Raw genomic sequence first — 57,671 nt, 5'->3', positions numbered from 1 at the left:
AGAGGCGGGCTTGCCCGCGGGATTTGCCAATATTGTAACTGGCGATGCTGACGTGGGCGCGGCCCTTCTGGCGGATCAGCGAATTGGATTTTACAGTTTCACCGGTAGTGAAAAAGTCGGAGCCATCGTCAAGCGCGACAGCGGCTTTCGGCGGGTTGCGCTTGAATTGGGTAACAACTCGGCCTGCATTGTCTGCGCTGATGCCGATCTGGAACTGGCTGCTCCTCTGATTGTCAGAGGAGGCTACCGGAAGGCCGGTCAGGTGTGTGTTTCGGTGCAGCGAGTGTATGTGCATCGCAGTGTTGCCGCACGCCTGGGGGATATGCTTGCCAGCCATATTGCAAAGCTGAAGGTCGGTGACCCGCTGGATCCTGAAACGGATGTTGGCCCGCTGATCACGGCCGAGAAATGCGTGGAGCTTCTGGCATGGATTGACGAGGCCGTTTCTGCCGGAGCACGGATTGCTGCTGGCGGTCGCCGGCTGGACGGAAACATCATCGAGCCGACACTGCTTGTCGACGCCAGCCAATCCATGAGCGTCGTCTGCAAGGAAGTGTTTGGGCCAGTGATCTCGCTGGTGCCTTTTGGCGAGATCGACGAAGCGATTGATGCCGTGAATGACTCACCCTATGGCCTGCAGAGCGGCATTTTCACCACGAATATCGATGTTGCCTTCAAGGCGGCCCGCCGCTTGAATGTCGGTGGTGTCAACATCAATGAAACGTCCAATACACGTGGTGACATCATGCCTTATGGCGGCGTGAAACACAGCGGGTTTGGCCGTGAGGGCCCTTATTACGCCATTCGCGAAATGACTGACGAACGGCTCGTCATGATCAACCATCAGGAACAGTAAGATGCCTTCAGAAAACAAAGCAAAAACGCTGGTTATCACTGGTGGCGCCGGTGATATTGGCGGCGCGCTGATCACCGGGTTCCTGGCAAAGCACTATCAGGTCATTGCCGTGGATCGCGATCAGGCGCGCCTGGATGCTCTTGAAAAGCGAGATGGTCTGCACACAGTCGCGATTGATATTACCCAGGAAGACAAGGTTGCGGAGCTGTTTGAGAAGACCGTTCCGCAGATTGTGGGCGAGCTTGGCGTTCTGATCAATGGTGCAGGCGTGATGGTGCGGGCGACGCCGCACGAAACCACGTTTGAAGAATGGCGCCGTGTCATGAGTGTGAATCTGGACGCTGCCTTTCTGTGCGCGCGCGGGGCTGGCCGTCTCATGCTTCAGCAGGGTTATGGCAACATTATCAACATTGCATCCATGGCAGGCATAAAGGCGCTTGACCGTCGGGTGGCCTATTGCACCTCAAAAGCAGGCATTGCCCATATGACCCGTGTGCAGGCACTGGAATGGGGCAATCTCGGCATCCGGGTGAACGCCATTGCCCCGGGTTTCATTCTCGGGTCGATGAACGCCGATCTGCGCAAAGACCCCAGGCGCTATGAAGCCATGAACAGCCAGGTGCCAATGAACCGGTTCGGGCAACCGGAGGAACTGGTAGGGCCGGCCTTGTTTCTTGCGTCGGACGAATCCAGCTATATCAACGGCCATGTGCTTGCCGTTGATGGCGGGCTGCTTGTAACCTGACGCAGCAGCGCTCTGGCCTGTTAGCAAACCAACGGAGATTTTCGCCGCCCGGCGCGGCGGAAATGACTTTGTTGCCTCAGCCGACCATCATTTGACCCTGGCCCACGTCAAAGCATCATCCGCATATGCTGATCCCACAGGATCCAGATCGTGCCGCCGATGACGATGCTGATCATCAGCAAAGTCAGCAGAACAAGGCGCAGGTCATCGCGATGCGATCTTTCATGGTCGATATGAAGGAAGCACCGCAGGTGCACGGCAGTTTGCACCACCGCAAGCACGCCAAGGACTGCAAGCATATTTCCCGGAGGCAAAATCTTTAAGGCGACAAGGCAGAATGCAATGATGGTCAGCACCGTTGCCAGCACAAAACCAACGACATAGCTGCGCCGCTCGCGGTTTTCGTCTTCATGGCCCGTCGCATGCGCATCGTTCGAAGCATTGTTGGTCATGACACAACTCCGAACAGGTAGACGAATGTGAAGATACCCACCCAGACAACATCCAGCATGTGCCAGAACAGGCCAAGGCGCAGCAGACGCAGCTTGACGGCCCCGCTCACACCGAACACGCTGATCTGCACCATCATCACCAGCATCCAGACAAGACCTGCCGTTACGTGGGCAACATGCGTTCCGGTCAGCAGATAGTAGGCAGACAGGAACCCGCTGGTGCTGGGTGTCGCGCCATGCACGGTTGCCATGATGTAGTAGTCTCTAAGTTCCATGGCCACGAAGGCCGCGCCCAGCAGCCCGGCAACTGCCAGCCACAGGTGAAGGCGGGAAACATTGGCGCGATACTTCATTTCCAGCGTGGCAAAACCAAAGGCAAAGCTGGATCCGAGCAGCAGCATTGTTTCCAGAAATGCCGATCCGAGGTCAAAAACGTCGGCCGGCGTTGGCCCCTGCGCGATGCCCTGCACACTCATTGCCGCATAGGTGGCAAACAGCGCGCCGAAGATCACCAGATCCGCCATCAGGAACAGCCAGAAGCCGAACACGATTCCTTCAGCAGCGCGATGCGTTTCAGGGTCGGTGCTGCCGAGGTTGATGCCAGGGTGCAGGTTGCGGGTTCGAACCATGCTCATAGCGCCGCCCCCACAACGTGCTGCCCGCGCTCAGGCAGGTGCTGAAGAAGATCTGGTATTGCCTTGCCCCTGTTCTGCGGGCTCATCTCCAGATCCCGATTAACGCCGACGGCATCGCGGATTGCAGCCAGAAATGCCTCGTTTTCAGCTTTCAGCAATGATGCGGGTATGATCTTCATTGTGTTGGTAACGAATGAACGAGCAATAACGACGGCCCATAGTCCGATGAACGACACGATGACCAGCCACCAGATGTGCCAGACGAGCGCGAACGCCAGGGCCAGCGCTGCCAGTCCGATCAGCGGTGCTGACATGGAATTTCGAGGGATCTCGACATCCTCATAGGCCTTTGGCGGCTGATAGGCGATGCCGGCCTCTTTATTCTCGGCAAAGGCATCACGCGAAGTGACCACCGGAATGACCGCAAAATTGTACTCGGGTGGCGGTGAGGGGATGGACCATTCCAAAGAGCGCCCGTCCCATGGATCTCCCAGTGGCACTGCAAGTTCCTGCCGATCTCGATAGGACACAATGACCTGCACGATGAGATAGGCCACTCCGGCCATGATCAGCAGAACTCCGAGCATGGCCACCGCAAAGTAAGGCAGGTACGCCGGCTCGGACCAACTGATCGTGCGACGTGTGGCCCCGGTCATGCCAATGAAGTAAAGCGGGAAGAAAGCCAGAATGAAGCCGGGCGCAAAACACCAGAAGGCGCGCCGGCCCATTGCCTCGTCCAGCCTGAAGCCGAACACTTTCGGGAACCAGTAAATGTACCCGGCAAAAAGCCCGTACAAGACGCCCGGAATGATCATGTTGTGGAAATGCGCGATCAGGAAGAGCGAGTTGTGCACCTGAAAGTCCACTGTGGGATTGGACAGAAGAATGCCGGTCATGCCGCCGATGATGAAAACGACGATGAAGTAGATATGGAAAAGCATCGGCGTTGTGAGACGGATGCGCCCGCGGAACATTGTCAGCATCCAGTCATAGATTTTCACGCCTGTTGGAATGCCGATGATCATCGTGCCGATGCCGAAGGCGACGTTGACTGCCGCGCTTTGCCCCATCGTGAAGAAGTGATGCAGCCAGACAAGAAACGAGACGAAGGCTATGCCGATTGTTGCATAGACGAGCGAGCGATAGCCGTAGAGCTTCTTGGCCGAAAACGTGGGCACAATTTCAGACCACATTCCGTAGACCGGCAGAATGAGAATGTAGACCTCGGGATGGCCGAACAGCCAGAAAAGATTGGCATAGTTCATCATGTTGCCGCCATTGGAATTGGTGAAGAAGTTGAATTCCAGATAGCGGTCCAGTGCCAGCATCGTGGTGGCAGCGGTCAGCGGTGCCAGCGCGAAAAGCATGAGTGCCGAGGCGCAAAGCGTGGTCCACGAGAACAACGGCATCTGCATCAGCGTCATGCCGGGGCAGCGGTTTTTGTAGACTGTTGCCAACAGGTTGATGGCCGTCATGGTTGAGCCGATGGTGCTGAGCGTGACCGCCCAGATCCAGTAGTCCACCCCCACGCCGGGACTGTATTCCAGCCCGGTGTAGGGCGGATAGGCCGACCAGCCGCCGGTGGAAAACTCGCCAAGCACCAGAGACGCCATGACCAGCACGGCACCTGCGGCCGTGAGTGCCAGGGAAATGGCATTCAGCAGCGGAAACGTGACATCGCGAGCGCCGATCTGCAGCGGCATGATGTAATTCATGAAGCCGGTGATCATTGGCATTGCCACGAAAAAGATCATGATCGTGCCGTGCGTGGTGAACAACTGCGCAAAATGATCCGGCGCCAGATACCCTGCGCCGTCATAGGCCGCCAGTTGCTGCGAGCGCATGACCCCGGCCTCGATGACGGCACGCACAAACATGACAATGGCCAGCACGATGTACATGATGCCGATGCGCTTGTGATCCAGGCTTGTCAGCCAGTTCTTCCACAGCGGCACCCACCACCCCATGACGGAAAGAAGCGCCACAACGCAAATAGCGCCCAGAATGACGATGCTGCCTGCGCCAAATGCCACAAATTCACTGGATGAAGGGTTTTCAAATGCGCCAGTGAACACAAAGGAATCCCAGCGCAGCTTGCCGAATATCATGTCCCAGTTCATTGCTGCGCCCCCATCGTGCCGTGCTGATGTGGCGCGGCTTCACCCGCGCCGTGTGGTTGGTCGTGCGCTCCGTGAGAGTGGGGGGTATCGACCATACTGGGTGAAAAACTCGCAACAATGCGACGAAACAAACCTTCCTCAAAGCCTGAGTAGAAAACCGGATCCTGAGTTACGGAGGGCTTCGTCAACTCGCTGTAGCCAGCCCAGTCCAGCGTCGTGCCGGAGGTTTTTTGCGATTCAACCCATTGCGTAAAGTCGTCTGGTGCCAGCACCGCGGTGGTGAAGGACTGGGTTGCAAAGCCCGTGCCATTATATTGGGTGTTGCGGCCTACATATTCCCCCGCCGCATCAGCCAGAAAATTCAACTGTGTCTGCATACCGGCCATTGTGTAGATCTGCCCTGCCAGTTGCGGAACCATGAAGGATTGCATGACCGTGCCGCTGGTGAGGCGTAAGGTCACCGGCCGGCCTTCCGGAATTGCGAGATAGTCAATTGTTGCAATTCCCTGCTGCGGATAGAGAAACAGAAATTTCCAGTCGAGCGTCACAACCTCAACCTCGAGAGGATCTTCGCCAAGCGGCTTGTAAGGGTCGAATTTGAAGGTGTAGCTCCACAGGGCAATGCCCAGAAATGCGACGATGACAACCGGGAAACCCCAGATTGTCGCCTCCACAGTTGCATTGAATTCCCACTTCGGCCTGTAGGCACCTTTGCCGCCGCGCCGATATCGAATGAGGAGTATGGGAACTGCGATGAAGATTGGCACCAGAACCAGCATCATGATGGCAACAATGACGCCAAAATGGTGGATTTGCGCCTGAGCAATCGGCCCTGCTGGTTCGATGAATCCTCGGGGCGAAGATGGCCCGGCAGCGTAGGCGCTGTGCGACCAGACCAAAGCTGCCGCCGCAAGAAGCGCAGCGCTGCCGCGGCTGGCTATTCCCCGGGCAAATTGCCACAATGCCATATGTCCCCCGACACCATATCTGCCGATCGGCACCGACTTCTTGCTGGTCGGCTGTTGCATCTCGGATTTAGTCTGCTGCGGCTAGCCGCAGTGAATTCCTGATGGCCGGACAAAGCCGTCCAGTCATAATGAGACTAGTCTAATGTATAAATGACAGTAAAATCTTCCAAAAAACTTTTGTGCTGGTGATGCCGGAGATTTGTCGCTTTTCGACCGCGACACAAATCTTTGCCATCACGTGGCACGCTGTCATTCATCTTTCGGTCTAGTCACTATGGCCAAAATACGGCAAATTAGAACCGTTGCAATAAAATAGTTGCACGGCGCATTGAAATTCTCCAGTCTCAACAGGGGCTTCGGGACACAGCGTCGGGGGAAAGATAAGTTGGCGAACCAGATCTCCCGCAGAAATCTTCTTAAACTTGGCACATTTGCCGGCATCACCGTGCTTCTCGCCCGTGCCCCTGCCGCAGGGGTGGAGATGAATTCCGGTCCATCATCCACGGGCTGGATCGGCGGTGATGGCAAGGCGCAGTTTCGCTGGGATGCGATACGAAAAGTCACGGGGCAAAAGAACTTTGCACGCGACTATCGCGCCCGGGATCTGGCGGGATGGCCCAAGCAACAGAGCTATGCCTTCATGCTGAAGGCTACGCAGGCGGCTCGCACATTTGAGGGCGTCAACCTTGCTGTTCTGGGTGAAGATCTGCAGCCGGATCGGCTGCTTTTGCAGGAGGATCTTGATGCTGACGGGCTGAACATCCCGCAGGATTCCGACATGGGCAAGGGCTTCTACGGCGTGAACATTCTGGTGCCGAAGGGGCAGACGCCGCCGCTCCTGGGACACCCCGTTGCTATCCTCATCTATCAGTATTTCGCCCGGTTCGAGGCTGCGCGTCGAGTTCTGCAGTTTGATGAGTCCGCTGTTTTGTATGGCGCGGAAACAGGGCCGCGCCCTCCGGCCAATTATGGTGCAGGCCGGTTTATCCGTGTTGCGGGGCAAACGCCTTACGATCCGCCGGTCTTTTCCAGCTTTCAGGACGCTGCCATCAAGGGCGGCTTTCGCGGCAATACGCCTGTCTGGCCGCCTTTGGCACCAGAAGGCGAGGTGCAAATTCCACCTGTGCTGCGAAAAGACCGGGGCGGCGGCTTCGTAACAGCGCTGCAAGCAGCCGACGAAAAGCCGGATACTCAGGGGCGCGGCATGGACGCCGCGGCTCAAATTCAGAGTGATATCGAGGCTGCGCGGGTTGATCCGGCCAAACTTGTCATGGAGCGTCACGGCTTTTCACAGTCCATCGATCCTTGCGCCATGGAGCCTGACAACTGCAATGCCTGGTACGACAGTGCCAGTCGGACTTTGCACATCCTCACAGCCACGCAATCCCCCGCTGGTATTGTCAGCGGCGTAACCGCAATGATGAAGGACAACAAGGCATTTCCCGTGGAAACGCTGGTGCTGATGACGGGCTCAACCGTCGGCTACGGCTCCAAGGATTATTCGGTATTTCCATTTTACGCCGTCGCTGCCGCCTTTTATGGAAACGGGTTGGCGGTGCGCATTGCAAATGACCGGTATGAGCAGTTTCAGATGGGAATGAAACGGCATTCCATGGAAATGGATGTAACCATCACCGCGGACCGCCAGAGCGGCAAGTTCGAAATTCTCAAAGGTATTTACAATTGCAATGGCGGCGGGCGGGAAAACCTTTCTGTCGCTGTGTCGCATGTCGGCGCGCGCGGCGCGCAATCACTCTACTACTTCCCGAAATCCGACCTCACAGCGCTTGCCATGGCAACGCCGGCAGTCGAGGCGGGGTCGATGCGCGGCTTCGGCTCTCTTCAATCCATGGCCTTGACTGAAATCATGGTGGATGAAATTGCCGAAGAACTGGACATGGATCCAATGGAATTGCGGCGGCGAAACGCCTTGCAGCCTGGCGAGCCAAATACCCAGGGCGGGGTTGCGGCAGGGGACATGCGCCTTGTTGAAATGCTGGATAAGGCTGCGGCGCACCCGATCTGGCGCGACAGGGCAGCCCGAAAAACCGATTATGAGGCGGCCAATCCCGGACGCCTGTACGGTGTCGGGTTTGCTCAGGTTCAGCAGGTTTACGGCTCAAGCGGGGTTCCAACTGCCCTTGTGCTGGAGTTTGATGCTGAAGGGCAGTTGACCATGCGTCACTGCGTGCAGGAAATAGGCACGGGTGCAACGACCGCCCAGCAGGTCATGGTCTGGCAGGCGCTTGGCAAAGCGCCGGATGTGGTTGAGTTCGGGCTGACCGAGTTTGCTCAGCTTCCCCTGCACACCAGTTATGCGGACCAGAAGCGGCAGGATGAGCTTTCGCAGACCGATCCGTTCTGGACACCTGCGCTGATACCGGACATGAGCTCATCAAGCAGCGTTTATTATGTCGGCTTCGGCACAAGGCAGGCAGCGCGCTTTCTGCTGGAGCACAGCCTGTGGCCAGCCGCCCGCTCGATCTGGAGCAAAGGACAGGCCGGGGGCGCAATATCCAGTTTCAACGTCGGGTTTTCAGACATCCGCGTCGGGCCGGATGGGCTGGGCGGTGCAGGAATGCGGCCAATTCCGTTTGTTGAGCTTGCTCGCGAAGCGCATGCTCTCGGCCTCATTACCGGAGTTGCGGTGCACGCCTATAGCTGCTGGGAATGGGCGCGTGCGCAGTTCGACATACCCGGCATTGGCCTTCGCGATCTGCCGGTCGATGCATTGGCCGTTCAATATGGAAACGGTGCGCCGGTTGAGTTGAAATCCCGTATGACAACGCGAGGCTACGACTTCATCAAACGCCAGCGGGCCACCTATCCGCCAACCGACCGGAGCCGGGCCGGGCCAACAACCTACACCCCCGCTGCCTGTCTGGTTGAGTTGAACGTCAACAGCTTCACCGGGCAGGTGCAGATCATGCGCCACCATATGATCATCGACCCCGGCACCATGATTGTGCCGGAACTTGTATCCGGGCAGGTGCAGGGCGGGACGGCCATGGGCATCGGCCACGCCTTGCTGGAGGAACTGCCGTTGTATGATGACGGGCCCGGCAACGGGACCTGGAATTTCAACCGTTATGTGTTGCCGCGAGCTGGCGACGTCGCGGTATGGGCGCAGACGATCGATTATCTGCCGCCGCTTTCCGAGACATCGCCACCCAAAGGTATGGCAGAGCTTGGCATGATCCCGATTGTGCCAGCGACGGCCAACGCCGTGGCCCACGCGGTTGGCAAGCGATTTTACGAATTTCCGATCACGCCGGACAAGATCACGAGGGCCCTGCAATGAGCATCGAGACCCGCCCGCTGCAACTGACGATCAATGGAAAAAGCGTCGCCATGGACGCGGTGCCGGTTGGCATGCCGATGATCGATTTTCTGCACGAATATCTTGACCTGACAGGGACCCATTTTGGCTGTGGTCAAGGTGTTTGCCACGCCTGCACTGTGGTGGAAACGCATGGTGATGGCAGCACGAGCGAAAGCCGCACCTGTATTTATGATGCGCATTTCTTTTCCGGAAAATCGATCGTTACAATTGAAGGCCATGCGGATGCGGCAGGTGACGGAGAAGCGCAGCTAACGGCAGTTCAGCAGGCATTTATCAGGAATTTTGCCTTTCAATGCGGCTATTGCACACCGGGCTTTGTGGCGGGTGCCAGCGTTTTCATAGATGCTCTGAAACGGCAGCCAGTGCAAAGAGCTGATCTGGAAACCGCCATTGAACAAGCTCTTTCCGTGCATATCTGCCGATGCACCGGCTATGTGCGATATTACGAAGCTGTGCGAGCTGTTGCGTTGGAAACTCCCGGCTGCGTCATCGGGGCTGATGACCAATGAAGCAGCATCGGTTTCGCAACAGCATATTTGTGCTGGTGGTCCTGGGCTGTTCGGCAGGTCTGGCCATTCTGGCGGGTGCATTTCGGCAGTCGGCGGTTGCACCGGCGGCAGAGCAGCCGCTGACGGCGCAGCAAATGGCCGATCTGGCACCGCGTGGACGTGAACTGGCACTTGCGGGTGATTGTTTTGGCTGCCACTCGTTGCCGGAAGGGCCTATGGCGGCCGGCGGCGTGGCCATACCCACGCCATTTGGCACCGTTTATTCAACCAATATCACGCCGGATACCGTACACGGGATCGGCAGTTACAGCCGGGCAGATTTTCACCGGGCCTTGCGGGATGGGGTCGCAAAAGGCAGAGGCAACCTCTATCCGGCGATGCCGTTCGTCTTTACACATATTACCCGGCCGGATGATCTGGATGCGCTGTACGCATACATGATGAGCATCCCGGCTCTGCCGGTGGCCAACCTTGAAAACACCGGCGCATTTGCTTTGCCGGTTCGCCCTTTCATGAATTTCTGGACCCTGCTCAATTTTCCGGACAGATCGGCACCGGACAATCCCGAACGCTCCGAGGCTTGGAACCGGGGTGCCTATCTGGTCGAAGGGCTTGCGCATTGCGGCGCGTGCCATTCGCCGCGCAATTTCATGATGGGTGTGGAGTTTGATCGTGCGCTTCAGGGCGGCGACGTTGACGGCCTGGATATTCCGGACATAACCGCGCAAGCGCTGGCCCGGCGCGGCTTTGATGTGGCGACGCTTGCGAGCTATCTGGCAGACGGGGTCGCGCCGCAGGGCACTTCCTTTGCCGGAATGCAGACGGTAACGCATTTTTCCACTGGCGCTATGGAGGCCGCAGATGTCCATGCGGTTGCAACCTATCTCCTGACGGATGCCAGTGGGCAGATTGCTGAACCAGCCGCCCCGCCACAACCTTTGCCGGAAGCGGCACAGCCCGTTGCCGGCAGTGCAATGGATCGTGGCAGGCTTGCCTATATTTCAGCATGTGCCGGCTGCCATGGCGTGAGCGGTCAGGGAATACCCAATGTGGCTCCTGCTATGCATGGAAATGGCATAGTCGCCATGACCGAGCCGAAGGATGTTATCAACGTTGTGTTGAACGGTATTCCCACACAAGCCATGGGCAACGGCCAGCGCATGTATGCCATGCCGCCTTTCGCGCATGTGATAGAAGACAGTGAAATTGCCGATCTTGTAACGTGGATGCGTGCCGAATGGGGCGGGCAGGCGGTGCCGGTTACCGAGGCTGAAGTTGCCGCACAGGAAACGGCGGTTCAGTGAACTGCCGAACCTGTGCCGGCATTTATCCTTCCTGGTTTGCAGGCTGCATTTGCACCAGAACATGGGTGATCAGATCAAAAGCATTGGCAACAGCCTGGTCGGACTGCGTGTCGAACGGTAGCTGATCGAGCCGGGCAATATCTGCAACCCGGCTTCGGCCGGCCATGTTTTGTCCGTTGGTGGCCAGATTGGCCAAAGCGGTTCGGATGGCCTGAAGTCTGATAATGTCCTGATCACTGGGCGGACTGTCCCGAAAATGCCGGGCGAGCAGTCTGGCGGAATGCGCCAAGGTGTAACTGCGACCGAGTATCCGCCGTGTTCCTGCCTGCGCCATACCAAGATTCCAGACGCTGCGCATGGAGCCGATTGCGGTTAAAATATCCGCCCGCGATTTGTCCAGCGCGTTCGCCGCGGCCATTATGGCAGTTCGCTCAGCCTGCCCCTGTGAAGCAATGATCGCCTGCATCAACTGGTCCAGCGATTTCAGAAAATGCTCGATTGCGCTGCTGGATTGCTGGCTGGTGCCAAGCGGCAGAACGGCCAGTGACACAAATATGCCGGCAGCGGCGCCAATCGCCGTTTCTTCCAGTCGAAGGACCAGAAGCTCAGGTGTGAATTCGCCGATCAGCCCGTAGACCAGGCAGAGAGTGATTGTGATGAAGAAAGTCATCGCGCTGTAGGAAATGGAAATCAGGTAGAAGGCTGCGAAGATTGAAATTGCTACCAATGGCAGCGTCCATTCAATTTGACCGTGAACCAGCACAGCCAGGCCGATGCCGACACAAATCCCCAAACCTGTTCCAAGGGCGCGGTTCAGGCCTTTTACCGCAACATCTCCGCGCGATTGTGTGTTGGTGAAAATAAGAAAGGCGGTCATGACCGCCCAGAACCAGCGGTCGGGAGAAAGCGCCAATCCGCCTGCCATGGCAATGGCCGATGCAAAAGTCACCTGAACTGCCTGCCGAAATACACTATCCTTCAGCCAGCCGCCAGAAGCTGGAAAGAACGTGATTTTTCCCGAAGCGGATGTTGCGGAAATGGCAGGAAAAGTTGCTGGCATGCGCGTTGCGGCCTGTTCCACACTGGACAGGCTGTCGGCCAAAGTCTCAAGGGTTCTGCCCAGGTTCCGGCTCGTTTCAGCATCATTCTGGCCATTGAAATGCAAGGCTGTCGCCACGGCACTTTCCAGTGCCAGATGCAGGTCAAACAGTTGCACAGCCATGGTTGAAAGCTCGCTGTGGGAACTGGCAGCAGCGTCCAGTGGCAAATAGCTCTCACACAAAAGAATTGCATCTCTGGCCCGGTGTTCAAGCATCAGGACCTGCTGCACCTCGACATGGGTCCATTTGCTGGTCGATTTTTGCTCTATTGTATGGTGCAGCTTGCGAGACAGCGAGACGGCAATGTCCAGGATGATCCTGAAGTCATGTGCGGGCCGTTCCGGCATGACAAAGTTGCGCACAAAATGCGCAATCACCCCGGAAAGGGTCAGCGCAATGGCTATGTCACCAAGGTCAGTGTCCGGAGCTTTGACAAAAGCGCCAACCACACTGCACATGAAGGTGAACAGTCCAACGCCCTGCCAACGCGTTCCAAACCTGCGTGCATAAACCGCCAGAAAAATCACGATGAGAAGCAGGATATTCACATAGAGCAGCGAATGCTCGACCAGTGACATTGCAGCTATGGCCGTGAAGGCGCTGAGCGCAGCATACAGCCGGGTGACAGCCCGAGCTTCGGCAGTCGTATCCTTGATTGCGACAGCACCCTGCAAGGCCGTTATCATCGCCATGGCGTAGGCGGCTGCCGGCATTGGATACCAGTAATGCAGCAAAAACAGCGCAGAACATACGGCAACCACCGTCATGAGAACCCTGCAGGCGGTGCGAAGACGCACCATGCCAGGATCGGAGCCGAGCAGATTGAGCCTGAGGTCTGACACAACCGCCTTTCGGTGAAACAGGCTCGGACCGGGCATGATTTTAAACGTGAACCCTAAAAACTGCGCTCGAAGCGCAAGAGGCCTGAAGTCTGGTCGCTTGCAGCAATGCCGGTGAAATCGACATTGGTATAAGTGACTTCGGCAAGCACACTCATATTGGTCGTCAGATCGTAGCCGATGTCACCCACCAGAGCCCAGTATTGGCCTTTTTCATAATTCAACGCCGCCGCGCCGGGCGCAAAAAAGCCGTAGTCGAAAGTTTTGCCATAACGGCCTGCGGCTGCAAGTGTCAGCCGGTCAATTTTCTGCGAAAAGCCGGCGCCGATCGACCATTCCAGAACAAGCGGAACGGCGCCCGGCCGAGGATCTTTGAGGGTGGGATTGTTTGGCAGCACGCCCGGCGCCGTAGTGAAGCCGGATATCGTGGCGTAGCTTGTCGGGTCCGACGCCCAATGCCCATCAATCTTGATGGTTGAATCATGGCTTAGAAGACTGTCCAGCCGCAAGCCCGCCTTGACGGCCACCGCCTCGCCATGGCGGCTCAGGATGTCTGTTTGTATACCGGGCAGAAAACGAGCAAAGGCAAGATCATCAGCATCAAAGGATTCGTCGTAGACTGCAGCAAGATAAGCGGCACCCCATGTGCCGGAATATGCGAGCTTGGCCTGCGGTATGGCTGAGAAGGAGCCTCGCTCACTATCCTCCAGGCCCAATGTCAGCGAAAAGCCGTCATGGGAAAATGTGTAATTGATCTGATTGGTGTTGACGTCGCCAACCGCCAGAGAATTGTCCGTTGGCAGCCCATCCTCTATGCCGCCGGTTTCAGAAGCCCAAAGCGTGTCGGTGTAGCCAGCCAGAAAGCCGCCCAGTTGCATATAGGCCTGCTTCATAATGAAACCGTCCGGGTTTCCTGAGCCATCGCTTTGGGCCTGAAGCTGCACAAAAGCGCGCAGGGTGCCCAGATCTGTCGGTTCACGCACGTCGAAGTTGAGCCGGGCTCGCGCGGTTGGTGAAATCTGGTAGTCGTCGCCTTCGGTGTTTACGGCAGGGCTGCCGGCATAATTATACTGGTATCGGATATAGCCGCTGGTTTTCAGGCAGGTTTGTGTGCCGGGGATGGAAATGAAGCCCGCGCCAAACACTGAGCAAATGCGCAGGTAATCGGCGTTGTCATCCGCAATCGGCGCTACCCCATCGGCGGCATGGGCAATGTGGCCCGGCGCGAAAATCAGAATTGTCGCTACAAGCAGAGTTGCCGGATTTTGCGCCATCAGGTCCCGGTGCCTCCTTCAGAAGCGCCTCTGAAAAGATTCAGGCCCAGGCTGAGTGCGGCAGCTTTGACGGCAGCCTGACCGCGGACACTGTTTCCTGCCGGGTCCAGCCCGGGTGAAAAAGCTGCAATTGCAAGCTTGCCGGGAGCAATGGCAAGCACACCGCCACCGACACCACTTTTGCCCGGTAGCCCCACGGTGTAGGCCCAGTCACCGGAGCCGGTGTAAAGGCCCTCCATCATCATCTCGGCAAGCACGTGGTGGACATAGGCTTCCTTGATAACGCGCTTTCCGCTGAGCGGATTGACCCCACCGGCAGCCAATGTGCTGCCCATGGTGGCAAGGTCCAGTGTGCTGACAAGTGTGGAGCATTGGCGTGTGTAAACATCTACCGCCCGCATCGGGTCGCTGTAGCAGGTGCCTGCGCTGAACAGCAGCCACGCAATTGCCCTGTTGTGAAAATTCGTCGACTGTTCTGATGTGTTGATCTCGTCGCTCATGGTCAGCGGCCTGCCGGCAAAGGCACTTTGGCAAGCCAGGATCTTGCCGAAACAATCGTCTGCACTTTCCCCTGGCACCAGACTGACGGTTGCTATTGCGCCAGCATTGACCAATGGCGAAAGAGGTTTGTCATTGTTGAGTTCAAGCGCCATCACCGAATTGAAGGGCAGGCCGGTTGGACTGTCGCCGATTTTGTCTCGCACCTCGTCCGGTCCGATCGCGTCCATGACCAGCGCCAGTGTGAACACTTTTGAAATCGATTCAATGGCAAAGCCATAATCGTGGTCGCCCGCCTTATGAACCTCGCCACCGGCAGTCACAATGGCAACTGACATCAGGTTCGGGTCGATGGACGCAAGGTAGGGAATGTAATCGGCATTCATACCACCGCTGGCTGCCAGACCGGCATCCATTCCCGCGCGCACGGCGTCTGCATAAGTGCTGACCGACTTTGCGTCTTCCGCCATGGTCACGTGTCCTTCCGGCCGGGATGTTTCAATGGCAGCAGGTGATGGGAGCCACGGGCTCGTGGATGCATCCAGAAGTGGTTGGGCGGCGCATTGGTTGTCGTGACGGGTACGAGGGTTGCCTCTGGACGTTTGCCGCGCTTGGTGTGCAGAGCGTAAACGATGAAGGGAATAACGAGCACGATAATAAAGCTCGAAACCAGCAGCATGACATAGGTTCTGTCAGCTTCGATGCCGGCCAGCCCGCTGGGCGGGAAGAACGAGATGACAAAGGCGAGGGCCGAGACAACAAAGCCGGATCCTGCAACGAGCAGTTTTACGCCCTTGCCGCCGGGGATGTTGTAGGAGCGCTTCTTTTCCGGGTGTTTCAGCACCAGAACCATATATCCCAGAAACAGCAGGAAATAGGTGATGAGATACAGAACAACGGTCAGTGCCAGCGCGATCAGGAAGGACATGTTGCTGCCGCCGGCCCCGAGTGTCAGCACCACAATGGCGACCGAGGTGAGGCAGAGCTGGAAACCGACGAGTGCAACCGGCACACCATTGCGATTAACTTTGGCCATAAATGCGGGCAGGATGCCGTGCTGCGCGGTGACATACATTCCGCGCGACGGGCCGACGATCCACGAGGTGATTTCTGCCACGACGCCCAGCACAAGAAGCGCCGCGATGATGCGAACCGCCCATTCAAAAGCCGCGCCATATGGCAGAAGCAATGCCTCGAAAGTCTGCACGACACCTGAACTTAGGTTGATCTGATCGCCAGGGATAACGGCGGCAACGGACAGGCCACCGATAGAGCTCAACCCGATCGCGGCAATCATCAGCAGGAACATTGCCAGAGGGTAGTCGCGCGCCGGATTGCGCATCTCGTTGACATGTGTGGCCGACGCCTCCACCCCCATATAGCTCAGGATGAATGCAACGAAGACCACGAGTGTGCTGATCTGGGTGAAGTCCGGGATGAATGTCTGTGCACTCATCTCGATTTCAAGCGGTGCACCGCTTGAAAGATGCAGAATGGCCAGAAGAACCAGAATGCCGGCTGGCGCCAGAATGCCGGCAAGAAATCCGGTTTTTGCAATGCTGGCCGTGTATCGGGTGCCGCCAAGCTGCGTCAGCGCAAGACCCCAGACAATGATCAGGGCGGCGGTCATCTTGATAACCGGATCGTGGTTCAGCGCCGGCCAGTTCAGGATGTATGAGAGAGCGCCCAGCACAAAATACAACATCGGAATAAATCCGACGGCGATTTCAAGATAGGCAAAGGAAATCGCAGCAAAGCCCCAACGCTCGCCCAGCGTGTTGCTGACCCAGGCAAAAACGCCGCCTTCCTCCCAACCCTCCACCGTGGCCATTTCCGCAGCGCAAAGAGCCACCGGAATAAACCAGAGAAGACCACCCGCCAGAAGAAAGAAAACCAGACTAAAACCGGACGTGGCGAATGTAGGATATTCATAAACCGCCATAACCATGGAAGCTGTGATGGCAAAAAAGCCAAACAGACCAAGCTGTTTGGCCTGTGTTCCGGATGCAACTTTTTCCATGATTGCCCTTATTTGCAGAGATTTGCTGAAAAGCGAAAGGCTGGAGGCCGGTTACGGCAGAAGATGTAGATCTGCCTTCACTTTGCCACAATTCGTGCGGTTTACAACCATCAGATGAAAACTATCACTGTGAGTTGTGTCGGCGAACCTGAACCCGCGGCCGAAATCAGGGTGCGGCAGCAATCAGCAGAAACACAAAGAAGATAACCAGGTGCACACAGCCCTGCAGGATGGTGGTTCGCCCCGTTGCAAGGGTGATTGTGCACACCATCAAGGTCAGCACGACCTGCACGACATGGTCCTGTTCAAGCCCGAGCGTGATTGGCCTTTCCATCAAAATGGAAATGACGGCAACGGTGGGAATGCTGAGGCCAATGCTGGCCAGTGCCGAGCCGAGCGCCAGATTGAGACTTGTCTGTATGCGATTGGCGCGCGCAGCCAGATAGGCTGTCGTGCCTTCCGGCAACAGAACCACTGCCGCGATCAACACGCCGATCAATTCAGAGTTGAGTCCGGCAGACAAAACGGCCGAACTGACCACAGGCGTCAGATCTTCCGCCAGCACGATGACCATGACAAGCGCTAGAACCAGCACTGCCGCGCTGATCAGCGTGGCGCGACTGGTGGGGCGGGCATGCGGGGTCGCCTGTTGTATGTCGGTGAAGTATTCGCGGTGGCGCACCGTCTGAACGAAGATGAAAAGGCCATACAGGACCAGCGAGACCGCAGCCACAAAGCCCAGTTGCATGGTTGAATAGTACGGCCCCGGCACGGCAAGTGTGTAATTTGGCAGGATAAGGGTCAGTGTTGCCAGTGTGGCAAGAACCGCCAGGGCTGCGGTGGAACCGGAATTGTGAAACTCCTGCTCTCTGTGCAGCAGGCCACCCACCAGCAGACACAGGCCGACAACGCCGTTCAGCACAATCATGAAGGTTGCAAACACAGCGTCGCGGGCAATCTCTCCGCCCTCGGGAGAGCCGGACAGCATGATTGATACGATCAACGCAACTTCGATGATTGTGACGGCAATCGCCAGAATGATAGACCCGAAGGGTTCGCCAATCCTGTGCGAAATGACCTCTGCGTGCTGAACCGCCGCAAACACGCTGCCAATCAGAAACACTGCCGCAAGAACGACAAACGCCGCTGCGGACGCTTCCACAAGGTGGAATGCGTGAGCCGCAGCAACGAGAACAGCCCCGGCGATGCAGAGCGTAGGCAAATGCCGCAAAGGCGATTGACCGGACGCGGTCATTTTTGAGAAATGCCGCTAGTTAAGGGCGATCTCGACAATATCTCTGACCCAGTCCTCCGGGCTGACGCCCGCTTCACGCGCCTTCTGCGTTACGGAATCCATCGTTGCCGGATCAAACGTCACGTTCAGGATAATGCCATCCGCACTTTCCAGCCCGTATGCAATGTGGGTGACCCGACCTGCAAAACGCGCGACCAGTTGGGTTTTATCTGAGTCGGCTAAGCTGGCATCATCGGCAATAACCGGGCAATATGCAGCGACCAGACCATTCACGGTCAAGAGCGGGGACACGCCCTCCGAGTGCAGCCTGGTCACAGCTTCCACCAGCAGGCCCGGATTATCAAACGCCTCGCCGGAGGTCAGGATTGATTGAATAACAGTCTGCTGTGCCGGCGCTACATCTTCTGCGGGGCAGGAAAAGCTGGACTGCGCGGCTGCCGGAGTGCCCGACAGGAGCACAGAAAATGCCGTGCCCGCCAGAATGCTGAGCGCTGATTGTTTTCCAAACATAATGAAACCCCCGTTATTGACTGCAGCACGCTTTGACGTTGATCCTGAAAACCACATTCACACCTGCTCTAAGCCATCTTAATAAGAAATTCTACCGGTGGATGTGGACTCAAGTTGGGTTGGTAGCTAGTAGTGTTTGTACTTCTGCGGCTAATGATCCTGACATGGAGGGGCAATCGTGTCGTTTCGGCTGTCCGGACGGTATAGCTATTTTTCAAACAATCATGCGAATGTTGCATGCGGATGTCACAGTGACGCCGCGCTGAGAGTTTGTGCTGTCGTCGCCTCCGGACTGACGCGCCGATCTGTCCTTGCCGGGGCGCTTGCAGGCATGGCGGCGGCCTCAATCGGCAAGGGCTTGGCCATTGCAAATCCGAACCGCCGGGTGAGGCTGACAAACGTTCGGATCTTTAACGGCCATTCTCCAGACCTTCTGAGCGGACGGGACATCCTGATCGAGGGTGGACAGATTGCGGATCTCATTGCTGCCGATGCAGTTGTGAATGATGCTGATCATGTCGATTGTGCAGGCGGCGTTGCAATGCCGGGCATGATCGACGCGCATTGGCACAGCTTCTTGGCGGCGTTGCCGCAAACCGTCGCCATGTCTGCCGATGCGGGTTACCTTCATTTGCTGGCCACGCAGCAGGCGGAAGCAACGTTGATGCGTGGCTTCACCACAGTCCGCGATCTCGGTGGCCCTGCATTCGCGCTCAAGCGTGCGATCGACGAGCGCCGTTTTGTCGGGCCGCGCATCTATCCATCCGGTGCAATGATTTCGCAGACCTCCGGCCACGGTGATTTCCGCCCGCGTTTCGAAGGTGCCCACACGGCAATGACGCCTTTGAGCCCGGCAGAAGAGATTGGTATTTCCATCATATCGGATGGCGTGCCGGACATGCTGCGGCGGACACGCGAGCAATTGCTTCAGGGCGCCAGTCAGATCAAGGTCATGGTCGGCGGGGGTGTGTCATCCCGTTTCGACCCGCTTGACACGATGCAGTTCACGCCTGACGAAATCCGGGCCGCGGTGGACGCTGCGCGTGACTGGGGCACATATGTCTGCGCCCATGTCTACACGCCGGAAGGCATAGCACGGGCGCTGGACTGCGGCATCCTCAGCATAGAGCATGGGCAGCTTGCTGATGCAGAGGCTGCTCGTCGCATGGCCGATGCCGGTGCGTGGTGGAGCCTGCAACCATTTCTGGCGGATGAAGATGCCAACCCGCAGGCCAGCGAAGCCGCACAGGCGCAGCAACGGATCATTGCCCAGGGCACCGTTCGGGCTTTTGAGCTTGCCCAACGCTTTAACGTTAAAACGGCAGTTGGAACGGATATTCTGTTCAGCCCGGCGAAGGCCGCAACTCAAGGGCGGCAGATCGCGAAGATCGCGCGCTTCATGTCGCCGGTGGATGTGTTGCGTCTTGTTACCGGTGCCAATGCAGAGCTTCTTGCCATGTCCGGTCAACGCAACCCCTATCCCGGTCGTCTGGGTGTGATTGAAAAGGGAGCATTGGCTGATTTGATTGTCCTCAATGGAAACCCGCTTGAGGACATTGAATTAATTGGACAGCCGGACAGAATTGCGTTGATCATGAAGGACGGTGCAATCCACAAGAATGAGTTGGCGCAGTGACGGATGCTTATGGCAGAGAGGCAGCAGGGATAAAGTCCGGCTGGTGGAAGCTCCTGATCGCGGCTTTTTTTACGTCTGTGCCATTGCTGATGAGTGGTTGCACAGGCAATTCGTCGCCGCTTGTTCCTATGGCAGGAGCGTATTTCCCGTTCTGGCTGATTTGTGTTGCGGCGGGCGTTGTGGGCGCCGTGCTGGTGCGTGTCCTGTTTGTCCGCCTCGGCATTGATGAAGGCTTGCCGCTCAGGCTTCTGGTTTATTGCGCAGTCGCGGCGATCATCGGTTTCGCGCTCGCAATTTTTGTTTTTGGGCGTTGATGCATGGCAAAGTCGGCCTATTCCCGCGGAAAGACTGTGCTTGGTGTTGTGGTGGCTGTTCTTGTTCTTGCTGCCGCGGCCACTGCAACCTGGCTTTACATCAAGCGGGCGGCAGAAAGCCCGCTGTCTGAGGAAGCGGTACTGACTGCCAGTATTGTGAACGTGGCGGCGGCAATCCCCGGGCGCATTGTAACACTGGCGGCAGCCGAAAACCAAAAAGTTGCACAAGGCGATCTGCTGTTTGCCATTGATCCGGAACCTTACAGACTTGCCGTGGAGCAGGCGCGTGCCGACCTTCTGATTGCTGAGGCCGCGCGCGACACCCAGGGCAGAACCATTGCCAGCGAGGAGGCCAACGCCGCGATTGCCCAGTCGCAGGTGACCCGCGCCCGCACAAACCTTGCGCTGGCCGAGCAAACACTGGCACGGCTGACGCCCATGCTGCCCAAGGGCTATGTGAGCGCCCAGCAGGTGGATGACGCACGCACGCTGCGCGATGACGCACAAACCAGCCTGGAACAGGCGCTGCGCCAGACTGAAGCGGCCGAGGCTCTGGTCAACAGCACTGCCGCATCTGAAGCGCTGGTGGCAGCGCGCCGTGCCGCCCTTGCAATTGCCGAACGCAGCCTTGCGGATACGCAGGTCTGGGCCCCGCATGACGGCCGGGTGGTCGGGCTGACAGTTGCCGCCGGAGAGTTTGTTGTTCCCGGTCAGTCTGTGTTCACCCTGATTGACACCAGCACGTGGTATGCCAGCGCTTCATTTCCTGAAACGGCATTGCCCAATATTGCTGTGGGCGACTGTGTGCGGGTTTTTGTGCTGGCAGACCGCACCAAGCCGATTTCCGGCACAGTGGAGGGCATCGGCTGGGGTGTCGCATCGGAAGATCTGATCAACATTCCGCGTGGACTGCCCTATGTTCCAAAATCGCTGAAATGGGTGCACATCATCCAGCGCTTTCCGGTTAGAATCAAATTGCATGAGCCGCCGGAAGATTTGATGCGCATCGGAGCTTCGGCTGCGGCCCTTGTGCAGCGGGGCAATGCTTGCCCATGACGGAAGTTGAACTCCGCCAGGCCCCGACACTTCTGTCGCAGTTGCGCGCTGATCTTGCGCCATTTCCTGGCCGGGCGTCGCTGACATGGCGAATTGCGCTGCTTTGTGCGCTGGTTTCCGCCTGCGCCATGCTGTTCATGACGTTTGAGGCGGCCATCAGTTGCTACCTCATCATCTTCCTGATGAAGCCTGACCCGATCATCAATATTGGCACCGCTCTGGGGCTGATCGTCCTCGTCAGCATCATCGTTGTACTGATGATTTACATCATCCAGTTTTCAGTCGGATCGCCATTTTTACAGATGATGACGATTGCCGTGACATCCTTCGTGTTTCTCTACATCGGCGCGGCCAGTCAGTTGGGCGAAATCGGCGGTATCATTGCCCTTGTCATTGCATTTGTGTTGACGCTGGTTGGTATGGCGCCCATGGGGGCTGCGGTCGATTTTGGACTGCGCTATGCATGGTACATGGCGGCCATGCCGATGGCCCTGATGGCGGTGTTCAACCTGTTTCTGGGCATGTCCACCTTGCGTATTCTGCGCCAGACCATGCTGACGCGCCTTGGAGTGGCCGCTGCGGCGCTGGAAAATCGCAGAACTGCCCATGATGAAGCCTTGCAGGAGGCACTGGACGCTGACAACGGCGCGGTTGAACAACAAGCTGGCTTCGTCAGGATTCTGGCATTGGTTGGCAGGGCGCCGTCTGTTCAGATTGCCGCGGATGTGCGCGCATCTTACCGCCTGATGCTGGCGGTGGCCGCGTTGCCCGGCGACATGCCGGACAACCGCCGTGCGCAGTTGCTGGAACAAATAAACGCTGTTCGTGCCGAATTGCAGGCTGATCGGCAGCCATGCCTGACTTCAGTTCCCGCAGATGCCGTCGGCGCGGAACAAGAGGCCTATGTGGCTCTGGGCATCATCAGTGGTGCGCCCGAGGGGCCGGTGATTGCGCCGCCAAAGGTTGCCTTCTTTTTCAAGGATGCCCTGACCAACCCTGCCTATCAACGCTTTGCGATCAAAACGACGGCAGCGGCGCTGATCTGCTATGTCATCTATACCAGCATCGACTGGCAGGGAATTCATACCGCCCTTGTCACCTGCTATGTGGCGGCCCTCGGCAGCACGGGTGAAACGGTGCACAAGCTTGCCCTGCGTATAGGCGGCTGCCTGATTGGCGCGGCTATGGGCATATTTACCATATTGTTCATCATGCCGCATATTGATGACATTGGCGGGTTGATTGCCATGGTCTTCTTTGGTGTTCTGGTGGGCGCATGGGTTTCAACAGGACCGGAGCGCATTTCATATGGCGGAGTGCAGATTGCGCTGGCTTTTCTTTTGACGGTTTTGCAGGGCTTTGGCCCCACCACCAGTCTGGACACGGCATGGGACCGCATTGCCGGCATTTTGCTGGGCAATGTCGTTATCTATCTGATTTTCACGCGCATATGGCCATTCCCGGTGGTCAATGGCGCTCGCCAGCACCTTTTGACGGCGCTGGAAGGACTTTCCCGGCTGCTGGCAATTGATGCGCGTGACCGCGGGCAGGCCGTGGGTGACGCTGCCCGCATTTCCTGCGAGGCGGGCAAGGCTGGCGAGGCGCTTGACTTGATGCGCTTTGAACCATCGTCCATCCGCACCACACCGGCGGAAGAGAGCAACCTGCGCAGAGCGCAGGAGGAAATCCGCATTCTCCTGCTGGACATCTATGTGAAGCGGGAGAGCCAGCCTGAAACGCAGCGGCGTGTCCAGGATCTGGTTCAGGCGGTGTCCGGATGATGCGCGCTGTTCACTTTTTGCTGCTGCTGATGTTTGCCATGGCGGGCTGCGCATCCAACTCGGCCAACATGACATCCGACGGGCCAGGCACTCCCTGGGCACCCAGTGGCAAGGAAGGCGGGTTGTGGCTGTTGGCGGGCAAGCGAGAGGGCCCGGCTCCGACCACGGCCAGCGGTGCGGCAGACTTCTCCGTTCCGGCCAATCCTGCACTTGCCATGGTACCGCAGACAGAAGGCATCAATCCGAACCGCAAATATGGTCTGCCGGAACTCATCGACATTGCGCAGCGCAACAACCCGGCCACGCGTGAGGCGTGGCAGCGCGCGCGCTCGGCTGCGCTTGCGGTGGGAATGGTGGAGGCCACCTACCTTCCGATTATCACCGCCAGTGCGATTGGCGGAAGGCAGACTGTGCAGACACCCTTGCCCGTGCCGGTAGGAACAGAACGCTATCTTCAGGCAAATGTCAGCGGTGTTAATGCGGTGGTTGCGCTGCAATGGCTGATCTTCGATTTTGGTCAGCGCGCCGCCATTTCTGACGCGGCCAAGGAAGCCGCCATGGCTGCCAATGTTCTGTTCAACTTCGAACATCAGAAGCTGATTTTCGAGGTTACGAGCGCCTATTACACCTATGGTGCGTCACTGGCCGACCTTGCCATTGCGCGGCAGACAGTCGGCAACAGCCAATCCATTGCTGCTGCGGCAGATGCGCGCTTTGCCAGCGGCACAGGCACAAGCATTGAAGTTGCGCAGGCCCGGCAGCTTGCCGCCCAGTCACGGCTGCGGCTGGTTGAGGCAGAGGGGCGTGAGCGCACTTCCTATCAGGTGCTGGTTGCCGCCATGGGCATTCATTCCCCCGTGCGTTTGAATGTTGAGGACGCCCGCAACCGGCGGCTGCCGACGCCTTCAAACGTGCCGCTCGATTCCATGATCCGGCTGGCATTGACCCAACGCCCGGATGTGATCGCTGCCTATTCCGCAGTGGCGGCAAGTCAGGCCGGTGTGCGGGCAGCAACCGCCGAGTTCATGCCCAAGGTCTACGTCGCAGGCACCGTCGGCACCGGCCATGGCAGTTTCAGTATCAATAATCTGCCGGGCATTGGCGAACAGGCCGATGGAGCGGGCATTCTCGTCGGCGCCACCGTGCCGCTTTATGATGGTGGATTGCGGTCTGCGCAGCTTGCGCAGGCGCAGTCGCGCGCGGCAGCGGCCGAGAGCCTGTTTCATCGAACACAAACTGCTGCCATTACCGAAATTGTTGCTGCCAGCAATGCGCTTCGCACCGCACTGGAATCCTACAAAGCCGCCAGCGAACTCGCCTCAGCGGCAAACCTGACTTATGACGCAACGGTGGATGCCTACAAAAACGGGGTTGGCACAGTCACCGCAGCGACTGCGGCGAGCACTGGCCTGCTGGATGCGCGGCAGGCTCAGGCCGATACGCATGCCGCAGCATTGATCAGCGCCGCAACGCTTGCTTTCGCCGTCGGATCACTCACCTCGCGGGATGCTGTGCGCTAGGGACGGCGGGCGCACGAAAACTTGATTGTAACTTGCCCCCACAATCATGAATCACTGTCATATATTTTTAAAATAAATTTAATCTATGAATATTTCAAAAAATCACTGCAAAATACTTGTTTTTATTTTTGCACTGGGTAACCTCTGGTTCAATTGACGACGAGAGGGAGTATAAAAGTGACGAGCAAACCAGAGACGACAGATATGCGTGCGGAACTGCTGGACGACGTCTATTCGGCAGGTGACCTGGCGCTGGCCCTTCCCAAATACGAGTTTCCAAAGCAGGAACGTTCGCCCCGGCATGTCTTCGCATCTGTGCGTGATGAGCTGATGCTGGATGGAAATTCCCGCCAGAACCTCGCTACCTTCTGTCAGACCTGGGTGGACGACGAGATTCACGAACTGATGAACCTGTCGATCGACAAAAACATGATCGACAAGGATGAGTACCCACAGACTGCCGAGATTGAAGCGCGCTGTGTGGCGATGCTGGCCGATCTGTGGAATTCCCCGGAAGCAAAAACCACTCTTGGCTGCTCCACCGTAGGATCTTCGGAAGCTGCGATGCTGGGCGGCCTGGCCATGAAGTGGCGCTGGCGCAAGCGCCGTCAGGCAGAGGGCAAGGCGACCGACAGGCCCAATCTGATCTGTGGTCCGGTGCAGATCTGCTGGCACAAATTTGCCCGCTATTTCGACGTCGAACTGCGCGAGATCCCGCTTGAGGGTGACCGGCTGATCATGAATGTTGAAGAGGTGATGAAGCGCGTTGATGAAAACACCATCGGCGTTGTTCCAACGCTTGGCGTCACATTCACCTGCCAGTATGAGCCGGTGAAAGAAGTCAGCGATGCGCTGGACAAGTTGCAGGCGGATACGGGTCTGGACATTCCAATTCATGTGGATGGTGCCAGTGGTGGTTTTCTCGCGCCATTCTGCGCCCCGGATCTGCCATGGGATTTCCGGTTGCCGCGGGTCAAATCCATCAATTCTTCCGGCCACAAGTTCGGCCTTGCCCCATTGGGCGTGGGCTGGATTGTCTGGCGGGATGCATCCGACCTGCCGGAAGAGCTGATATTCAACGTCAATTATCTCGGCGGCAATATGCCGACCTTTGCTCTGAACTTCTCTCGCCCCGGCGGGCAGGTTATTGCGCAATACTATAATTTCCTGCGCCTTGGGCGGGAGGGTTACGCCAAGGTTCAAAACGCCTGCTATGCGACCGCGCAGTATCTGGCGCGAGAGATCGCGGCGATGGGGCCATTTGAGGTGCTGTTCGATGGCGACAGCCAGACCGGAATTCCGGCGCTGTGCTGGAAGCTGAAGGACGAAACGGGCATTGGTGGCTACACATTGTATGATCTGGCAGACAGGTTGCGCAGCCGTGGCTGGCAGGTGCCTGCCTATTCGATGCCGGCCAACCGCGAAGATCTGGTCATTCAGCGCATTCTGGTTCGCCATGGTGTGAGCTTTGATCTCGCCAGCCTGCTTCTGGAAGACATGAAGCGTTCCATGGAATTCTTCTCCCAACATCCGGTGACACGCCCGATGACGTCGAAAGAAGGCAGCGGCTTCGCACATAACTGAAGCCACATTGTACAGGCGCATTGCCGGCCCTGAATGGGTCGGCTCTCTCCATCACGGGAAAATCGACTCTCATGTGCACGTCTCTTGGATACAAGGATGCCACCGGCAACACCTATTTCGGCCGGACTTTGGAACTGACGACCGATCTTCCATACCTCGTCGCGTATTTTCCGGCGGGCTATGAAACAGTATCGCAGGTGCCGGAGCATCCGGCACTCAGTCTGAAGTCGGTCCACGCTGTGCTGGCAATTACCATGCCTGACCGGCTGCCAAAGCCGGATGCGCCGCTGGCGGCTGGCGATCTCAAGGTTCTGGAAGGTTTGAATGACAAGGGTCTGACTTTCAGCCTCCTGTCCTATCCGTCGGCTGCTGGTCCGCAAAAGACGGTGGAAGCCACACGCGCAATTCTTTCGGCTTCTGATCTGGGCAATTGGGCGCTTGGCCAGTTTGGCACAGTTGCCGAGGTCAAGGCGGCGCTGGCAGACCAGCCTGTCATGTTGCAGGCGCTTGCGCTGCTGGGCGGGGTTGTTTCGCCGTTCCACTATGTCGTGCACGATGCGGGTGGCGCGGCCTTGGTGATCGAGTTCGACAAGGGCGTGATGTCGGTTTACGACAACCCGGTCGGCGTCATGACCAACGGGCCCAGATTTGACTGGCATCTGACAAATCTGGACAATTATACGTTCCTGACCAATGTCGATCGTTCGAGTGCGACATTTGGCGACTATAAGGCAACGCAGCCCGATTCCGGTATTGCAACGGCCGGGTTGCCAGCTTCCAACACCTCGGTTGGCCGGTTTGTGCGCGCAGTCTATTATGCGCAATATGCCGAGAAAGCCGCAACTCCTGATGAAGCAGTGTGCACGCTGGCCCATGTTATGAACAATTTTGACAGGCCGCGGGGCGTTACGATCGACTATCCCGAACAGGGAGGTGGTCATCTCGAAGTTGAAGGTCTTTCCGATACCGGCTCTGCTGCTTATGCAACGGAGTTCACGTGCTGGACGAGTCTTTCCGACCTTGCCAGGCGCCAGTTTTATATTCGTGATTACAAGAGCCTCAACTTCCTGCGCATCGACCTGGATTCCCTGATCGGGCAAAACGCACCCGCCATTGTGCCATTGCAAAAGCTGTCGGGCGCGGCTCAGGATGTGACGGAGTTTTTTGTCAGCAAAAGTTCGTAACGGTTTTGCGTCGAAAAGACAGTCATGCAGCAGGGGAGCAGCGCGCAATGAGCGGTAACGCCCAGCTCGCCTCGCCAGTCCGGGCAGAGGGCCCATGGCCCTTTGTCACCCGGCGCAGTTATTCTGTCGGACGGCGCAGAATTGTCTGGCTTTCACGGCAGCACCGCAAGGGGCTTGACCTGAAGGCGCGGGCGCTGGATGCGTCGATTGCGCCGTTCTGGCAATCGGCATCATACAATTGGGGCATTGGCGCTGTTTTTGCGCTGGGTGCAGGCCTGTTCATGCTGGGCGCAATGCTCAGCCTGATTTCCGGCCACCTGCTGCATGTGTCCGGACTGACAATCAATATTGTTTTCTTCCTCGGCTCGATACCGTTTACGGTGGCGGCTTATCTTCAGCATTTTCAAGCTGCAAATGCGCCGAGCTTTACCACCAACCCGCAAGAACCTTCTCACAGACGCATAACGCTGGTGGGGTGGCACCCGTGGCGAGCCGGCTGGCTCAGCACGTTTACGCAGTTGCTTGGAACCCTCGCTTTCAATGCCAACACCCTGAACGCTGCTCTGGATCCCACACGCTGGTATGTCGAGGATGCAGCAATCTGGCTGCCGGATATGGTGGGGTCAACGCTCTTTCTGGCGTCGGGATATCTTGCCTTCATCGAGGTCAGCCACCGTTACTGGAGCTGGATGCCGAAGGATCTCAGTTGGCGGATTGTGTTCATAAACTTCCTTGGATGCGTTGCCTTCATGACATCTGCGATATTGTCATACGTGCCACGCAGCGGCGAGGCAGGGTTTGTTGCCACACTGTCGACCGTGCATACGCTGATAGGGGCATTGTGCTTTTTTGTCGGTGCCATTTTGACGTGCCGTGAAAGCAGGGGGGCCGCGCGGTGAACAGCGGAGCAGACGGAATTGACAACCAGCTGCCGCCAGAGGCGCGACCGGGGAATGGCTGGGCACAGGCCAGATATGTCTGGCTGGCCGTGCTGGTCGGCACATTTGCCGGAATTCTCGGTTCGATCTTCCATTTGACCATCGATGCATTGCTGCATTGGCCCGTGCTACTGGCCGAGGTGGTTGGCGGCCCCATGCTGGTGGTTGCTGCGGCGCTCGTGACGATGCTGGCCACTGTTGCATCGGTTTACATGGTGCGCAGGATTGCTCCGGAAGCTGGTGGCAGCGGGGTTCAGGAAATTGAAGGTGCCATGGAGGGTTTGCGCCCGGTGCGCTGGGCGCGCGTCCTGCCGGTGAAGTTTTTTGCCGGAGCGGCAGCAATCGGCTCCGGTCTGGTTCTGGGTCGGGAAGGGCCGACAATTCACATCGGAGCATCCATTGCGGCAATGTTTGCCCGGATAGGTGGGACGGTTGATCTGGAACGGCGAGGACTACTGGCCGCGGGCGCTGCCGCGGGGCTGGCCTGCGCGTTCAATGCGCCTGTTGCTGCCGTCCTGTTCATAATTGAGGAAACTCACCGCCAGTTTCCATATACTTTTCGAACCTATATGGGCGTTATCGTCGCCGCGCTGCTGGCAACTGCCATGACAGAGATGATCGGCGGCACTGCGCCTGATCTTGCGCTGATATCGCCGGAAGTGCCGATTGGCTTTCTGCCGCTGTTTGCAGTTCTGGGCTGCCTGCTTGGCGCGGTTGGTGTGTTGCTCAACAAATCCATTCTAACCGCTGTTGCCTTTGCCGCCGCTGCGCAGCAACGTGCCCCCTATGCCTATCCCGCGGCCGTTGGCCTGGTCGTCGGTGGGCTTTTTATTCTGATGCCGCATGCGGTGACCGGCGGCGAAACCATGATCATCGAGCTGGTGCGCAATCAACCGGGTGTCATGGCGCTGCTCATGCTGGCAATTCTGCGGTTCTGCACCATGGTCGGCAGCTATTCCTCCGGCGTTCCAGGCGGAATTTTCGCCCCTATCCTGGCACTGGCCGTCTGCATCGGCCTGGCATTCGGCACTGTGGCAGACATGATGTTTCCCGGTATGGGCGCTATTCCTGTCGCTTTCGCCATTGCCGCCATGGGCGGCCTTTTCACCGCATCGGTGCGCGCACCCATAGTCGGGGTTGCCCTGACCCTGGAGCTGACGGGGTCTTACTCGCTGGCCATGCCACTGATGGCAACATGCGTCTGCGCCAATCTTTCGGCTCAATGGATGGGCGGCCGGCCGATTTACGAGCAGTTGCTGGATCGCACGCTGGCACTGGCCGGGGTGCAGCCCGCAACCCGACCAAAAGCGCACGATACCGGCCTTGCCTGAGGGCGGTTAGCTTGTTCAGTGCAGGGAAAGGATCAGAGTTTTCACGCCATTCCAGGTGACGGAAACGCCAATTGCCAGCAGCAGAAAGGCCGTCAGCCGAGTGATGACGGCGGTGCCCGCGGTGCCGATGCGGGTGAAGATGACGTCCGAGTAACGATAGCAGATTGCCACGCAGGCAAAGACCAGCACAATACCGGCAACCGCACCCGCATGGCCGGCAATGTTGGCCACCTGCCCATTGTGGATATTGCTGGCCAGCGTCAGCACAATGGCAATGCTGCCAGCGCCGGCGGTGATGGGCATTGTCAGCGGGAAAAAGGCAATGTCGGCAGAGGTATCTGCACCCGTGGGTTCATCTTCAACGCCGGCTGGCGGTGCCGGGTCAGTCGTCAACATGTGCCAGGCCGTGAAAAATACGAATATTCCACCAGCCACCTGAATATCGGCAAGTGTTATCCCGAAAAACTGAAGGATGATCGGGCCCACAAACAGCGTAACAATCAACAGCACAGCGCCATATGTGGCAACGCGAAACGCCAGGGAATGGCGGGACGCAACAGATTGTCTGCTGGTTTGTGCCAGAAACACAGGCGCCATGCCGATTGGATTGACCATGGAAAAGATCGACATGAAGGTGAACGTCGTCATGTGGAGAAAATTGCCGAAATCAAACATGACGTTGTGACTGCCGTGATGGACGCTCTGAAAACTGGGCTGATCCTAGTGCATTTCTTTTTGAAACGGAATCGTTTTAACGGCAGGACAAAGCAGCAAAACAAAGAGTTTTGAGCTTTTTATCTTTGACTGGATGTCAAAAATTCATCAGCGCCGCGTGAGCACGGCGCTGATATCTGTCGGAGCTGCCAGTTTGCGATCAGAACCGGTAAGCGAATGTGGCGCGTGCGCCATGTTCCTGAGCGCCATCCCCAAACTGACCATTGTAGGAAATGCCAAGTGAGGCATCAGGTGTCAGGTCCGTTTCAAGCCCGACTTCCAGCACGGCTGCGTTTCTGGCAATCGGCACTCCGGCCGTTTCAAAAGGTGAACCGGAATCAAACAGGAATGTCGAAGCGGGCACCGTGTCGTTGAAGGCGTGACGCCAGCCGACCATGCCCGTTGCACGCAGTGCAACCTCGTTGAGTGCAAACTCCGTTTCGCCGCGAATTCCGAGCGTGGTGTACACTGTTTCAAAATTGCTGCTTGCGGTGGAAAGCGCGGCGGCTCCGCCGGTTTCGGTGAAGCCGTCAACATCCACGTTGACATAGGCTATGCCGGCAAAAGGCTCAATTCTGGCGCCTGGCATGTCAATGGCGTAGCCAAGCTCGGCGAACACCTGGGCTGTTCCGGCATTATAATCGCCGGAAAGCGCGTCAACAAAGCCCGGGAATGCGACAGAACGGCTCGTTTCAATGTCATGCCAGGAATAAGCGAGGCCTCCGCGCAAGCCGAAGCCGTGAACCTGCGTGCCAGCATAGATGCCCAGATGATAGGTGTCGATGTCTGCTGACGAGGCGCGGCTTTCTACATCAAAACTCGAACGGCTGTACCCGGCCAGCATGCCAAGATGCACTGTATCCTGAACAAACCCATCAACGCCGGCGATGAAGCCGCCGGTGTCCCGGTCCAGCCTGCCAGCATTGCCATTGCCACTGGTGTGGCCCCAGGAGCCGTAGACGCGCGCCCATGCCGCAGGCTCAGGGCTGTTTGCAGGTTGGCCACCTTCCCAGGGGCCGGATGTGCTTCCCGCAGCCGATGTCGAGTCAAAGGCGGCGCGAATTCTGTCCATGGCGATATCACGGACATGGCCGGATTCTTCAGACAAACCGGTCTTCAGAGAGGAGTGAACTTCGCCTGAAAGCTGGTCAAATGCACCACGAGCAGCGGGAGCTGTGGAATAGGCTATGACGCTTCCCAGCTCTGAACTGAGCGGCAATGTCTCAAGAGCATTGGCGACCGATGTCTGGTTAGCCGTCGTAGCAAGTGAGGCATAGCTGACAGTGTTGCGTGCTATGGTCAGCAAAACGCTGGCGTCGACATAACTGAGTGTCGGTGCGATGAAGGCGTAGTCGTCAGCCATGCTGACGCTGTCAAAAGTCGAACCTCCCAACGTGCCGGCTGTGAGGATTGTGTATGGCTGGTTCAGGACAAAGCCACCAAGCGGGGTGACTGTCACGCTTCCCGCCAGATTGGCTGTTCCAGCGACATCGACGCGATCTGCATTGCCCGCGGCATCCACGTCAACTTCGTAGACAGAGGCTGGTGCCAGGCTCAGATTGCCCCCGACTGAAACGCGCCCGATGGAGTTGCCGGGCGTCAGGGTGCCTGCATTGGCCAGATCGCCGGTGATGGCCCAGTTTCCACCCATGACGGATGTCTCGTCGACGGAAAAGTTTCCACCGACCGTGATCGGTGTCTCAATGCTGCCGCCCGTGGTGCGGGAGCCTTGGCTGAGGCCCACATTGCCGGTGATTGAGCCGCCTTCGGGACTGAAGATGAACGAGGTTCCATTGCCGGCCAGATCCCCCTCAATCGCGACAGGACCTTGAAACTCCGCCGATCCACCCGGTTGTCCCTGAAACCCGGAAACACCCAGCATCTGACCTTTCCAAAGCGCTCCTGCGGCAAGAGTCACATTGGTGCGGCCGGACGTTTTGGTGTCGAGATCCACAATGTTGCCGGATGTGTTGGAGCCTGCACCAAGCACAAGATTGACAACCCCGTCTGCGCCATCCTGACTGCGCTCAACCGCCAGCAAGGTGCCGTTGTTCCGGGTGGCAACCGTGCCCGCGCCAACAGAGATGGTCTGGCTCTGACCGGATGAGCTGAGCTGCGATACAAACGTTTCCTGCAATGATGCTACGGATGTCCCTGTAAGTGTCAGCGAGGCACTGTCACTCAGCAGAAATCCTGCACCCTGCAGAGACGTGAAGTTAGAATTGCTGGAGGTCAGCGAACCGCCATAGGCCAGGCTGGCGGCATAAGCGCCTTGCCCGTTTACGGTGATGTTGCTGTTCTGCAGGTTGACAATGCCCGATGTTCTGCTCGTTCCGATAAGCGCTCCGACCTTGATGCCGGAACTGTTGGCGCCTTGTGTCACCACATTGATGCCATTGGCGTTGATGACACCATTGTTCTGGCCGTCCACACCACCAACCGCGACCAGACCATTTGCGGTCTCGCCAGGTGAATTCGGATTCTGTCCACCCTGAACAAGGTAAAGTCCGCCATTCAGGTTCAGGACACCGCCATTATAAGCCCATGCCGCATCTCCGGCCTGCCCGTTGGTGACGATGTTCACATTGTTTGCGGTCAGGACTGAATTCGGGCTCGACGCGTAAACGCCGTATGCCATGAAGCCATCTGTTGAAATGGACAGATTGGAAAGATCAATCGAGCTTCCATTGATTGCGTATGCGCCGTAGGCTCGTTGTCCCAGCGTCTGGATAGACGTCTGGCTGGCGGAAACCTGTGCGCCTGCGCCACTTGCATATAGGGCATAGGCCCGGGAACCATCACCGTTCTGCGTGCCGCGTCCCGTTTCATTCGCGGTTAAAATCGATCCGCCGTTCAGCGTGATGGATGATGGCTGGCCCAGAGATCCTGCCGTGGCGCTGACGCCATAGCTGTGAAAACCATTGGTGACGATGGTGGCATTGGTCAGGTTGATCTGGCTGCCACTGGCATTGGCTGCATGCGCATTATCGCCTGACGTGACCAGCAAAGTGCCATTGGCATTGATGATCGCACCGCGACCTTGCGCAGCCAAAGCAAAACCGCGTTCGCCCGCAGTGGATATGGAGCTGCCATCAAGGGTGATGGTGCCGCTGCTCGTGCCTCTGTCGTCAGAAAACGCAAATGCGCCATAGCCGCGGCTGCCGGATGTCGTAATGGTATCATTCCGGCTTTCAACAAAAGCCTGGTTGCCGTTGTTTCCGGAAGCCAGGAGCCCGAATACCGTGTCTCCATCAATGCGAAATGTGCTTCCCTCTGTCGCAACGGTTCCTGCGCGAACCTTGACTGCCGAAGCTGGCTCTGCGGTGGTTGAGCCGACGGCATTGAGATAAACGTCCAGGCCGCTTGCCGAAATTATGCCCGCCGCCCCATTGGAATAGAGCGCGCTGGCATCCTTTGCGCCATTGATATTGATGGTCATATTGGTCACGTCAGCGGTGCCGGATACAACTCCGACGCCGGTGACATATTTGCCCGCACCTGCCTGTGTGATGGAACCGCCATTCAGAGTGAGCGATCCATCGACAACCTGCGCTCCGTAGGCGTTGCTGCTTTGTGTCAGGACGATGTTTTCGCCCACGACAGTTGCACCGCTGATAATTCGAATGCCGGCATAGGAGCTGTCGCTTTCAAGGACTGCGTCGGAATTGATGGTGCGCTCCTGCGCAACGCCAATGCCTGGCAGCGCCAGCGACACGACTGCTGTCGTCGAGAGAAGCACAGCGGAAATTCTACGCCTTGTTCCCCCGGCGGATGTTGCCTTGGACATTCAAATTTTCCCTTCGAAACGGCTGAACCAATATCTGATAAGCTATGCGAACAGTTGCACATACAACTTTAGATTGTGCAAACATTTACCCCGAAAGATGTATTTTTGAATGATTATTGTGGCTCGCACACATCACTGGTGGGACATTTTGCCACGGCTGCGCGGCTTCCGGTGTGGCAGGAGGGGATGGGAAAGCTTTTGGGCAAAAAAATGCCCTCGCATCTAGTTGAAATGCGAGGGCGTTTATGGTTGCGGGTTGCGTCAGTAATGACGCAGAAGGCTATTGCAGAATGGCGAGGTCGCGAATGGTCTGCGCACCTTCGATTTCGCCAACCGCCGTTGCAGCACCCGTCTCAAGATTAACGGTGTAAAGCGTTGCCCCGGATACCAGATAGGCGGTGTTGGTCAGGTCTTCAGTCGCGGCAATGTCGAAGGCATAGTTATCGGCACCTTCAATCCCCAGCTTGCCAATTGCAGCGAGAGTGCCATCATTGGGCGCTGTCTGCTGGATCAGCGCAACAATGGTTGCGTCAATGTCATACATGGCCGTAGCTTCAGGCTTGCCGAACGAGTTGGTGTAGGCGGCCGCAACAATGGCAGGCGTTTCACCGGCATGCATGTCTGCCTCGTCAAACGCCAATGACCCGTCAACTGTTACCATTCCATCATCCGGATTGACCCGGAAATTGGTGCCGTCTGTCGCCATCAGGCGCAGACGATCGGCCATGGGATTGAAATCGACAATTGCATTTTCAAAGCTTGGCAGCATTTCGGAAAGGGTGTTTTTGACGGTCGCAGCACCGGTTGCCGGGTCAATCGTAACAATCTCTCCGGCAAGAGATACACCGTAAAGCATCTTGTCAGCCGGGCGAACGTCAATTCCCGCCAGACCATCTACGCCTGTCACTTCCATGGTTCCTGTAACTTCCAGGCTTTCGGTATCAAACATGATCAGCGTGGTGTTGCCCGACAGGCCCACGGCAGGAGCGGCCAGCGCGGCACTGGTGCCCAATGCGATGGCGGAAGCAGCAATAAGACTACGGTAAGTTGTCATGGCAAGCATGAGATCTCTCCTCATTGGCCAACGCGATTTGCGCGGCTTATAAGTTGGTTACCCGCCAGCATGCCGCTCTGGATGCACCGCCCGAAAATATTTTTGCAACAGCAATTAATCCTCGTGGTTGCAGGCAATCGACATGAAGAGCGAACTTCCCCATATTGGCGGCCATGTTCGAACGCAGTGAAATTTCCGACCTTTTGACGCGCATCGCTCGTGGCGACCGGCAGGCACTTGCCCAGCTTTTTGATGATGAGTCGGGCAGGCTCGTGGCTATCGCCCAACGAATTGTGCGGCGGCGTGATCTGGCGGAAGAGGTGGTGCAGGAAGTGTTTATTGCCGTATGGCACAGAGCGTCGCAGTTTGACCCTGGAAAGGGCTCTGGTCGCAACTGGCTCATTACCATGACGCGCAACCGCGCGCTCAACATGATCCGCGATGATGCGCGTGTCGAATATCATGATGCCGAAGTTCTGATCGACATCGGTGATCGACAGCATGACGCAGTTGCAGCTTACAATGCGCTGGCTGAGCAAGATGCATTGCGCACATGCCTAAACAGACTTGATGAACCCAAACGTCAGGCAATTCTTTTGTGCTATGTGACCGGTCTTAATCACGGTGAGGCCGCCGCAACAATGCGCGCGCCACTGGGTACAGTTAAAGCGTGGATCAGGCGGGGCGTTGTGGCGTTGCAGGAGTGCCTGTCATGACACAGGAGCAGATGGAACGTGCCGGCCTGTATGTCATAGGCGTGATGAGCGGAACTGAACGTGCCTTGTTCGAAGCGGAAATGGAGCGCGATGGAGCGCTGGCCCGCAGGGTGCGGGCTCTGGAGGCCACTCTTCAACGGTTGGATGATACGGCAACACCTCTGCCGCGCAGCGATGAATTGTGGGCCAGAATAGAACGCCAGCTGAAGGAGGCCGAGAAGGTTTCCGTGCTGCCGGTTTCAAATCCAAAGTCGCGGCGCCAGCAGTCTATGCAGCGCTTTCGCATGGCAGCCAGCCTCTTGCTTGCTCTGGGGGTCGGCTATCTTGCTGGCACATTCACACGACCCGTTGAACAGCCCATCATGATTGCCGTTCTGATCAACGAGACCGACGCATCGCCCGGTGCGATTGTTGAAGCCTTTGCCGATGACAGCATTCGTCTGGTTCCGCTGGAAGCGTTTGACGTTCCTGCCGGGCATATTCTGGAAGTGTGGACACTGCCCGATGCCGATACCGGGCCTGTGTCACTTGGCACTTTCAGCGATCCGGCAACAATCCGGCTCGACGGCCCCAGCCTGCCATTGCCGGAACAGGGGCAGCTTTATGAAATTACGCTGGAGCCGGCGCCCGGCTCGCCGACAGGCCGGCCAACAGGGCCAATTCTGGTAAAGGGCTTCGCACGGGCACCGATCTAGGCCTATATGCGCGCTTGCGGATGAGGTTTCTGGAGCAGGGGTGGCTTCAGCCGGCTTGAAGGGGATGTATTCATGAAGCGGTTTGGTTTTGCCGCCATTCTGGCACTCTGCGTTTCGCATGCAAGCCATGCTGCGGATGTTGTCACAGCGCCTTCTGAAGAGATCGTGCCGGTGACAGAAGCGGTACCCGGATGGGCATTGCAGATCACACCTTACATGTGGGCTGCCGGTCTGAAAGGTAACATCTCGCCATTCCGGCGTGCGCCAACCATTGGTGTCGAGAAGCCGTTCTCTGATGTCATGGACGAGTTGAACATTGGCGGGTTCGTCAATCTCTGGGCCCGCTATGACCGGTTCGTTTTTTCCGGTGACATCATGTATGTCAGCACAACCGACAGCAGAACATCCGGCCCACTTCCTCCCTTGCCTATTCCGGTGCCGATTGGCACGGTGGTCAATGGCAGCGTTGACAGCACCCAGTTTACGGCAACTTTGCAGGGTGGTTACCGGATCATAGACAACACAGCCTTCTCGCTGGACGTTTTGGTTGGCGCACGCGCATGGCACATTTCCAACGATGTCACGGTCAGTGCACTGGGTGCCTCACGCACCTATGGCGAAAGCTTCGGCTGGGTTGATCCGGTGGTTGGCGCGCGGGCATTTCTGCCGTTTACCGAAAAGCTGTCTGTCATGGCGCAGGCTGATATTGGCGGCTTTGGCGCAGGCTCGGAACTCACCTGGTCGGTGCTCGGCACTGTCAACTATGCCTTCACCGACACTCTTTCCGTGTCTGCCGGATATAAGGTGCTGGATGTTGATTACCGGCATGGTGGCCATGTTTTCGACGTGCAGCTAAGCGGGCCGGTTCTGGGCGCGACCTGGCGTTTCTAGCGCTTTCCCGTTGCAAATGTCGCTTTTAGTTTCAAGCCAGCGCGTCAGGGCTGCCGGGCTTTCCAATAGTCATAAAGGTCGGGCCCGTCATTCCGCGGCGCAGGCTGATGCTCAATCTGCATCATTGTTTGTTCGGCAAAGGGCTTCGCCTGCTCGGCATACAAAGCGGCGCTGGAAAGCCCGTATGGCGTGCCGTCCTCGTTGGAATAGGCAAACACCACGCGCTTGACGCCCGTCAGCCGCATCGCCGCCATGCACATCGGGCAAGGGTGCCCGCTGGCATAAACCGTTGTTCCGGCCAGATTGGCCAGTTTCTGCCTCGTGGTGGCATTGCGAACCGCAACCATTTCAGCGTGGGCGGTAACGTCGCCGGATTGTATCACCTCATTGACGCCGGCCGCTATGACCTCGCCATCGCGAACAATGACCGAGCCGAATGGTCGTCCACCCCGGTCGACATTGTCCCGCGCCAGTTCAATCGCCTCCTGCAGAAACCGTTGGTCGCTCTCCATTCCATCCTCCCATACCCAATGTCAGCATCTTGTGGTTGCTGCTGGCGCTGTCAATCAGGATTTTTATGGCGGCCAAATAACCTTGAGTTGAAGCGACCGAGGGTCAGGAAAGCGAATTTTCCTTGTCGGATCACCACTCTGGCCTGTCAAGGAAACGCAATTTGAACGCCACAAATCCTTTGCGGCTGGTCACTAGATTGCCGGCATCTTCCTCAGGTCGCGTCATTTGATCTTTCGATCATCTGAATCGGTCTAACCCTTTGTTGTCGCATTATCCTTCTGTTGAACCGGTCGTTTCAACGGGAAATGCTCCTGATCCAAAAGGACTCCTTCATGAAAAAAACCCTTTCCGCGCTGGGCGTACTGGCAATGACGACGACCTCGGCTTTTGCACAGCCGGTGCAGATAACCTGGTGGCACGGAATGGGCGGCGCCAACGAGCAGGTTATCAATCAGGTCGCCGAAAAGTTTAACGCTGCGCAGGATGCGTGCGCCATCACGCCCGTTTCCAAGGGTACATATGAAGAGGCGCTGGCATCCGGCATTGCTGCATTCCGCTCTGGCGAACAGCCGAACATCCTGCAGGTGTTTGATGCGGGTGCCGCCACCATCATCAGCGCCAAGGGCGCAACCATTCCAGCGGAAGATCTGATTGTTGAAGCCGGGCACGACTTCAATCGCGCCGACTTTATTGATGGCATTCGCTACTTCTACGCAGATGCTGACGGCAAATTCATCGGCATGCCGTTCAACTCATCCGCGCCTATCATGTACATCAACACGCAAGCGCTGGAAGAAGCCGGTGTTGAAGCTCCAAAGACCTGGGAAGAGTTTGAAACCATTGCCCCGAAGCTGAAGGAGGCAGGCTATATTCCGCTGACAGCTTCGCAGTTGACATGGCAGTTCACCGAGAACTTTTTCTCGCGCCAGAACATCCAGTTCGCTTCAAACAACAATGGTTATGACGGTTTCGAAGGCACAACCATCAATGCCACCGATCCCAATCTGATCATGATGTTCCAGAAGCTGAAGGACTGGAAGGACGCTGGCCTGTACGAATATTACGGTGCTGGCTGGTCCGATAATCAGAAGCCGTTTGAAGAAGGTAAGGTTGCCCTCTGGATTGGCTCATCCGGGTCGTTCGGCGGCTTGAGCAAAACTGCAACAATGCCATTTTCTGCCGACTTCCTGCCATTCTGGCAGGCAATCGACGGTGCTGGAACTGCAAGCTTCATTGGTGGCGCTGCCTTGTTTGCCATGGCTGGCAAGCCGGATGACCAGAACAAGTGCTCGGCTGACTTCTTCAGCTTCCTGACCAGCACTGAAATTCAGAAGTTCTACCATCAGGCAACTGGCTATGTGGCCATCACCAAAGCCGCTTATGACGAAGCCAAGGCTGAGGGCTATTATGATGAAAAGCCCGTGGCTGCTGTCGGCATGGAACAGTTGATGCTGCCACAGGGTGACTGGTCCAAAGGCTATCGCCTTGGATTTTATCCGCAGATCCGCTCGGTGATGGAGCGCGAATACAACAAGATTTTCGCAGGTGAAACCACTGTGGAAGATGCGTTCAAGGCAATCGAGACCGAAGGCAACGAGCTGCTTGCCCGCTTTGCCAAAACCTCTGGCTGATACGCTTTTTCAAAACCGGATCCGGCATTTTGCCGGGTCCGGTTAAAGCTTTGGATCCGCAATGACCAATCTTTCCGCCCCGGCGCTTGTGCCAACGGCCTTTTCCCGGCTTAAAGCGCGGTTTGCAAGCCGGCCTGAGCCCGCCAAGCGGGTGCAGTTTGACCGGCCTTTGCTGCCGTGGCTCTTTCTGTTGCCGCAGCTCGCGGTGATTTTCATTTTTTTCTACTGGCCATCGGCGCAGGCAATTTCATCTTCCTTCTATCTGGAAGATCCGTTCGGCTTCGGATCAACCTTTGTCGGCATGGATAATTATGTCGATGCCCTGACTTCCGCTGAATATCAACGCATTGCGCGGTTTACGGCGGTCTTCACCATATTGGTCACGGCGTTTTCTCTGGGAATAGGGCTGCTGCTTGCCGTCAAGGCGGATCAGGTTATCCGCGGGCGCTCAACCTATCGAAACTCGCTCATTGCCGTCTACGCCATTGCTCCTCCGGTTGCGGGCCTGATGGGCATGATGCTGTTTGACCAGCATATCGGCCCGTTTGTGGAAATTGCCTCGTGGTTTGGCTGGAACATGCGGGTTGGGCTCAGCTATTTCGACACCGCAACGGCGATGATCCTGGTGTCTGTGTGGAAGCAGATCCCCTATAATTTCATCTTTTTTCTGTCTGGCCTGCAAAGCATTCCCCAGAGCGTGCGGGAGGCGGCGGTCATTGATTGCAAGAACGGTGCAAGACGGTTTTTCACGGCGATATTGCCTCTGCTGGCGCCCACGGCGTTTTTTCTGCTGATCATCAACATCACCTACGCGCTGTTTGACACATTCGCCGTGATTGACGTGATGTTGAAAGATAAGCCGGCGAATAACCCGATAACCCTGGTTTACAAGGTCTATCTCGACGGGTTTCGCGGCAATGATATCGGCGGCTCTTCCGCCCAGTCAGTCATTTTGATGCTGGTGGTGCTGGCGCTGACGCTGGTGCAGTTTCGCTGGCTTGAACGCCGCGTTCATTACGGGTGATTTGATGGGCCAGACACGCATTTTCGATCATCTGATCCTGTTGGCCGGCACGCTGTTCATGGTGCTGCCGGTTGCGGTGGCCGTGATGACATCCACCCACACGGCAGCAGACATTCACATGAACGGGCTGACCCTGCTGCCCGGTGACAATGGCTATGAAACCTACAACACGGTTCTGACACGGCAAGGTGGCTTCACCGGTCAGGTCACTGGCGCGCGTATGGTCATGAACTCGCTGATACTTGGCCTTGGTTTTGCCGTGGGCAAAATCATCCTGTCGATGGCGGCGGCTTATGCCCTGGTTTACTTCCGCTTCCGGTTTGCCACGCTGATTTTCTGGGTCATTTTCACCACCCTGCTTCTGCCGCTGGAAGTGCGCATCATGCCCTCCTATCAGGTCATGTCGTCGCTTGGACTGCTCAACAGCTATACCGGGTTGATTGTGCCCCTGCTGGCTTCGGCTACCGGCACGTTTTACTTCCGGCAGTTTTTTAAATCGGTGCCCGATGAATTGCTGGAAGCGGCCAGAATAGACGGGGCGGGGCCGTTCAAGTTTTTCATCGATGTACTGCTGCCGCTTTCAAAAACCATGATCGCGGCCATCTTCATCATCATGTTTGTCTATGGCTGGAACCAGTATCTCTGGCCAATGCTGATGACCACTGAAGAGCGCTTTTTCACCCTGATGCGCGGCATCAAGCAAATTCTGCAGGTGTGGGTCGGCAGCCAGATCCCCGATTACAACGAAGCCTTTGCCCTTGCCGTGCTTGCGCTTCTGCCACCGGTGCTGGTGGTGGTCATCTTCCAGCGCTGGTTCATCAAAGGCTTGACGGAAAGCGATAAATAAATGGCATCCATCGACATTGCAGAGGTTTCCAAAACCTATGCCGGAGCAACCGCCAGATCTGTCAGCGACATCAACCTGTCTGTGCGCGACGGCGAGTTCATTGTGCTGGTTGGCCCATCCGGTTGCGGAAAATCCACCCTGCTGCGCATGGTTGCCGGGCTGGAAGATATCAGCCAGGGCACGGTGCGCATTGGCGAACGGGTGGTCAACAAGGTTGAGCCTGCCGACCGCGACATTGCCATGGTGTTTCAGAACTATGCGCTATACCCGCATATGAGCGTGCGGGAAAACATGGCCTATGGCCTGCGCAACCGCAAAACTCCCAAAGCGGAAATAGAAAGCCGGGTTGCCGAAGCCGCACGCATGCTGGAACTGGGCCCGTATCTGGACCGCAAGCCAAGGGCGCTTTCTGGCGGACAGCGCCAGCGCGTTGCCATGGGGCGGGCCGTTGTGCGCCAGCCGGCCGCATTTTTGTTTGACGAGCCGCTGTCCAATCTGGATGCCAAACTGCGCGTTTCGATGCGCGGCGAAATTCGCCGCCTGCAGAAGCGGCTTGGCACCACATCGCTGTATGTCACGCATGACCAGCTTGAGGCGATGACGCTTGCTGATCGTCTGGTGGTCCTGAATGCTGGCCAGATCGAGCAGGTGGGTGCACCGCTTGAAATCTACCACCGGCCGGCATCCACCTTTGTGGCCAGCTTTATCGGTTCGCCTGCCATGAACCTGCTGGACGGAGAGATTCAGGGCAGCCAGCTCCAGATCGGCTCGGTTCAGCTTGAGCTCAATCTGAACACCAGCCGCAACGGTCCGGTCACAGTTGGTGTTCGCGCTGAAGATCTGCAGCCCGACAGGCTTGGTCTGCCATTCCGGGTGGATTTTGTTGAAGAACTGGGCGCGCAGCGTCTGGTGCACGGTCAGGTTGACGGGCAGCAACTGGTTCTGGCGCTTGACCCGCGGTTCGAAATTTCCACGGAAATGCGCCTTTCGGTGCCACGCGGGCAGGTGCATCTTTTTGATACTGCCACAGGCAGGAGAATTGACAATGAAGAGCGTTCCGACGTCCGGGCGGCGGTGCTGGCATGATATTGCCTGTTGTCACTGAAACTGTATCAGCTCTGCTGGTGCCGTCTGCTCAGACCCGGCAGGATATTGCCGCTTTGCCGCGCACCATTACAGCGCATGATCGTTTTATGGCCGGGCTTTCCTGCATGACCCAGGTTGAAACCGGTGGATTGACGCCCACAACGGTTCTGCAATTTCCATTCAGTCTCGCAACCTGGAACGTGGAGCGATGCTTGTTTCCCACGCAAGCAGCCGCAAAGCTGGCTCAAACCGGAGCGGACATTGTGCTGCTTTCGGAAATGGATTGCGGCATGGCCCGCACGGCGCAGCGCCACACCACCGCAGAGGTCGCGGACGGTCTGGGCATGGCTTATGCATTCGGGGTGGAGTTTCTGGAGCTTGGCCTCGGCTCTGATACCGAGCGCGAATTCTGCGCAGATGCGCAGAACTATGCCGGATTTCATGGCAATGCACTGGTGAGCTCGGCGGGCATGCAGCATGTTTTCATGGTGAGGCTGCCAGGAAAGCGGTTCTGGTTCATGCAGGGCGATGACCAGCCACGGCTTGGTGAGCGGATGGCCGTTGGTGCGATGCTGGAAACTGCGCAAGGGCCGCTGGTTGTGGTTTCAACCCATCTGGAAAGCAACAGCGATGCCAAGGGGCGAAACGCGCAGCTTGACCATCTGGTTGATGTGCTGGACGCGCGTTTTCCGGGCTTGCCGATTGTCATTGGAGGTGATTTGAACAGCGGCAACCACATTGGCGGTGACTGGCGTGACGAATCATTTTTTGCTGAAATGGCGCAACGCGGCTTTGAGGCGCATGGCGGTCCGATCGATCAGGTGACAACACGGCCCAGCCTGATCACCCGCTGGCCGGAAAGACTGATGAAGCTTGACTGGTTTTTGGTTCGGGGTGTTCAGGTTGGCGGATCACGCATTGTGCCCGCAACTGGCGTCGACGGCGGGCCATTGTCAGACCATGATCTGGTTGTGCTGGAGCTTCAGGGTCTGGAGTAAAATTCGACAAACATGCGGACCGGCCCGATGACCTGCACTTCATGCAACTGTTGCGGCTGTACGATGCCAGGATGGTCAGGGTCCAGAACGGTTTCGGAAGGCGGCTCGCAGATTCTGTAAAGCAACCTGCCTTCCAGGATGTGGATCATGGCCCACGCGCCTTCTTTCGTAGAATGCTGCTTTTGCAGCGCTGTAGGCAAACTGTCCTGATTGAACACCGGCGACCGCCGATAGGCCACCGCATCATCGGGAATGGCGCTCATGGTTTCGTTTCTCCCGGAATGGGTTTTAAAGGCTCGCATTTCCCGACCCCTCGCGTGTTTCACCATGATTGTGCAAAGGCAGGGGTGTCAATGGCGCGAACTCCGGCTATTGACGGTGCATCAATACCTTGATGCCGGAATGGGTGCATGCTGAACGAAACTTTTGACACGGTGGTGCTGGGTGGCGGAGCCGCTGGCCTGATGTGCGCAATTCATGCCGCATCTCGGGGTGGCCGCGTCCTGGTTCTGGATCACGCAAAGGCCCCTGGTGAGAAAATCCGCATATCAGGAGGCGGACGCTGCAATTTTACGAACACCGGCGCAACCGCTCGCAACTACATTTCCGGCAACCCGCATTTTGCCAAATCTGCGCTGGGTCGATACACCCCGCGCGATTTCATTGCGCTGGTGGAAAAACACGGCATTTCCTATCATGAAAAAACACTGGGCCAGTTGTTCTGCGACAACTCTGCGCGAGACATCATCGCCATGCTGCTGGACGAACTGGCAGAGGCTGGTGGAGACCTGCGCCTGAACACCACTTTGCAATCGCTTTCGCAAAACGCTGAAGGATTTTCGGCCGTGCTGGCGGGTGAAAGCACTGCCCGCGTGCAATGTCGCAACTTCGTGGTTGCCTGTGGCGGCAAGTCCATTCCCAAGATGGGTGCAACCAGCCTTGGCTACCAACTGGCTGACCAGTTCGGAATTGCGGTAACGGAGACGCGGGCGGGGCTGGTGCCTCTGACCTTTGGTGAAAATCTCCTGGCCGAATTTCGGGAGATGGCAGGGGTGGCGGCCGATGCCAGAATATCCTGCGGAAAAACGGCGTTTGAAGAGGCAATGCTGTTCACCCATCGCGGCCTTTCAGGCCCGGCAATCCTGCAGATATCTTCTTACTGGCAGGAAAAGCAGAAAATCAGAATTGCGTTTCTGCCCGGGCTGGATGTTTGCGCGGCGCTTATGAATTTCAAGCGGGAAAATGCACGCAAGACCATTGGAACCGCGCTGGGTGAGGTGCTGCCAAAGCGCCTTGCCGGTTTTCTGACTCGGCTGCACGGCTGGTCCGGTGTCATTGGTGAAATGAGCGACAGGAAACTGACCGAAATTGCGGGCATCGTTCATGGTTGGGAAGTGCTTCCTGTTGGTACTGAAGGCTACCGGACCGCAGAGGTGACCCTTGGCGGCGTGGATACTGGCGCGCTGAACTCGCGCACTTTGCAGGCCAACAATGTGCGAGGATTGTATTTCATCGGCGAAGTGGTGGATGTAACCGGCTGGCTTGGCGGCTATAATTTTCAGTGGGCGTGGTCTTCCGGCTGGGCGGCCGGCACGGCAATTGCCGCGGGCGCCGAATAGCCTGGCTTCACTCTTCGTGCGTGATGGTAATGCGGCCGCCGGTAACATCGGTCAGCATGCGAAACAGATCTGGTGCCCGTGCCTTGGCGACGGAGATCAGAAGCTCGGCACCTGTTGCGGTGAATGTCTGGTCGACAATTCGAGTGTCAGCAACGCCGCCAAGCCGCGCCTGAACCACGGCCAGGTCGCTGAATGGGCAGATGATGCGGGCGGCGAGTTTTTCCACCAGCGGAACCTTTGCCGCATCACGAAGGCATAGCGCGGCCGTGCCGCCGTATGCGCGTATAAGCCCCCCGCTGCCCAGCAATATGCCGCCAAACCAGCGAATGACCACGACCACCACACCGTCAAGGCTTTGGCCATCAATCGCCTGCAGAATAGGTTTTCCGGCAGTGCCGCTCGGTTCTCCGTCATCGTTGAACCGATAGGCCTGACCTATCCTCCAGGCCCAGCAATTGTGGTTGGCTGAAGGGTCGGAGTGCTGCGAGATGAACTCTTTCGCCGCAGCTTCATCGCTGATTGGCGCGGCAAGGGCAATGAAACGGCTTTTGCGAATTTCCTGATGTGCAGTTTCTATTGTGGTCAGGGCAAAGCGCATGATTTGATCCGAAAAAGCCGCCCCGCAGGCTTGCGGAACGGCTTTTCCTTAAATCATGAGCGCTGCAAAAGCGACGCGCATTCGGCGGTGCCCTGCCGCTTTTGATTTGCTACTCGGTCAGGCCGGATGCGTTCATAAGCGTGCGCACTTCATCGCAGGCCGCCTGAAATGCCGGGTCGCCCAGACCGGAGAAGGAGCGCGGCCGCGGCACCGGAACATCGATAATTTTGGTGATGCGCCCCGGGCGGGGCGACATGACCACAACCCGGTCTGCCAGAAACACCGCTTCAATAATGCTGTGTGTGATCAGCACAATGGTTTTGCGGGTTTCCATCCAGATGCGTTGCAATTCAAGGTTGAGCTGCTCACGCGTCATCGCATCCAGCGCGCCGAACGGTTCGTCCATCAGCAGCAATGCCGGATTATGGATCAGTGCACGGCACAGGGCCACGCGCTGCTGCATGCCGCCGGACAGCTCATAAGGTTTGCGGTCTTCAAAACCGTTTAGACCCACCAGCTCGATCAGGCGGCGCAGCTCCGTTTCATACTTTGCCTTTGGCAGTTTGCGGACTTCCAGCTGCAGGCTGACATTTTCCACAACGCTGCGCCAGGGCAGAAGAACCGGCGTCTGAAAGGCAATGCCAACATCATCCGCCGGACCTTTGACCTTGTGGCCGTTGACCTCGACAATTCCTTCCGAGGTGGGCAACAGCCCCGCGATCAAACGCAGCAGCGTGCTCTTGCCGCAACCCGAACTGCCCACAATGGCAACAAACTCGCCGTCACGCACTGTGAGATTGATATTGTCGAGCGCCAGCAATTCATCGAAGCGCTTGCTGACGCCCTTGATGTTAATCAGTTCGGACATTGGAACTCACGATTCAGGCAGGAAGTCGTTGGTGTAGAATTGTTCGACCGGCAGGCTGCGTGGCATGCCACCATACTCGGTCAGAATATGCTGGGTGTCTTCCCAGTCCTTCGCTTCCATCCAGCCAAACGGCTTGTCCTGCGTATTTTCAGTTTTGTAGGAATCTGCCGTCAGCACCAACTGACGCAAAAGCACATCGCGGTTGCGGCGCTGTTCCGGCAACACCTCAATCAACGCATCCACGGCCACTTCCGGATCGGCAGTTGCCTGCTCGAAAGCCGCCGCTGTCACTTCCAGAAACGCCTTCAGGGCCTCAGGATTGGCATCTTTGAAGCTGTTGTTCACGATAATGCCGTTGTTCATCTGCCGCAGGCCAAAATCGGCAAAACGGAAATATTCAACTTCCGCGCCCTGACCTTCCAGCTGCGCAACCTGCACATTGTAGTTGCCTGGAATGGCGTCCGCACGCTTTTGCAGGAACATGGCGTTCTTGGCGCCAAATGCCGGGTTCAGCACGCTGACGGATGCCGGATCGACTTCCTGGCTGGCCAGAAGCGCCGGGAACACGAGGGCTGTGGATTCGGACGGGGCAAACGCCACCACTTTGCCTTCCAGGCCTTTTGGCTCGGTAATTGGCGCATCGGCATGAGAGATGATGCACATCACGTCGCTGATGACGCGCATGACAGCCGTAACAGGCATGCCCTGTTCAACACCGCGAGCCATGGTACCAAAATCAACAAAGCCGAGTTGATCCTGACCCTGTGCAATCAACTGGGCAACGGTTGCCGAGCCCTGGCCTTCGCCGATGGTGACATTCAAACCGGCATCGCTGTACATGCCCTTTTGCAGCGCCAGATAGAACGGAGCATGCGAGCCATAGATAGACCAGTCCAGACGGAAGTTGATATCTGTTTTATCCTGTGCCTGCACGGAAGCGGGCAGCAAGGTTGCGGCAAAAACGGTTGCGGCAACGGTAGTCAGAAAACGGCGCTTGTTCATCAGTCACAATCCTCTACGTCAGAGACGGGGTTTCTTTAAGACGTTGTGTGGCATGCCATGGGATGAGAAAACGCTCCGCAAACTCAACGGAGTAGTAGAGAACGATGCCGATGACCGTCAGGAAGATCAGCACGGAAAAGAGCAGGCTGGTGTCCAGATTGGCGTTGGCAGAAAGCAGCAGGTAGCCAAGGCCGACATTGGCGCCAACCCATTCGGCAATAACCGCGCCGACAACCGAAAACGCGACCGAGACCTTGATGCCGCCCAGAATGCTGGGCAGGGCCAGCGGCATGCGGAATTTCCAGAACAGTTGCAGGCGGGAAGCGCGCATGGATGCGGCCAGTTCAAGCATTTCCCGCTCCATTGAGCGCAAGCCGACAACGGAGGAAATAACAATCGGGAAGAATGCGACCAGAAAGGTCACAAGCACTTTTGGCCAAAGGCCAAGACCGAACCAAACCACGATGAGCGGTGCCAGGGCCACCTTGGGAAAGGTTTGGGAAAGCACCAGCCAGGGCATGATGGCCCGGTCCAGCAAGTTGGATGAAACAATGGCCAGTGCCAAAGGAATGCCAATCACCACACTGAGCAGAAAGCCACACAGAGTGATGTAGGTGGTGGACCAGGCATTGCGCATCAGGAAGGGGAAATCTTCATAGATGCGCTCAACCACCGCTGTCGGAGTTGGCAACAGATATGGCGGAATATCCGTATATGTCGCCAGAACGTGCCAACCCAATATGAACAGGACGAAGGTTGCGAATGGGTAGAGAAAGCCCTTCATGCCGCGGACGCCGCTGAGAACTTGTCCGGCGTCAGCAAGGTGCGCGGGTAATCGGCAAAGGTTTTGGCGCCCTCGCTGGTCACGACAAAGGACTCACTGACCACCAGGCCGTATTTTTCAAACCAGAGGGCCGGAATGCAGTGGAAGGTCATGTTTTCTTCCATCACCGTCTTATCACCCGCGCGCAGGCTGCAGGTCAGCTCGCCCCATGTCGGCGGATAACCAATTCCGACAGGGTATCCAATGCGAGAATCTTTTTCGATGCCGTGGCGGGAAATGACCTTTTTCCATTCCGCTGCCAGCTCTTCGCACAGGACGCCCGGTTTGACGATGTCCAGCACAGCTTCAAGCCCTTCGCGAATGACCGCCGTGGTCTTGACCAGCTCTGCCGGCGGCTTGCCCACATAAATGCAGCGTGAAAGCGGCGAGTGGTATCGATGGCGAATGCCGCCAAGCTCGATGTAGAAAATTTCGTCTTCGCGAAGTGGTTCGTCTGTCCAGCTCAAATGCGGCGCGCTGCACAATTCACCCACCATGGCGTTTGGTGGCTTGCAGGGGAATGTGCCGCCAAATTCTTCAGTTCCGGCAGTGGTTACGCGGTAAACTTCGCCCATCACGTCGCTTTGACGCACGCCAATATCGGCTTTCTGCCGAGCAGCCTCCATGGCCGCCCCGGCGATTTTGCCGGCCTGCATCATGAATTCAATCTCGCGGGCGGATTTGGTCATGCGCACCCGGTTGACCAGCAGAAACGCATCGGAGAAGCCTGCACCCGGCAAACCTTCCGTCAAAATCTGATGCCAGCGGGCTGTGTAGTAATAGTCGTCCATTTCCACGCCAATGCTGGCCTTGTCGAGCTTGTGCTCCTGCAAAAGCTCAACCAGCGCCGTCATCGGGTGCAGGTCGGCAGAGCCGACATAAATATCTGCATAGGGGATGACGCTTTCCGGCGACAGGAAGGCAGTGAACTTGGCACCAACGGCATCCATCTTGCGCCCGAACCAGATCGGCTCTTCGCGATCAAGCGTCACAATGACCATTTGTGGTGTGTAAAATGACCAGCCGTCATAGCCCGTCAGGTAAAACTGATTGGCAGGGCTTGAAATCAGAAGTACGTCCAGGCCACGCCGACGCATTTCGGCTTTGGTTCTGGCGATGCGGTGCAGAAACTCTGCGCGTTCAAAAAGGGCCATATGCGGCAATCCTAACCCATGCACAAAAGATAAGCTATTTTTCGACTTGATCATGGCGGCAGCAACATCTTATGTCTAATGAGAAATTTTCTGCAAACTCATATCTTTTTGGTTATGCGCTATCCCAATCTTCGACACCTTCAAATCTTTCGAACGTTGATTCAGACACTCAGCGTGACTGAAACGGCCAATCTTCTTCATGTCAGCCAGCCTGCGGTCAGCAAGGCAATGGCTCAACTTCAGGAGGAGGTCGGGTTTCAACTCTTCGTTCGCTTAAACGGCAGGCTTAAGCCCAGCCCTGATGCGCTGCGCCTTCTGGTTGAGGCGGAGCGCGTGCTGAACCAGGTCACCATGTTTCGCGATGAGGTGGCGGCCCTGCAGGAAGCAAGGCATGGCCGCTTGTCTGTCGCGGCCATTCCCGCCTTGTCGATAGGTCTGGTGGCGGACGGCATTGGCCGCTTCATGCAGGCCCGACCGAAAGTTCATGTCGAATTGCACATCGACATGTCGTACCGGATTATTGAAGAAGTGGCGCAGAACCGGGTTGAGCTGGGCTATGTCCATACAGAGCCGCAGAACTCCAATGTTGCTTTCAACTTTCTCGGCGAATCGACCATGGTGTGCCAGATGCACCGCGACCACCGGCTTGCACAGAAAAAGGTCATCACTCCGCAGGATCTTCGAGACGAGCCTCTGGTTTTCCTGGATCCGGCATCGCCGCCCAGTTACCTGATACGCGAAAGCTTTGCTGAGGCAGGAATTCAGCCGATGGTTATTTCCGAGGTCAACGCATCTCATCTGGCTGTGGATATCGTGCGTCATGTCGGTGTGGCATTTGTGGATGTGATGTCGGCCCGCGATAATGAAACGGTATGCAGACCGTACAGACCGCGCATTCCCTTGCGGATTTACGCGATTTATTCTGCGCATGGCCCGGTTTCCAGCATTTCTGCCGCTTGCCAGGAGTTTGTGCGGGAAGGTTATGAGAAAAAGCGGCCCTATTTGTCGGAAATGGCCACAAAGCAGGATAGCTGACGGAGGATGGCATGGCGAATGGCAAGGAAGAGAACGAACCGGTTGAACTGGCTTCTTCGCCGTGCATGCTGCATGAGGTGGACCCGCTCTACAGCGGTTTGGGAAAGAGCGCGCCAATGCCTGAAATGAGAATGGAACTATCCGGCACAATGCAGGCGGCGTTTGAAAGAATTCTCGAGGAAGATGGTGTTGTGCCGGATGCGACATTGCTGCCGCCCGCAGAAGGGCGCGCCGCAACCGAACTTGCCAACCGCCGCTGGAACCGGGTTCTGCCAGCCATGGCGGCAGAGGAGATTTGCACCAAGCCGGCGGATGCAAGCCTGAACTCACCGCAAATTCCGGTACAGGTTCTGGTGCCGGCCAGTGCCCGGCCGGGGGTGGTGGTGTTTGTGCATGGCGGAGGCTTTGCTTTTTGCAGTCCCGCTACTCATGCGCGGTTTGCGCGAATGCTGGCCGTAGAGTCTGGCCTGACGGTGATAGTGCCGGAATACAGGCTGGCGCCGGAGCACCCGTTTCCTGCCGGGTTAATGGATACGATTTCCACTTTTCGTCACGCGCATGCGTTGGCTTCCCGAGTGTCCGGCATGTCGGAAGGCCCGGTTTTTCTGGCGGGAGATTCGGCCGGGGCCAACCTGGCGCTTGCCACCATGCTGCATGAACAGCAGCAGCAGCGAGTGGCTGGAGATGGCGGCGTCTTGTTCTATGGGGTCTACGACGCTGATTTTGCGACGGAGTCCTATCAGTTTTTTGCAAATGGGCCGGGGCTGACACTGGGCAAGATGCAACGTTTCTGGGACTGGTATCTGGCAGATGCAGCGGCGCGTCGCCAGGCTTTGGCAAGCCCATTGCATGCGGATGACGAGGCGTTGTTGCGGTTGCCGCCTCTGCATCTGGCGGCGGCGGGGGTTGATCCTCTGCTGTCGGACAGTATCAACCTGGCGCACCGGCTGGCTGGTCTGGGCCGTAGTGAGAAGCTGGAGATTGTACCCGGGGTTACGCATTCGTTCTTGCAGATGAGCGAAGACTTGCCGGAGGCGCGAGCGGCACTGAAGCAAGCTGGAAGCTTTCTTCGATCCAGAAGCTGAGGGGCCGGCCTGGTGGATACAATTGGAAACAAAATGAAAGGCCTAGCCTGCGTCAGGTTGTGCTAGAGCAATTCCAGCAAAAGTGCGCAGCGGTTCTTCTGACCGCGTAAAACTGAAAATGCAGGTTGAGGCGGCGCATGTTACAGCGGGTGGCTCCGGGCGTGGAACCGGTGGCGCAATTTTCAAGACGTGCGGGACGGCGGAGCAGGGGCCGGCGATGGCCATGGCTGGCGTTGGTGCTGGTGCTTGCGATCAGTGGGCTTATCGGCTGGCGCTATCTATCCGCGGCAGCTCCGGCTGTACCATCTTATGAGTTTGCAACGGTCATCAGGGGAACTCTCGATGACAATGTTCCTGCTGTGGGAACTTTAAAAGCTGTACGCTCCGTTGATGTCGGCGCGCAGATTTCCGGTCAGCTCAAGACGGTGCATGTTGCTGTGGGAGATGGTGTAACCGAAGGGCAGTTGCTGGCAGAGATGGACCCGGCAATTTACGAATACACTGTCGAGGCAACGCTGGCCCAAATCGCCAATCTGGAAGCTCAGGACGTCAACGCTCAGGCGCAGCGGGTTCTGGCCCGTCAAACGTTGAACCGGCAGGAAAATCTGCGCCGCGCAAATACGTCTGCCGCAAGTGAACTGGACGCAGCGGTGGCAGCGCTGGCCACGGCAGAGAGCAATGTTGATGGCCTGGCTGCGCAGATAAGGGAACGTCGATCTGACCTGAAAAGGGCAGAAGCCAATCTGGGCTATACCAAAATCTATGCACCACTGAACGGCACGGTTGTTTCGCAGACATCCGAACAGGGGCAGACGCTGGCGGCAACACAAACTGCGCCAGTTATTGTAACGGTGGCGGACCTGTCGACCATGACGGTAGAGGCAAAGGTCTCCGAGGCCGATATCGGCAGGCTGACGCCGGGAATGAAGGTGTGGTTCACCACGCTGGGTGACACCCGGCAAAGGTGGGAAGCGACGTTGCGCATGATCGAACCCACACCTGAAACCGAGAACAACGTTATTCTGTACAAGGCGCTCTTCGACGTACCCAACCCCGATGGCAGGCTGCGAATGACGATGACCGCGCAAGTGTTTTTTGTCGTGGACGAAGCGCATGATGCTTTGCAGGTGCCTGCTTCTGCCATCCGAACTTCTGATAATGGTCCGTCGGTTCTTGTGCGGCAGGGAAATGGCGTCATCGAGCGACCAGTGGAAACGGGTTTGCAGACGCGCACGCGGGTTCAGGTTCTTTCCGGGCTGGAAGAGGGGGAAGAGGTTGTCTCGAACGTGGTAACTGCGAACCGCAGCGACGCTTCCACAAGGGTGCGGCCTTTTGGTTCGCCGCGCCACTGACGGAAATGATCTGATGCTGGATATGCCGCACAACGACAGATCGGACAGTGTTCAGGTGGCGGCACTTTCGCCGCATCCGGTGTCGCTGCAGTTGGAGAATATTGGCAAGACTTATGGTGAAGGTGAGGGCGCAGTGACCGTTTTGCGCGGCATTTCACTCAGCATCTCCGCCGGTGAGTTTGTTGCCATTATGGGGCAATCGGGCAGCGGCAAATCCACCCTTATGAACATACTTGGTTGTCTGGATCAGGCAGATGAGGGGCAATATCTTGTCGGCGGTCAGAATGTCGCCAATCTGAATGCTGATGAGCTTGCGCATCTGCGTCGGGATACGTTCGGTTTTGTATTCCAGAGCTACCACCTGATTGCCGGGGCGAGCGCGGCAGAAAATGTCGAGCTTCCCGGAATCTACGCCGGACTGCCGCCGCGAGAGCGTGCTGATCGCGCTGACCACCTGTTGACCTTGCTCGGGTTGGCGGATCGGCTGGACCACAGGCCCAACCAATTGTCCGGGGGCCAGCAGCAAAGAGTATCAATAGCTCGCGCTTTGATGAATGGCGGCTCGATTGTGCTGGCGGATGAGCCGACAGGCGCATTGGACAGTGCATCCGGTAAAGAGGTCATGGCGCTTTTGAAGCGTCTGCACGCGCTTGGCCACACGATTGTCATCATAACCCATGATCCGGAGGTGGCCCGTGAGGCGGACCGGCTGATCGAGCTGCGTGATGGTCAGGTGGTTTCAGACAGCGGAGGGGCGAAGCCCAATGATGCCCAAACCTCGCCAGAACTGACGAGCCCCGAACGAGCTGGGCACCGTTCCGGTGGCAATTTCGCCGAAGCGGCGCGCATGGCTTTGCGGTCACTTGCGGCCAATCCATTGCGAACAGCGCTGACTTTGCTTGGCATGGTTATCGGGGTTGCGGCTGTTATCGTCATGCTGGCGGTGGGCGATGGCTCCCGGCAGGATGTGGTTCAGCGGATAAGCGCAATGGGTTCAGACCAGTTGTTGATCCGGCCCGGTGCACCCGGCCAGAGAACACCGGACGGCGTGATCGCAACATTGGTGCCTGCCGACGCTCTGGCAATTGCCCAATTGCCGAATGTGAAGGCGGTGGTGCCGGAAATGCAGGGCAGCGTTACCCTGCGCGCCGGCGAGGTGGACTACCAGTCCACCGCCAATGGCACCTGGCCGGATTTTGCGCAGGCACGCAGTTGGCCGGTGCTGTCCGGCACGTTCCTTCAACAGGCAGACGAGGATAGCTATGCCCCGGTGGCGGTTCTGGGCAGGACCGTTGCCGAGGTTCTGTTTCCCGACGGTAGGGATCCTGTCGGCCAGTATGTGCTGGTCAATTCCAATCCGTTTCTTGTGGTTGGGACGATGAGCGAAAAAGGTGCCTCGCCCATGGGCAGCGATCAGGATGATGTGGTGTTCGTTCCCCTGTCCACGGGCAGCTTGCGACTTTTCGGCCAGCGCCACCTTCGCTCGCTGGCAGTGGTTGTAGAGGATGTCGCGCGCATTGATGAAACCCAGGCGCATGTGCAGCAATTGCTGGATGAAAGGCACCGCCGCCAGGACACCACGATCCGCAATATGGCGTCCCTGTTGAGCGCGGTGAGTGAGACCGCTGCCACCATGACCATATTGCTTGGCTCTGTGGCGGCAATCTCTCTGCTGGTGGGCGGCATTGGCATTATGAACATCATGCTGGTCAATGTGACCGAGCGCACGCGTGAAATTGGCATTCGCATGGCCACAGGGGCAAGCCGCGGTGACATTCTGCGTCAGTTCAACACCGAGGCCGTGGTTGTTTCTGCCATTGGCGGCGGCTTGGGTTGCGCGCTGGGGCTGGGCGTTGCAAGGCTCATGCAGGAATTTGGAATTTCCATTGCTTTCAGCCTTGCACCGGTGCTAATTGCGTTTTCAGCCGCATTCTTCTGCGGTTTGATTTTCGGGTATCTGCCTGCGCGCAAGGCGGCAGCGCTTGATCCGGCTGTGGCACTGACCAGTTAACCGGTGGGCTGATTCCACAGTTCGGTATAGACCGCATCAATCTGGGCGGCTTCCCGCTGCAGGGGAAATGTTGCCTGTGCATGGGAATAAGCGGCCCCGGATGCCGCGGTCAAACGCTGCCTGTCGCCCATCCAGTCTGCAATTGCGCGTGTCAAGGCAACCGGATCATCGGCAGGCACCAGCTGTCCCGTCTGATCTGTCACCACATCGGCGAACACACCAACATCTGCCGCGACAACCGGCACGCCGCTGGCCATAGCCTCCAGCGGGGTTAGGCCGAAGCCCTCCCATCTTTGAGGAGCAACAAACAAGTCCAACGCCTGATAATAGGGGGCAGGATGTTCAACCTCGCCTTTGAAAAGGATGCGATCAGCCAGCCCGGCGGCTTTAACCTTTTCTTTCAGAACAGCATCGAACTGCGCGTGTTCGGCCGTTGCCCTGCCGGTGATCACCGCCTGCCATTCAGGATTTTGCGGCAGCAGCGCAATCATGGCGTCAACAAACAGGTCGGTGCCCTTTTGATGCCGGATGCGGCCAAAACAGCCTATTGTTCGACGCTCGGGCAGGCCAAGGGAAGCCCGGGCCTCTGATGCGCTGCCTGCCGGGCGAAAGCGCTGCAGATCGATGCCGTGCATGATCACCTGATTTGGCACTTCCAGATAGGCTGCGCTGCGCTGGCTGGTGGCAATAACCTTGTCCATGCGGGAAATGAGAAAGCGAGTGTATGCGGTGTGCCGCCGCTGCGCTGCAGAGGTGAACACCAGCTTAAGCGGCATTCGCAGCACGTCCCGCATGAAAATTCCCGGTAGCATTTCCACATTGCGCCGTGCATGCCAGATACGAACCGGCTTTGCCCGGGGACGAAACCAAAGCGCCGGTAGCTGCCGGACCTTCAACTTGGGAAGGTGGCCCGGCAGCCCGGGGCCAAATGCGACGATGGGCAGGCTTTGCGCCTGCAAAGGCACCAGTTGCACAATCGTGGATGTGACACCGGAAAGCCGCTTCTTGAAATTGGGCGCAACAACAAGAATTTCGGAAGTTTTCATGAGATTTTGCTGCCCCGAAGCGTTTTCGCCTTCAAAGCGCTCCGGCTGACCTTTTGGTCATCTGAAACGCTCTGACTCTTTGTCTCGCCGCAGTGTCCTGCCGTTGAAACAGTAGCGTTTCAACGGAAAATGCCTGAACGCAGCGAAAACGCCCCCTTGTTTTACCTTCGCCGGACTCAGGCCCAGCGAATTTCCAGCACTTCGTAAGAGCGTGAACCACCCGGTGCCAGAACTTCCACCGTGTCGCCCTCTGTCTTGCCAATCAAGGCGCGGGCAATTGGCGATGAGATGGAAATACGGCCCATCTTCACGTCTGCTTCCTGATCGCCAACAATCTGATAGGTTTTTTCTTCGTCCGTATCCTCATCCACCAGCTTGACCGTTGCGCCAAATTTGACCCGGTCGCCCGATAGTTTCGATACGTCAATCACCTCGGCGCGTGCCGTCAGATCTTCCAGCTCGGCGACCCGGCCTTCATTCAGGCTCTGCGCTTCCTTGGCTGAGTGATATTCAGCATTTTCAGAAAGGTCGCCATGGGCGCGTGCTTCTGAAATGGCCTGAATAATCCGCGGCCGCTCTTCCTGTTGACGGCGACGAAGCTCTTCCTTGAGCGCCTCGAAGCCGGCAGTGGTCATTGGAACCTTTTCCATGCCCTTACCCTTGCCCGCAGCAACCGGGGCACAAAGCCGCCGGACCTGCGAAACGAATTATAAGAAAGACCGGCGTCGGAGAAGACGCCAGCCTCAAGAGAATCACTTCTGCAATGCAGATCAAACACCCCGGCGGGGTGAAGTTCAAGCTTTGGGAAAATAGGACTGCAATGGCCGAACTTCAAGGCTTCCAGCCTTTAATGCGGCAATTGCCTCTGCTGCGGCCCGCATTCCGGCCAGCGTGGTGAAGTAAGGCACCTTGTGCATCAATGCCGCGCGGCGCAATGACCGCGAGTCGGATACTGCTTTCACGCCCTCGGTCGTATTGAAGACCAACTGCACCTGCCGGTTGCGGATGGCGTCTTCTATATGCGGGCGCCCTTCCAGAACCTTGTTGACCTTTTCTGCGGTGATGCCGTGTTCTGCCAAAAATTTCTGCGTGCCTTCCGTCGCGGAAATCCGGAAGCCCTGCTCAACCATACCGCGAATAGGGCCGAGCATTCCCTGCTTGTCGGCATCGCGCACTGAAACAAACACCGTACCATCGCGCGGCAGTTCGACACCGGCACCCGACTGTGCCTTGGCGAAGGCCAGTGCATAATCAAAGTCCAGCCCCATAACCTCGCCAGTGGAGCGCATTTCCGGTCCAAGCAGCGTGTCCACTCCCGGGAAGCGGGCAAACGGGAAAACCGCTTCCTTG

At 57.3% G+C, this 57,671-nt stretch carries 50 protein-coding genes (2 of these 50 only partly in view); 27 read left to right on the top strand and 23 right to left on the bottom strand.

Features of this window, described 5'->3' with window-relative positions; genetic code table 11:
• Both FPY71_RS16170 and FPY71_RS16165 read left to right on the top strand, forming a co-directional pair.
• Positions 1–856, top strand: partial view of an aldehyde dehydrogenase family protein gene (locus tag FPY71_RS16170; protein WP_149301345.1) — the 3' portion only. The gene continues 572 nt to the left of window position 1, outside the view; the window shows 856 of its 1,428 coding nt (coding positions 573–1,428); its start codon lies off the left edge, out of view; the stop codon is at positions 854–856.
• 1 nt (position 857) lies between these two features.
• Complete coding sequence (locus FPY71_RS16165; protein WP_149301344.1) at positions 858–1,601, top strand: SDR family NAD(P)-dependent oxidoreductase; 744 nt, start codon at positions 858–860, stop codon at positions 1,599–1,601.
• Positions 1,602–1,708: 107 nt separating this feature from the next.
• Here FPY71_RS16165 and cyoD read toward each other — a convergent pair whose 3' ends face one another.
• Genes cyoD through FPY71_RS16145 form a run of 4 tightly spaced genes read right to left on the bottom strand, consistent with a single transcriptional unit; the run spans position 1,709 to position 5,836 of the window.
• Positions 1,709–2,053: a cytochrome o ubiquinol oxidase subunit IV gene (cyoD, locus tag FPY71_RS16160; protein ID WP_149301343.1), complete on the bottom strand. Its 345-nt coding sequence runs from the start codon at positions 2,051–2,053 to the stop codon at positions 1,709–1,711.
• Positions 2,050–2,688, bottom strand: a complete 639-nt coding sequence (locus FPY71_RS16155; RefSeq protein WP_210246313.1) for a cytochrome c oxidase subunit 3 — start codon at positions 2,686–2,688, stop codon at positions 2,050–2,052. The genes cyoD and FPY71_RS16155 overlap by 4 nt, the downstream gene beginning before the upstream one ends.
• A complete protein-coding gene (locus FPY71_RS16150; RefSeq protein WP_149301342.1) occupies positions 2,685–4,808 on the bottom strand; it encodes a cbb3-type cytochrome c oxidase subunit I in 2,124 nt (707 codons plus the stop codon). The genes FPY71_RS16155 and FPY71_RS16150 overlap by 4 nt, the downstream gene beginning before the upstream one ends.
• Positions 4,805–5,836, bottom strand: a complete 1,032-nt coding sequence (locus FPY71_RS16145) for a COX aromatic rich motif-containing protein (RefSeq protein WP_246160627.1) — start codon at positions 5,834–5,836, stop codon at positions 4,805–4,807. Before FPY71_RS16145 ends, FPY71_RS16150 begins: the two co-directional genes overlap by 4 nt.
• 325 nt (positions 5,837–6,161) lie before the next feature.
• Here FPY71_RS16145 and FPY71_RS16140 point away from each other — a divergent pair, with 325 nt between their 5' ends.
• The 3 genes from FPY71_RS16140 to FPY71_RS16130 are packed head-to-tail and all read left to right on the top strand — an operon-like array spanning position 6,162 to position 10,932.
• Positions 6,162–9,077 carry a xanthine dehydrogenase family protein molybdopterin-binding subunit gene (locus tag FPY71_RS16140; RefSeq protein ID WP_149301341.1) on the top strand — a complete coding sequence of 972 codons (2,916 nt, stop codon included), beginning with the start codon at positions 6,162–6,164 and terminating at the stop codon, positions 9,075–9,077.
• Positions 9,074–9,628 carry a (2Fe-2S)-binding protein gene (locus tag FPY71_RS16135; RefSeq protein WP_149301340.1) on the top strand — a complete coding sequence of 185 codons (555 nt, stop codon included), beginning with the start codon at positions 9,074–9,076 and terminating at the stop codon, positions 9,626–9,628. Before FPY71_RS16140 ends, FPY71_RS16135 begins: the two co-directional genes overlap by 4 nt.
• The gene (locus FPY71_RS16130) at positions 9,625–10,932 is read left to right on the top strand and encodes a cytochrome c (RefSeq protein WP_149301339.1); all 1,308 of its coding nucleotides are present in this window, start codon (positions 9,625–9,627) and stop codon (positions 10,930–10,932) included. The genes FPY71_RS16135 and FPY71_RS16130 overlap by 4 nt, the downstream gene beginning before the upstream one ends.
• Positions 10,933–10,954: 22 nt before the next feature.
• Here FPY71_RS16130 and FPY71_RS16125 read toward each other — a convergent pair whose 3' ends face one another.
• The 6 genes from FPY71_RS16125 to FPY71_RS16100 form a co-directional block, all read right to left on the bottom strand.
• The gene (locus FPY71_RS16125; RefSeq protein WP_149301338.1) at positions 10,955–12,910 is read right to left on the bottom strand and encodes an FUSC family protein; all 1,956 of its coding nucleotides are present in this window, start codon (positions 12,908–12,910) and stop codon (positions 10,955–10,957) included.
• A 17-nt stretch (positions 12,911–12,927) separates the two neighbouring features.
• Entirely contained in the window at positions 12,928–14,145 is a 1,218-nt protein-coding gene (locus FPY71_RS16120) for a porin (RefSeq protein WP_149301337.1), read from the bottom strand.
• Entirely contained in the window at positions 14,145–15,113 is a 969-nt protein-coding gene (glsA, locus tag FPY71_RS16115) for a glutaminase A (RefSeq protein ID WP_149301336.1), read from the bottom strand. Before glsA ends, FPY71_RS16120 begins: the two co-directional genes overlap by 1 nt.
• Positions 15,114–15,115: 2 nt before the next feature.
• Entirely contained in the window at positions 15,116–16,663 is a 1,548-nt protein-coding gene (gadC, locus tag FPY71_RS16110) for a glutamate/gamma-aminobutyrate antiporter (RefSeq protein ID WP_149301335.1), read from the bottom strand.
• Positions 16,664–16,829: 166 nt separating this feature from the next.
• On the bottom strand, positions 16,830–17,918 hold the full coding sequence (locus FPY71_RS16105) for a calcium:cation antiporter (RefSeq protein WP_149301334.1): 1,089 nt from the start codon (positions 17,916–17,918) through the stop codon (positions 16,830–16,832).
• Between the two features lie 15 nt (positions 17,919–17,933).
• Entirely contained in the window at positions 17,934–18,428 is a 495-nt protein-coding gene (locus FPY71_RS16100; RefSeq protein ID WP_149301333.1) for a hypothetical protein, read from the bottom strand.
• Positions 18,429–18,759: 331 nt separating this feature from the next.
• Here FPY71_RS16100 and FPY71_RS16095 point away from each other — a divergent pair, with 331 nt between their 5' ends.
• The 9 genes from FPY71_RS16095 to clcA all read left to right on the top strand — a co-directional run bounded on the left by FPY71_RS16095 (position 18,760) and on the right by clcA (position 29,772).
• Positions 18,760–20,064 carry a metal-dependent hydrolase family protein gene (locus FPY71_RS16095; RefSeq protein WP_149301332.1) on the top strand — a complete coding sequence of 435 codons (1,305 nt, stop codon included), beginning with the start codon at positions 18,760–18,762 and terminating at the stop codon, positions 20,062–20,064.
• Positions 20,061–20,378, top strand: coding sequence for a YtcA family lipoprotein (locus FPY71_RS16090; protein ID WP_246160624.1), 318 nt, complete (start codon positions 20,061–20,063; stop codon positions 20,376–20,378). Before FPY71_RS16095 ends, FPY71_RS16090 begins: the two co-directional genes overlap by 4 nt.
• A 3-nt stretch (positions 20,379–20,381) precedes the next feature.
• Complete coding sequence (mdtN, locus tag FPY71_RS16085) at positions 20,382–21,434, top strand: multidrug transporter subunit MdtN (RefSeq protein WP_149301331.1); 1,053 nt, start codon at positions 20,382–20,384, stop codon at positions 21,432–21,434.
• Positions 21,431–23,215, top strand: coding sequence for an FUSC family protein (locus FPY71_RS16080; protein ID WP_149301330.1), 1,785 nt, complete (start codon positions 21,431–21,433; stop codon positions 23,213–23,215). Before mdtN ends, FPY71_RS16080 begins: the two co-directional genes overlap by 4 nt.
• Entirely contained in the window at positions 23,212–24,735 is a 1,524-nt protein-coding gene (locus FPY71_RS16075) for a TolC family protein (protein WP_246160622.1), read from the top strand. Before FPY71_RS16080 ends, FPY71_RS16075 begins: the two co-directional genes overlap by 4 nt.
• Before the next feature lie 204 nt (positions 24,736–24,939).
• Positions 24,940–26,319, top strand: a complete 1,380-nt coding sequence (gene gad / locus FPY71_RS16070; RefSeq protein WP_149301376.1) for a glutamate decarboxylase — start codon at positions 24,940–24,942, stop codon at positions 26,317–26,319.
• 71 nt (positions 26,320–26,390) lie between these two features.
• Complete coding sequence (locus FPY71_RS16065; RefSeq protein WP_149301329.1) at positions 26,391–27,503, top strand: linear amide C-N hydrolase; 1,113 nt, start codon at positions 26,391–26,393, stop codon at positions 27,501–27,503.
• A 47-nt stretch (positions 27,504–27,550) separates the two neighbouring features.
• The gene (locus FPY71_RS16060; protein WP_149301328.1) at positions 27,551–28,402 is read left to right on the top strand and encodes a hypothetical protein; all 852 of its coding nucleotides are present in this window, start codon (positions 27,551–27,553) and stop codon (positions 28,400–28,402) included.
• Positions 28,399–29,772 (top strand): H(+)/Cl(-) exchange transporter ClcA, encoded by a 1,374-nt coding sequence (gene clcA, locus FPY71_RS16055; protein WP_246160619.1) that lies wholly within the window; start codon positions 28,399–28,401, stop codon positions 29,770–29,772. Before FPY71_RS16060 ends, clcA begins: the two co-directional genes overlap by 4 nt.
• A gap of 15 nt (positions 29,773–29,787) precedes the next feature.
• Here the strand turns inward: clcA and FPY71_RS16050 are convergent, their stop codons facing one another.
• The 3 genes from FPY71_RS16050 to FPY71_RS16040 form a co-directional block, all read right to left on the bottom strand.
• Positions 29,788–30,447 carry a MarC family protein gene (locus FPY71_RS16050; protein WP_149301327.1) on the bottom strand — a complete coding sequence of 220 codons (660 nt, stop codon included), beginning with the start codon at positions 30,445–30,447 and terminating at the stop codon, positions 29,788–29,790.
• A 199-nt stretch (positions 30,448–30,646) separates the two neighbouring features.
• Positions 30,647–34,273, bottom strand: coding sequence for an autotransporter domain-containing protein (locus FPY71_RS16045; protein WP_149301326.1), 3,627 nt, complete (start codon positions 34,271–34,273; stop codon positions 30,647–30,649).
• A gap of 280 nt (positions 34,274–34,553) precedes the next feature.
• The gene (locus FPY71_RS16040; RefSeq protein WP_149301374.1) at positions 34,554–35,327 is read right to left on the bottom strand and encodes a DUF4394 domain-containing protein; all 774 of its coding nucleotides are present in this window, start codon (positions 35,325–35,327) and stop codon (positions 34,554–34,556) included.
• A 173-nt stretch (positions 35,328–35,500) separates the two neighbouring features.
• Between FPY71_RS16040 and FPY71_RS16035 the strand changes: the two genes are divergently transcribed.
• The 3 genes from FPY71_RS16035 to FPY71_RS16025 all read left to right on the top strand — a co-directional run bounded on the left by FPY71_RS16035 (position 35,501) and on the right by FPY71_RS16025 (position 37,629).
• Positions 35,501–36,043: a sigma-70 family RNA polymerase sigma factor gene (locus tag FPY71_RS16035; RefSeq protein ID WP_149301325.1), complete on the top strand. Its 543-nt coding sequence runs from the start codon at positions 35,501–35,503 to the stop codon at positions 36,041–36,043.
• Positions 36,040–36,738, top strand: coding sequence for an anti-sigma factor (locus FPY71_RS16030; RefSeq protein WP_149301324.1), 699 nt, complete (start codon positions 36,040–36,042; stop codon positions 36,736–36,738). Before FPY71_RS16035 ends, FPY71_RS16030 begins: the two co-directional genes overlap by 4 nt.
• A gap of 72 nt (positions 36,739–36,810) precedes the next feature.
• Entirely contained in the window at positions 36,811–37,629 is an 819-nt protein-coding gene (locus tag FPY71_RS16025) for a porin family protein (protein ID WP_149301323.1), read from the top strand.
• A 44-nt stretch (positions 37,630–37,673) separates the two neighbouring features.
• Here FPY71_RS16025 and FPY71_RS16020 read toward each other — a convergent pair whose 3' ends face one another.
• Positions 37,674–38,141: a nucleoside deaminase gene (locus FPY71_RS16020; protein WP_149301322.1), complete on the bottom strand. Its 468-nt coding sequence runs from the start codon at positions 38,139–38,141 to the stop codon at positions 37,674–37,676.
• A 369-nt stretch (positions 38,142–38,510) separates the two neighbouring features.
• Here FPY71_RS16020 and FPY71_RS16015 point away from each other — a divergent pair, with 369 nt between their 5' ends.
• The 5 genes from FPY71_RS16015 (at position 38,511) to FPY71_RS15995 (ending at position 43,728) form a co-directional block, all read left to right on the top strand.
• Entirely contained in the window at positions 38,511–39,773 is a 1,263-nt protein-coding gene (locus tag FPY71_RS16015) for an extracellular solute-binding protein (RefSeq protein ID WP_425457907.1), read from the top strand.
• 61 nt (positions 39,774–39,834) lie between these two features.
• Positions 39,835–40,797: an ABC transporter permease subunit gene (locus FPY71_RS16010; RefSeq protein WP_149301320.1), complete on the top strand. Its 963-nt coding sequence runs from the start codon at positions 39,835–39,837 to the stop codon at positions 40,795–40,797.
• A 4-nt stretch (positions 40,798–40,801) separates the two neighbouring features.
• A complete protein-coding gene (gene ugpE, locus FPY71_RS16005; RefSeq protein ID WP_149301319.1) occupies positions 40,802–41,644 on the top strand; it encodes a sn-glycerol-3-phosphate ABC transporter permease UgpE in 843 nt (280 codons plus the stop codon).
• Positions 41,645–42,730, top strand: coding sequence for a sn-glycerol-3-phosphate import ATP-binding protein UgpC (locus FPY71_RS16000; protein WP_149301318.1), 1,086 nt, complete (start codon positions 41,645–41,647; stop codon positions 42,728–42,730).
• Positions 42,727–43,728 carry an endonuclease/exonuclease/phosphatase family protein gene (locus tag FPY71_RS15995; protein ID WP_149301317.1) on the top strand — a complete coding sequence of 334 codons (1,002 nt, stop codon included), beginning with the start codon at positions 42,727–42,729 and terminating at the stop codon, positions 43,726–43,728. The genes FPY71_RS16000 and FPY71_RS15995 overlap by 4 nt, the downstream gene beginning before the upstream one ends.
• Here the strand turns inward: FPY71_RS15995 and FPY71_RS15990 are convergent.
• Complete coding sequence (locus tag FPY71_RS15990; RefSeq protein WP_149301373.1) at positions 43,713–43,991, bottom strand: TehB family protein; 279 nt, start codon at positions 43,989–43,991, stop codon at positions 43,713–43,715. The genes FPY71_RS15995 and FPY71_RS15990 overlap by 16 nt on opposite strands.
• 147 nt (positions 43,992–44,138) lie before the next feature.
• Here FPY71_RS15990 and FPY71_RS15985 point away from each other — a divergent pair, with 147 nt between their 5' ends.
• Positions 44,139–45,347, top strand: coding sequence for a BaiN/RdsA family NAD(P)/FAD-dependent oxidoreductase (locus tag FPY71_RS15985; protein WP_149301316.1), 1,209 nt, complete (start codon positions 44,139–44,141; stop codon positions 45,345–45,347).
• 7 nt (positions 45,348–45,354) lie between these two features.
• Here FPY71_RS15985 and FPY71_RS15980 read toward each other — a convergent pair whose 3' ends face one another.
• From FPY71_RS15980 to FPY71_RS15960, 5 genes are all read right to left on the bottom strand, one after another.
• Complete coding sequence (locus FPY71_RS15980) at positions 45,355–45,945, bottom strand: IMPACT family protein (RefSeq protein ID WP_149301315.1); 591 nt, start codon at positions 45,943–45,945, stop codon at positions 45,355–45,357.
• A 109-nt stretch (positions 45,946–46,054) separates the two neighbouring features.
• On the bottom strand, positions 46,055–46,813 hold the full coding sequence (locus FPY71_RS15975) for an ABC transporter ATP-binding protein (protein WP_149301314.1): 759 nt from the start codon (positions 46,811–46,813) through the stop codon (positions 46,055–46,057).
• A 6-nt stretch (positions 46,814–46,819) separates the two neighbouring features.
• Positions 46,820–47,815, bottom strand: a complete 996-nt coding sequence (locus tag FPY71_RS15970; RefSeq protein ID WP_149301313.1) for an ABC transporter substrate-binding protein — start codon at positions 47,813–47,815, stop codon at positions 46,820–46,822.
• A gap of 13 nt (positions 47,816–47,828) precedes the next feature.
• The gene (locus FPY71_RS15965) at positions 47,829–48,599 is read right to left on the bottom strand and encodes an ABC transporter permease (RefSeq protein WP_149301312.1); all 771 of its coding nucleotides are present in this window, start codon (positions 48,597–48,599) and stop codon (positions 47,829–47,831) included.
• Positions 48,596–49,792, bottom strand: a complete 1,197-nt coding sequence (locus FPY71_RS15960; protein ID WP_149301311.1) for a M24 family metallopeptidase — start codon at positions 49,790–49,792, stop codon at positions 48,596–48,598. Before FPY71_RS15960 ends, FPY71_RS15965 begins: the two co-directional genes overlap by 4 nt.
• 78 nt (positions 49,793–49,870) lie before the next feature.
• Between FPY71_RS15960 and FPY71_RS15955 the strand changes: the two genes are divergently transcribed.
• From FPY71_RS15955 to FPY71_RS15940, 4 genes are all read left to right on the top strand, one after another.
• A complete protein-coding gene (locus FPY71_RS15955; protein ID WP_149301310.1) occupies positions 49,871–50,827 on the top strand; it encodes a LysR family transcriptional regulator in 957 nt (318 codons plus the stop codon).
• Between the two features lie 11 nt (positions 50,828–50,838).
• Entirely contained in the window at positions 50,839–51,912 is a 1,074-nt protein-coding gene (locus FPY71_RS15950; RefSeq protein ID WP_246160617.1) for an alpha/beta hydrolase, read from the top strand.
• 137 nt (positions 51,913–52,049) lie between these two features.
• Complete coding sequence (locus tag FPY71_RS15945) at positions 52,050–53,264, top strand: efflux RND transporter periplasmic adaptor subunit (RefSeq protein WP_149301309.1); 1,215 nt, start codon at positions 52,050–52,052, stop codon at positions 53,262–53,264.
• Between the two features lie 13 nt (positions 53,265–53,277).
• The gene (locus FPY71_RS15940; protein WP_425457903.1) at positions 53,278–55,275 is read left to right on the top strand and encodes a MacB family efflux pump subunit; all 1,998 of its coding nucleotides are present in this window, start codon (positions 53,278–53,280) and stop codon (positions 55,273–55,275) included.
• On the opposite strand, the gene FPY71_RS15935 is transcribed toward FPY71_RS15940, so the two are convergent.
• The 3 genes from FPY71_RS15935 to carB all read right to left on the bottom strand — a co-directional run.
• A complete protein-coding gene (locus tag FPY71_RS15935; RefSeq protein ID WP_149301308.1) occupies positions 55,272–56,321 on the bottom strand; it encodes a glycosyltransferase family 4 protein in 1,050 nt (349 codons plus the stop codon). The two genes, FPY71_RS15940 and FPY71_RS15935, sit on opposite strands and share 4 nt — an antisense overlap.
• A 176-nt stretch (positions 56,322–56,497) precedes the next feature.
• Positions 56,498–56,971: a transcription elongation factor GreA gene (gene greA, locus FPY71_RS15930; protein ID WP_149301307.1), complete on the bottom strand. Its 474-nt coding sequence runs from the start codon at positions 56,969–56,971 to the stop codon at positions 56,498–56,500.
• Positions 56,972–57,115: 144 nt separating this feature from the next.
• Positions 57,116–57,671, bottom strand: the end of a protein-coding gene (gene carB / locus FPY71_RS15925) for a carbamoyl-phosphate synthase large subunit (RefSeq protein WP_149301306.1). 2,876 nt of this gene lie beyond the right edge of the window; only the last 556 of its 3,432 coding nucleotides appear in the window; its start codon lies beyond the right edge, outside the window; its stop codon occupies positions 57,116–57,118.

The organism is Aureimonas fodinaquatilis (assembly GCF_008369445.1).
In the GTDB taxonomy this organism is placed as follows: domain Bacteria; phylum Pseudomonadota; class Alphaproteobacteria; order Rhizobiales; family Rhizobiaceae; genus Aureimonas; species Aureimonas fodinaquatilis.
This window is presented reverse-complemented; position numbering and strand designations above follow the sequence as displayed.

Coding starts and splice junctions, on each gene's coding strand:
- FPY71_RS16010 (WP_149301320.1), top strand. CDS start 39,835: ATGACCAATCTTTCCGCCCCGGCGCTTGTGCCAACGGCCTTTTCCCGG.
- greA (WP_149301307.1), bottom strand. CDS start 56,971: ATGGAAAAGGTTCCAATGACCACTGCCGGCTTCGAGGCGCTCAAGGAA.
- FPY71_RS16045 (WP_149301326.1), bottom strand. CDS start 34,273: ATGTCCAAGGCAACATCCGCCGGGGGAACAAGGCGTAGAATTTCCGCT.
- FPY71_RS15970 (WP_149301313.1), bottom strand. CDS start 47,815: ATGAACAAGCGCCGTTTTCTGACTACCGTTGCCGCAACCGTTTTTGCC.
- FPY71_RS16065 (WP_149301329.1), top strand. CDS start 26,391: ATGTGCACGTCTCTTGGATACAAGGATGCCACCGGCAACACCTATTTC.
- FPY71_RS16165 (WP_149301344.1), top strand. CDS start 858: ATGCCTTCAGAAAACAAAGCAAAAACGCTGGTTATCACTGGTGGCGCC.
- FPY71_RS16095 (WP_149301332.1), top strand. CDS start 18,760: ATGGCGGCGGCCTCAATCGGCAAGGGCTTGGCCATTGCAAATCCGAAC.
- FPY71_RS16145 (WP_246160627.1), bottom strand. CDS start 5,836: ATGCAACAGCCGACCAGCAAGAAGTCGGTGCCGATCGGCAGATATGGT.
- FPY71_RS15950 (WP_246160617.1), top strand. CDS start 50,839: ATGGCGAATGGCAAGGAAGAGAACGAACCGGTTGAACTGGCTTCTTCG.
- FPY71_RS16030 (WP_149301324.1), top strand. CDS start 36,040: ATGACACAGGAGCAGATGGAACGTGCCGGCCTGTATGTCATAGGCGTG.
- FPY71_RS15980 (WP_149301315.1), bottom strand. CDS start 45,945: ATGCGCTTTGCCCTGACCACAATAGAAACTGCACATCAGGAAATTCGC.
- FPY71_RS16080 (WP_149301330.1), top strand. CDS start 21,431: ATGACGGAAGTTGAACTCCGCCAGGCCCCGACACTTCTGTCGCAGTTG.
- FPY71_RS16020 (WP_149301322.1), bottom strand. CDS start 38,141: ATGGAGAGCGACCAACGGTTTCTGCAGGAGGCGATTGAACTGGCGCGG.
- FPY71_RS16130 (WP_149301339.1), top strand. CDS start 9,625: ATGAAGCAGCATCGGTTTCGCAACAGCATATTTGTGCTGGTGGTCCTG.
- gad (WP_149301376.1), top strand. CDS start 24,940: ATGCGTGCGGAACTGCTGGACGACGTCTATTCGGCAGGTGACCTGGCG.
- FPY71_RS16150 (WP_149301342.1), bottom strand. CDS start 4,808: ATGAACTGGGACATGATATTCGGCAAGCTGCGCTGGGATTCCTTTGTG.
- FPY71_RS15995 (WP_149301317.1), top strand. CDS start 42,727: ATGATATTGCCTGTTGTCACTGAAACTGTATCAGCTCTGCTGGTGCCG.
- mdtN (WP_149301331.1), top strand. CDS start 20,382: ATGGCAAAGTCGGCCTATTCCCGCGGAAAGACTGTGCTTGGTGTTGTG.
- FPY71_RS16035 (WP_149301325.1), top strand. CDS start 35,501: ATGTTCGAACGCAGTGAAATTTCCGACCTTTTGACGCGCATCGCTCGT.
- FPY71_RS15940 (WP_425457903.1), top strand. CDS start 53,278: ATGCTGGATATGCCGCACAACGACAGATCGGACAGTGTTCAGGTGGCG.
- FPY71_RS15990 (WP_149301373.1), bottom strand. CDS start 43,991: ATGAGCGCCATTCCCGATGATGCGGTGGCCTATCGGCGGTCGCCGGTG.
- gadC (WP_149301335.1), bottom strand. CDS start 16,663: ATGGAAAAAGTTGCATCCGGAACACAGGCCAAACAGCTTGGTCTGTTT.
- FPY71_RS16025 (WP_149301323.1), top strand. CDS start 36,811: ATGAAGCGGTTTGGTTTTGCCGCCATTCTGGCACTCTGCGTTTCGCAT.
- FPY71_RS16100 (WP_149301333.1), bottom strand. CDS start 18,428: ATGTTTGGAAAACAATCAGCGCTCAGCATTCTGGCGGGCACGGCATTT.
- FPY71_RS16135 (WP_149301340.1), top strand. CDS start 9,074: ATGAGCATCGAGACCCGCCCGCTGCAACTGACGATCAATGGAAAAAGC.
- ugpE (WP_149301319.1), top strand. CDS start 40,802: ATGGGCCAGACACGCATTTTCGATCATCTGATCCTGTTGGCCGGCACG.
- FPY71_RS15935 (WP_149301308.1), bottom strand. CDS start 56,321: ATGAAAACTTCCGAAATTCTTGTTGTTGCGCCCAATTTCAAGAAGCGG.
- FPY71_RS15960 (WP_149301311.1), bottom strand. CDS start 49,792: ATGGCCCTTTTTGAACGCGCAGAGTTTCTGCACCGCATCGCCAGAACC.
- FPY71_RS16000 (WP_149301318.1), top strand. CDS start 41,645: ATGGCATCCATCGACATTGCAGAGGTTTCCAAAACCTATGCCGGAGCA.
- glsA (WP_149301336.1), bottom strand. CDS start 15,113: ATGGCGGAAGACGCAAAGTCGGTCAGCACTTATGCAGACGCCGTGCGC.
- FPY71_RS15975 (WP_149301314.1), bottom strand. CDS start 46,813: ATGTCCGAACTGATTAACATCAAGGGCGTCAGCAAGCGCTTCGATGAA.
- FPY71_RS16075 (WP_246160622.1), top strand. CDS start 23,212: ATGATGCGCGCTGTTCACTTTTTGCTGCTGCTGATGTTTGCCATGGCG.
- FPY71_RS15965 (WP_149301312.1), bottom strand. CDS start 48,599: ATGAAGGGCTTTCTCTACCCATTCGCAACCTTCGTCCTGTTCATATTG.
- FPY71_RS15985 (WP_149301316.1), top strand. CDS start 44,139: ATGCTGAACGAAACTTTTGACACGGTGGTGCTGGGTGGCGGAGCCGCT.
- FPY71_RS16040 (WP_149301374.1), bottom strand. CDS start 35,327: ATGACAACTTACCGTAGTCTTATTGCTGCTTCCGCCATCGCATTGGGC.
- FPY71_RS15955 (WP_149301310.1), top strand. CDS start 49,871: ATGAGAAATTTTCTGCAAACTCATATCTTTTTGGTTATGCGCTATCCC.
- cyoD (WP_149301343.1), bottom strand. CDS start 2,053: ATGACCAACAATGCTTCGAACGATGCGCATGCGACGGGCCATGAAGAC.
- FPY71_RS16105 (WP_149301334.1), bottom strand. CDS start 17,918: ATGACCGCGTCCGGTCAATCGCCTTTGCGGCATTTGCCTACGCTCTGC.
- FPY71_RS16015 (WP_425457907.1), top strand. CDS start 38,511: ATGACGACGACCTCGGCTTTTGCACAGCCGGTGCAGATAACCTGGTGG.
- FPY71_RS16155 (WP_210246313.1), bottom strand. CDS start 2,688: ATGAGCATGGTTCGAACCCGCAACCTGCACCCTGGCATCAACCTCGGC.
- FPY71_RS16120 (WP_149301337.1), bottom strand. CDS start 14,145: ATGGCGCAAAATCCGGCAACTCTGCTTGTAGCGACAATTCTGATTTTC.
- FPY71_RS16060 (WP_149301328.1), top strand. CDS start 27,551: ATGAGCGGTAACGCCCAGCTCGCCTCGCCAGTCCGGGCAGAGGGCCCA.
- FPY71_RS16050 (WP_149301327.1), bottom strand. CDS start 30,447: ATGTTTGATTTCGGCAATTTTCTCCACATGACGACGTTCACCTTCATG.
- FPY71_RS15945 (WP_149301309.1), top strand. CDS start 52,050: ATGTTACAGCGGGTGGCTCCGGGCGTGGAACCGGTGGCGCAATTTTCA.
- FPY71_RS16125 (WP_149301338.1), bottom strand. CDS start 12,910: ATGCCCGGTCCGAGCCTGTTTCACCGAAAGGCGGTTGTGTCAGACCTC.